This is a genomic window from Pararoseomonas baculiformis (assembly GCF_017813395.1).
Taxonomy (GTDB): domain Bacteria; phylum Pseudomonadota; class Alphaproteobacteria; order Acetobacterales; family Acetobacteraceae; genus Roseomonas; species Roseomonas baculiformis.
The window spans coordinates 1-55018 of the sequence record NZ_JAGIZB010000025.1; the positions used below are offsets into that span (position 1 = coordinate 1).

56 protein-coding genes (1 of these 56 cut by a window edge) are annotated in these 55018 nt (G+C 70.0%); 36 read left to right on the forward strand and 20 right to left on the reverse strand.

Annotation, left to right across the window (positions count from 1 at the left end):
• Positions 1 to 137: 137 nt before the first annotated feature.
• The gene (locus J8J14_RS25155; RefSeq protein ID WP_209381322.1) at positions 138 to 584 is read left to right on the forward strand and encodes a PaaI family thioesterase; all 447 of its coding nucleotides are present in this window, start codon (positions 138 to 140) and stop codon (positions 582 to 584) included.
• A 15-nt stretch (positions 585 to 599) separates the two neighbouring features.
• Here the strand turns inward: J8J14_RS25155 and J8J14_RS20000 are convergent, their stop codons facing one another.
• Entirely contained in the window at positions 600 to 1055 is a 456-nt protein-coding gene (locus J8J14_RS20000) for an SRPBCC family protein (RefSeq protein ID WP_209381323.1), read from the reverse strand.
• A 126-nt stretch (positions 1056 to 1181) separates the two neighbouring features.
• Here J8J14_RS20000 and J8J14_RS20005 point away from each other — a divergent pair, with 126 nt between their 5' ends.
• The gene (locus J8J14_RS20005) at positions 1182 to 1916 is read left to right on the forward strand and encodes a transglycosylase SLT domain-containing protein (RefSeq protein WP_209381324.1); all 735 of its coding nucleotides are present in this window, start codon (positions 1182 to 1184) and stop codon (positions 1914 to 1916) included.
• Between the two features lie 6 nt (positions 1917 to 1922).
• On the opposite strand, the gene J8J14_RS20010 is transcribed toward J8J14_RS20005, so the two are convergent.
• From J8J14_RS20010 to J8J14_RS20050, 9 genes are all read right to left on the reverse strand, one after another.
• Positions 1923 to 2486 (reverse strand): DinB family protein, encoded by a 564-nt coding sequence (locus J8J14_RS20010; RefSeq protein WP_209381325.1) that lies wholly within the window; start codon positions 2484 to 2486, stop codon positions 1923 to 1925.
• Between the two features lie 51 nt (positions 2487 to 2537).
• Entirely contained in the window at positions 2538 to 3920 is a 1383-nt protein-coding gene (locus J8J14_RS20015; protein ID WP_209381326.1) for a hypothetical protein, read from the reverse strand.
• Positions 3911 to 4366 carry a molybdenum cofactor biosynthesis protein MoaE gene (locus J8J14_RS20020; protein ID WP_245216004.1) on the reverse strand — a complete coding sequence of 152 codons (456 nt, stop codon included), beginning with the start codon at positions 4364 to 4366 and terminating at the stop codon, positions 3911 to 3913. Before J8J14_RS20020 ends, J8J14_RS20015 begins: the two co-directional genes overlap by 10 nt.
• Positions 4367 to 4370: 4 nt before the next feature.
• Positions 4371 to 4622, reverse strand: a complete 252-nt coding sequence (moaD, locus tag J8J14_RS20025; RefSeq protein ID WP_209381327.1) for a molybdopterin converting factor subunit 1 — start codon at positions 4620 to 4622, stop codon at positions 4371 to 4373.
• Between the two features lie 9 nt (positions 4623 to 4631).
• A complete protein-coding gene (locus tag J8J14_RS20030; protein WP_209381328.1) occupies positions 4632 to 5330 on the reverse strand; it encodes a hypothetical protein in 699 nt (232 codons plus the stop codon).
• A 99-nt stretch (positions 5331 to 5429) separates the two neighbouring features.
• Positions 5430 to 6044 carry a CDP-diacylglycerol--glycerol-3-phosphate 3-phosphatidyltransferase gene (gene pgsA, locus J8J14_RS20035; protein ID WP_209381329.1) on the reverse strand — a complete coding sequence of 205 codons (615 nt, stop codon included), beginning with the start codon at positions 6042 to 6044 and terminating at the stop codon, positions 5430 to 5432.
• 60 nt (positions 6045 to 6104) lie between these two features.
• Positions 6105 to 8294, reverse strand: a complete 2190-nt coding sequence (gene uvrC / locus J8J14_RS20040) for an excinuclease ABC subunit UvrC (RefSeq protein WP_209381330.1) — start codon at positions 8292 to 8294, stop codon at positions 6105 to 6107.
• Between the two features lie 322 nt (positions 8295 to 8616).
• Positions 8617 to 9009, reverse strand: a complete 393-nt coding sequence (gene folB, locus J8J14_RS20045) for a dihydroneopterin aldolase (protein WP_209381331.1) — start codon at positions 9007 to 9009, stop codon at positions 8617 to 8619.
• Positions 9006 to 9782 (reverse strand): SDR family oxidoreductase, encoded by a 777-nt coding sequence (locus J8J14_RS20050; protein ID WP_209381332.1) that lies wholly within the window; start codon positions 9780 to 9782, stop codon positions 9006 to 9008. The genes folB and J8J14_RS20050 overlap by 4 nt, the downstream gene beginning before the upstream one ends.
• A 270-nt stretch (positions 9783 to 10052) precedes the next feature.
• Here J8J14_RS20050 and J8J14_RS20055 point away from each other — a divergent pair, with 270 nt between their 5' ends.
• The 18 genes from J8J14_RS20055 to ychF all read left to right on the forward strand — a co-directional run bounded on the left by J8J14_RS20055 (position 10053) and on the right by ychF (position 28960).
• Positions 10053 to 10778: an SDR family NAD(P)-dependent oxidoreductase gene (locus J8J14_RS20055; protein ID WP_209381333.1), complete on the forward strand. Its 726-nt coding sequence runs from the start codon at positions 10053 to 10055 to the stop codon at positions 10776 to 10778.
• Entirely contained in the window at positions 10775 to 11467 is a 693-nt protein-coding gene (locus J8J14_RS20060) for an SDR family NAD(P)-dependent oxidoreductase (RefSeq protein ID WP_209381334.1), read from the forward strand. Before J8J14_RS20055 ends, J8J14_RS20060 begins: the two co-directional genes overlap by 4 nt.
• A 292-nt stretch (positions 11468 to 11759) precedes the next feature.
• Positions 11760 to 12737 (forward strand): Bug family tripartite tricarboxylate transporter substrate binding protein, encoded by a 978-nt coding sequence (locus J8J14_RS20065; RefSeq protein WP_209381335.1) that lies wholly within the window; start codon positions 11760 to 11762, stop codon positions 12735 to 12737.
• Positions 12738 to 12963: 226 nt separating this feature from the next.
• Positions 12964 to 14157 carry a cell division protein ZapE gene (gene zapE / locus J8J14_RS20070; protein ID WP_209381336.1) on the forward strand — a complete coding sequence of 398 codons (1194 nt, stop codon included), beginning with the start codon at positions 12964 to 12966 and terminating at the stop codon, positions 14155 to 14157.
• Positions 14158 to 14246: 89 nt separating this feature from the next.
• The gene (locus J8J14_RS20075) at positions 14247 to 14816 is read left to right on the forward strand and encodes a hypothetical protein (RefSeq protein ID WP_209381337.1); all 570 of its coding nucleotides are present in this window, start codon (positions 14247 to 14249) and stop codon (positions 14814 to 14816) included.
• 199 nt (positions 14817 to 15015) lie between these two features.
• Positions 15016 to 15147, forward strand: coding sequence for a hypothetical protein (locus J8J14_RS25520; protein WP_280842996.1), 132 nt, complete (start codon positions 15016 to 15018; stop codon positions 15145 to 15147).
• A 194-nt stretch (positions 15148 to 15341) separates the two neighbouring features.
• Positions 15342 to 16295 carry a malate dehydrogenase gene (mdh, locus tag J8J14_RS20080; RefSeq protein ID WP_209381338.1) on the forward strand — a complete coding sequence of 318 codons (954 nt, stop codon included), beginning with the start codon at positions 15342 to 15344 and terminating at the stop codon, positions 16293 to 16295.
• A gap of 54 nt (positions 16296 to 16349) precedes the next feature.
• A complete protein-coding gene (gene sucC / locus J8J14_RS20085; protein ID WP_209381339.1) occupies positions 16350 to 17543 on the forward strand; it encodes an ADP-forming succinate--CoA ligase subunit beta in 1194 nt (397 codons plus the stop codon).
• Between the two features lie 2 nt (positions 17544 to 17545).
• A complete protein-coding gene (sucD, locus tag J8J14_RS20090; protein ID WP_209381340.1) occupies positions 17546 to 18436 on the forward strand; it encodes a succinate--CoA ligase subunit alpha in 891 nt (296 codons plus the stop codon).
• 216 nt (positions 18437 to 18652) lie between these two features.
• A complete protein-coding gene (gene ahpC, locus J8J14_RS20095; protein ID WP_209381341.1) occupies positions 18653 to 19216 on the forward strand; it encodes an alkyl hydroperoxide reductase subunit C in 564 nt (187 codons plus the stop codon).
• Between the two features lie 95 nt (positions 19217 to 19311).
• Positions 19312 to 20907 (forward strand): alkyl hydroperoxide reductase subunit F, encoded by a 1596-nt coding sequence (gene ahpF, locus J8J14_RS20100; RefSeq protein ID WP_209381342.1) that lies wholly within the window; start codon positions 19312 to 19314, stop codon positions 20905 to 20907.
• A 61-nt stretch (positions 20908 to 20968) separates the two neighbouring features.
• Positions 20969 to 21919, forward strand: coding sequence for a LysR substrate-binding domain-containing protein (locus tag J8J14_RS20105; protein ID WP_209381343.1), 951 nt, complete (start codon positions 20969 to 20971; stop codon positions 21917 to 21919).
• Positions 21920 to 22137: 218 nt separating this feature from the next.
• The gene (locus J8J14_RS20110) at positions 22138 to 23619 is read left to right on the forward strand and encodes a SulP family inorganic anion transporter (protein ID WP_209381344.1); all 1482 of its coding nucleotides are present in this window, start codon (positions 22138 to 22140) and stop codon (positions 23617 to 23619) included.
• Between the two features lie 182 nt (positions 23620 to 23801).
• Entirely contained in the window at positions 23802 to 24887 is a 1086-nt protein-coding gene (locus tag J8J14_RS20115) for a branched-chain amino acid aminotransferase (RefSeq protein ID WP_209381345.1), read from the forward strand.
• Positions 24888 to 25278: 391 nt separating this feature from the next.
• Positions 25279 to 26304 (forward strand): GGDEF domain-containing protein, encoded by a 1026-nt coding sequence (locus J8J14_RS20120; RefSeq protein ID WP_209381346.1) that lies wholly within the window; start codon positions 25279 to 25281, stop codon positions 26302 to 26304.
• A gap of 173 nt (positions 26305 to 26477) precedes the next feature.
• On the forward strand, positions 26478 to 27119 hold the full coding sequence (locus J8J14_RS20125) for a 50S ribosomal protein L25/general stress protein Ctc (RefSeq protein WP_209381347.1): 642 nt from the start codon (positions 26478 to 26480) through the stop codon (positions 27117 to 27119).
• A gap of 98 nt (positions 27120 to 27217) precedes the next feature.
• Positions 27218 to 27790: an aminoacyl-tRNA hydrolase gene (pth, locus tag J8J14_RS20130; RefSeq protein ID WP_209381348.1), complete on the forward strand. Its 573-nt coding sequence runs from the start codon at positions 27218 to 27220 to the stop codon at positions 27788 to 27790.
• A 75-nt stretch (positions 27791 to 27865) separates the two neighbouring features.
• Positions 27866 to 28960: a redox-regulated ATPase YchF gene (ychF, locus tag J8J14_RS20135; RefSeq protein ID WP_209381349.1), complete on the forward strand. Its 1095-nt coding sequence runs from the start codon at positions 27866 to 27868 to the stop codon at positions 28958 to 28960.
• Between the two features lie 85 nt (positions 28961 to 29045).
• Here the strand turns inward: ychF and J8J14_RS20140 are convergent, their stop codons facing one another.
• The 5 genes from J8J14_RS20140 to J8J14_RS20160 all read right to left on the reverse strand — a co-directional run bounded on the left by J8J14_RS20140 (position 29046) and on the right by J8J14_RS20160 (position 33042).
• Positions 29046 to 29249 (reverse strand): hypothetical protein, encoded by a 204-nt coding sequence (locus J8J14_RS20140; protein WP_209381350.1) that lies wholly within the window; start codon positions 29247 to 29249, stop codon positions 29046 to 29048.
• Positions 29250 to 29355: 106 nt separating this feature from the next.
• Positions 29356 to 30192 (reverse strand): serine O-acetyltransferase, encoded by an 837-nt coding sequence (gene cysE / locus J8J14_RS20145; RefSeq protein WP_342452498.1) that lies wholly within the window; start codon positions 30190 to 30192, stop codon positions 29356 to 29358.
• A gap of 87 nt (positions 30193 to 30279) precedes the next feature.
• On the reverse strand, positions 30280 to 31713 hold the full coding sequence (locus J8J14_RS20150; RefSeq protein WP_209381351.1) for a sensor histidine kinase: 1434 nt from the start codon (positions 31711 to 31713) through the stop codon (positions 30280 to 30282).
• Positions 31714 to 31738: 25 nt separating this feature from the next.
• Entirely contained in the window at positions 31739 to 32434 is a 696-nt protein-coding gene (locus J8J14_RS20155; protein WP_209381352.1) for a response regulator, read from the reverse strand.
• Positions 32431 to 33042, reverse strand: a complete 612-nt coding sequence (locus tag J8J14_RS20160) for a MarR family winged helix-turn-helix transcriptional regulator (protein ID WP_245216005.1) — start codon at positions 33040 to 33042, stop codon at positions 32431 to 32433. Before J8J14_RS20160 ends, J8J14_RS20155 begins: the two co-directional genes overlap by 4 nt.
• Positions 33043 to 33170: 128 nt before the next feature.
• Between J8J14_RS20160 and J8J14_RS20165 the strand changes: the two genes are divergently transcribed.
• The 10 genes from J8J14_RS20165 (at position 33171) to J8J14_RS20210 (ending at position 44808) form a co-directional block, all read left to right on the forward strand.
• Entirely contained in the window at positions 33171 to 34070 is a 900-nt protein-coding gene (locus tag J8J14_RS20165) for a branched-chain amino acid aminotransferase (RefSeq protein ID WP_209381353.1), read from the forward strand.
• A 343-nt stretch (positions 34071 to 34413) separates the two neighbouring features.
• Positions 34414 to 37299 carry a 2-oxoglutarate dehydrogenase E1 component gene (locus J8J14_RS20170; RefSeq protein ID WP_209381354.1) on the forward strand — a complete coding sequence of 962 codons (2886 nt, stop codon included), beginning with the start codon at positions 34414 to 34416 and terminating at the stop codon, positions 37297 to 37299.
• A gap of 10 nt (positions 37300 to 37309) precedes the next feature.
• A complete protein-coding gene (odhB, locus tag J8J14_RS20175) occupies positions 37310 to 38545 on the forward strand; it encodes a 2-oxoglutarate dehydrogenase complex dihydrolipoyllysine-residue succinyltransferase (RefSeq protein ID WP_209381355.1) in 1236 nt (411 codons plus the stop codon).
• A gap of 110 nt (positions 38546 to 38655) precedes the next feature.
• Positions 38656 to 39048: a GFA family protein gene (locus tag J8J14_RS20180; protein WP_209381356.1), complete on the forward strand. Its 393-nt coding sequence runs from the start codon at positions 38656 to 38658 to the stop codon at positions 39046 to 39048.
• A 121-nt stretch (positions 39049 to 39169) separates the two neighbouring features.
• Positions 39170 to 40561 carry a dihydrolipoyl dehydrogenase gene (gene lpdA, locus J8J14_RS20185; protein ID WP_209381357.1) on the forward strand — a complete coding sequence of 464 codons (1392 nt, stop codon included), beginning with the start codon at positions 39170 to 39172 and terminating at the stop codon, positions 40559 to 40561.
• Between the two features lie 59 nt (positions 40562 to 40620).
• On the forward strand, positions 40621 to 40923 hold the full coding sequence (locus J8J14_RS20190) for a PGPGW domain-containing protein (protein ID WP_209381358.1): 303 nt from the start codon (positions 40621 to 40623) through the stop codon (positions 40921 to 40923).
• A 112-nt stretch (positions 40924 to 41035) separates the two neighbouring features.
• Entirely contained in the window at positions 41036 to 41521 is a 486-nt protein-coding gene (locus tag J8J14_RS20195; RefSeq protein WP_209381359.1) for a winged helix-turn-helix transcriptional regulator, read from the forward strand.
• Positions 41514 to 42863, forward strand: a complete 1350-nt coding sequence (locus J8J14_RS20200; RefSeq protein ID WP_209381360.1) for an MATE family efflux transporter — start codon at positions 41514 to 41516, stop codon at positions 42861 to 42863. The genes J8J14_RS20195 and J8J14_RS20200 overlap by 8 nt, the downstream gene beginning before the upstream one ends.
• Before the next feature lie 138 nt (positions 42864 to 43001).
• Complete coding sequence (locus tag J8J14_RS20205) at positions 43002 to 43943, forward strand: N-carbamoyl-D-amino-acid hydrolase (protein ID WP_209381361.1); 942 nt, start codon at positions 43002 to 43004, stop codon at positions 43941 to 43943.
• A 22-nt stretch (positions 43944 to 43965) separates the two neighbouring features.
• Positions 43966 to 44808 carry a polysaccharide deacetylase family protein gene (locus J8J14_RS20210; protein ID WP_209381362.1) on the forward strand — a complete coding sequence of 281 codons (843 nt, stop codon included), beginning with the start codon at positions 43966 to 43968 and terminating at the stop codon, positions 44806 to 44808.
• Between the two features lie 20 nt (positions 44809 to 44828).
• Here the strand turns inward: J8J14_RS20210 and J8J14_RS20215 are convergent, their stop codons facing one another.
• From J8J14_RS20215 to fsa, 3 genes are read right to left on the reverse strand one after another with little or no spacing between them, the layout of a single operon-like run.
• A complete protein-coding gene (locus tag J8J14_RS20215; RefSeq protein ID WP_342452499.1) occupies positions 44829 to 45722 on the reverse strand; it encodes a tyrosine recombinase XerC in 894 nt (297 codons plus the stop codon).
• Positions 45722 to 46363, reverse strand: coding sequence for a hypothetical protein (locus J8J14_RS25160; RefSeq protein ID WP_245216006.1), 642 nt, complete (start codon positions 46361 to 46363; stop codon positions 45722 to 45724). The genes J8J14_RS20215 and J8J14_RS25160 overlap by 1 nt, the downstream gene beginning before the upstream one ends.
• A gap of 59 nt (positions 46364 to 46422) precedes the next feature.
• Entirely contained in the window at positions 46423 to 47079 is a 657-nt protein-coding gene (gene fsa / locus J8J14_RS20220; RefSeq protein WP_209381364.1) for a fructose-6-phosphate aldolase, read from the reverse strand.
• Between the two features lie 42 nt (positions 47080 to 47121).
• Between fsa and J8J14_RS20225 the strand changes: the two genes are divergently transcribed.
• Positions 47122 to 49467, forward strand: a complete 2346-nt coding sequence (locus J8J14_RS20225) for a primosomal protein N' (RefSeq protein WP_209381365.1) — start codon at positions 47122 to 47124, stop codon at positions 49465 to 49467.
• A gap of 59 nt (positions 49468 to 49526) precedes the next feature.
• On the opposite strand, the gene J8J14_RS20230 is transcribed toward J8J14_RS20225, so the two are convergent.
• Both J8J14_RS20230 and J8J14_RS20235 read right to left on the reverse strand, forming a co-directional pair.
• The gene (locus tag J8J14_RS20230; RefSeq protein ID WP_209381366.1) at positions 49527 to 49790 is read right to left on the reverse strand and encodes a hypothetical protein; all 264 of its coding nucleotides are present in this window, start codon (positions 49788 to 49790) and stop codon (positions 49527 to 49529) included.
• Positions 49791 to 49794: 4 nt separating this feature from the next.
• Positions 49795 to 50052 carry a hypothetical protein gene (locus J8J14_RS20235; protein ID WP_209381367.1) on the reverse strand — a complete coding sequence of 86 codons (258 nt, stop codon included), beginning with the start codon at positions 50050 to 50052 and terminating at the stop codon, positions 49795 to 49797.
• Between the two features lie 378 nt (positions 50053 to 50430).
• Between J8J14_RS20235 and J8J14_RS20240 the strand changes: the two genes are divergently transcribed.
• The 5 genes in view from J8J14_RS20240 to atpC are tightly spaced (at most 24 nt apart) and all read left to right on the forward strand, a layout consistent with a single transcriptional unit that may run on beyond the window.
• Positions 50431 to 51027: a F0F1 ATP synthase subunit delta gene (locus J8J14_RS20240; RefSeq protein WP_209381368.1), complete on the forward strand. Its 597-nt coding sequence runs from the start codon at positions 50431 to 50433 to the stop codon at positions 51025 to 51027.
• Positions 51028 to 51029: 2 nt separating this feature from the next.
• A complete protein-coding gene (atpA, locus tag J8J14_RS20245) occupies positions 51030 to 52562 on the forward strand; it encodes a F0F1 ATP synthase subunit alpha (protein ID WP_209381369.1) in 1533 nt (510 codons plus the stop codon).
• 24 nt (positions 52563 to 52586) lie between these two features.
• Positions 52587 to 53474: a F0F1 ATP synthase subunit gamma gene (locus J8J14_RS20250; protein WP_209381370.1), complete on the forward strand. Its 888-nt coding sequence runs from the start codon at positions 52587 to 52589 to the stop codon at positions 53472 to 53474.
• 13 nt (positions 53475 to 53487) lie between these two features.
• On the forward strand, positions 53488 to 54918 hold the full coding sequence (atpD, locus tag J8J14_RS20255; RefSeq protein WP_209381371.1) for a F0F1 ATP synthase subunit beta: 1431 nt from the start codon (positions 53488 to 53490) through the stop codon (positions 54916 to 54918).
• Positions 54919 to 54921: 3 nt separating this feature from the next.
• Positions 54922 to 55018 carry the 5' portion of an ATP synthase F1 subunit epsilon gene (gene atpC / locus J8J14_RS20260; protein ID WP_209381372.1) on the forward strand. 314 nt of this gene lie beyond the right edge of the window, so the window shows 97 of its 411 coding nt (coding positions 1–97); it begins with the start codon at positions 54922 to 54924; the stop codon falls past the right edge of the window.

Sequence of the window (55018 nt, forward strand, 5' to 3'; positions counted from 1 at the left end):
GGCCTGCCTCGCATCGTCGAACGGCTGCGCCACTTCGCCGCACAGACCCGCGACGACACCCTCCAGCCCGCACCCCTCCTCACGCGCCTCGCTCAGGAAGGCTCCACCTTCGCCGAACTCGATGGAAAGGCCGGGGCGTGAGCGCCCCCGCTTTCGACCCGGCCTCCGAGGGCTGGGCGCCCCGCGCGCCGATCGGCTTCACCGGCCATACCGGCCCGCTCTGGTCGCGCCCGGAAGGGGATGAATGGGCCTTCGGCATCCTGGCGGAGCCGCGCCACGCGAATGGCCATGGCATCGTCCATGGCGGGATGCTGATGACGCTGCTGGACAATGCGCTGGGACTGGTCGTCTGGCACGCCACGGGGCTGCGCCCCGCGGTCACGATGCAGCTGAACACCCAGTTCCTGTCCTCCGCCCGCCCCGGCGAGTTCCTGGAGGCCCGGGGCGAGGTGCTGCGGGTCGCTAACTCGGTGGTGTTCGTGCGCGGCATCCTCTCGGTCGGCGACCGGAAGGTGGCCGCCGCTGATGGCGTGTGGAAGGTGCTGGCGGCCAAGCCGGGCGAGCGGAAGCCCGACCCGGCCTGACCCGACGCGCGCCGCCTATCGCGGGGGCGTGCCGCTATGCTCCGGATCGGCGGCGATCTCCCGGCGCGCCTCCTCGACATCCTCCTTCGAGACAACGCCGGGGGTGTGCATGTCGGGGTCGCCGCCCTCGGCGTCCTCGACATGGCTCTTGATGCTGCGCAGCGCGTTGCCGGCATTGGTGGGCCCGTCATCCGGACTCATCTCCTCGGCCGGGGGCTCTGGCTCGTGTTCCTCCTCGTGGAAGGCCAGGGAGAGGTCGGCCACCTCGCCATGCCCGGTGATCACCATCTCCCCGGCCGGGGCGGTGCTCCAGCGGATGGTGCGGGACCCTTGCTCGGCGGAAAGGCCGGGATCGGGAAGCACATCGGCCTCGTGGCGGAGATGGGCGAACCAGTGGCGCGCATTCGCCGGGTCGGACAGCCAGGCGAAGAGGCGGTCCGGGCTGGCGTTGACGGTGATCTTGGCGTGCATGAATCCCTCCGGGTCTGCGGGGCTATCGCGGCGGGGGCGGCCGGGTTTCGCGGCCACGCGGCGCCCCGGCGTTGCTCCCGACCCTTTTTCTTGACCCGGCCGCCCAGGGCGGCGACCGAGCGCCCCATGTTGCGACGCATCGCCGCCCTTCTCCTGCCCGGCCTCCTTGCCCTGCTGCCCGGCATGCCGGCGCGTGCCCAGGGCGGGGGAGGGGACTGGTCCGCCTGCCGCCGCGCCATCGCGGCGGTGGAGCCGGGCTCCAGCGTCCCCGCCGGCCTGCTCGGCGCCATTGCCCTGGTGGAGACCGGCCGCGCCTCCCCGAGCGGGGCTCCCGAGCCCTGGCCCTGGAGCTGGAACGCGGCCGGGGAGAGCGGGACGGCCCCCAGCAAGGCTGCCGCGATCGCCGCCGTGTCGGCGCTCCAGGCGCGGGGCGTGCGCTCCATCGATGTCGGCTGCATGCAGGTGAACCTGATGTACCACCCGGATGCCTTTCCCAACCTGGAAGCCGCCTTCGACCCCGTCGCCAATACCCGCTACGCCGCGCGCTTCCTGACCCAGCTGCGCGGAGGCACGCCCGATTGGGGCACGGCGATCGGGCGGTACCATTCCGGGGAGGCCGAGCGGGGCGCCGCCTATAACCGCCGGGTGGCTCTGGCCCGGCTCGGCGCCGCCTGGGGGCGGGGCGGGGCGGTGCCGCTGCCAGGCATGCGCAGCCTGGCCGGGCTCTGTGCGCCAGGGATGCAGCCCGCCCTACTTATCGGTGGGCCGGCCGAGGCGCGGCGCTTCATGCGCCCGGGCGTGCAGCGCCCGGTCCCGGTGCCGCGCGCCACCAGGCCCCGCATGGCCTGCCTGAAGCGCTGAGCCGGTTCAGCCCGGGCGCCCCCAGACCGTCTCCTCGGTCCAGCCGAGTTCGGCGAACTCGCCGGCGCGCAGCGGTGCCTCCCCGGCCGCGAAGAACTCGTCCAGCTGCGGCGGGGCCACGGGGCTGCCGCTCAGCATGGCATGCGCCTGGCCCCGGTGATGGATCTGGTGCTGGAACAGGTGAAGCAGCAGCCGGTCCATCCGCTCGTGCTGCACGCGTTCCCCGCGATGCACGGCGACGATCCGCTCCAGCCCCGCCGCCTCCATGCCTCGAAGAAGGGCGATCAGCCGCTTGTCCACGGCCGCCTGCGCCGCCTGGAGCGCCGCCGGCGTGGTGCAGGGCTCCGGGTCCGACCATGCGGCAGGGCCGAGCCGGCCGCCCTCCATCGCATCCACGTAGAAATGGTCGATGACGAGGATGTGGTTCAGCGTGGCGCGCAGGCTGGGAAAGAAGCCTGTGCGGCGGCGGGTGAACTCCTCCGGCGCCAGCGCCAGGCAGGCGCTCAGGAGGCGGTGGTTGGCCCAGGCATTGTTGTGGGCCATGGCGCGGTAGGGCAGCAGGGCGTCCATCGCGGTCTCCTGGATCGGGCCGTCACGCGGGCGCGTGGGGCACGGGACCGGTCAATGCGCCCCCGGCGCAGCGTCAGGGCGGCGCGCGGCAGCGAGAATGAAGGCTCCGGCCACCACAATCCAGGCCAGCCGCGCCCCGTAGCGGTCATGCGGCCCGCTCAGCGCCCCGGTGGCGAAGGCATTGGCGAGGATGCCGATGCCGATCCCGAGTGACATGCCCAGCAGCGCCCGGTTGTGCCTCGCCTGCCATGCCAGGAAAGCCAGGGCGAGCGTGCCGAGCAGCAGCACCGGCCCCTGCACCCAGAGCAGGGGCGCGGCCAGCGCAGGCATCACCCCGCGCCATTGCGCCCCGGCCTGGAAGCGCGCCGCCTCCCCTGGCCCGAAGGCCTGAATATGGCCCAGCACGCCCTCGCCGATGTGGCGCCGCTCCAGCGTGTCGCCCACGCGGTTCCGGGTGAGCTGGACCAGCGTGTCCCGCACGGCCTGGAGCGCCACGGTCAGCGGTTCGCGCCCCACCGTTTCCCGGACGATCTCCCGCGCCTCACCCGCAAGGGCGCGGCCGCCAAGGTTGCGGGGCTGGCCGTGCTCGTCGCGATGGATCGGGCTGGCCGGGTCCCAGAGCAGGATGTCGCTTGGCAGCAGGTCGCGGGGGCATTGGCGATAGAGGCAGGCCCGGGGACCGAAGGGTTCGAAAGCCGGTCCCTCGAAGGCGCAGAGAGCCCAGCCGGCCTCGGGGCAGGCCGCCTCGATGGTGCGGAGGCCCGGCCCGTTCGCCACCATCCGCGCCATGAGGAAGGTGGAGCCGTAGGGCGAAAGGGATAGGCGCCCATGGCCGGCGAGGTTGGTGGCCAGGAGCAGCGCCACGGCTCCCGCCAGGGGCACGGCCACGCGTGCCGAGGCGCGCCAGCCGGCCAGCAGCGCCACCACGGCCAGCGCACCCATCATCGGCAGGTGGGAGAGATGCGCTGCCGTGCCGACCGCGCCGAGCAGGCTGAGCCATGCCACCTCCCCCCGGGAGAGGGCGGGGCGGCCGAAGGCCAGGAGAAGCGCGCAGAGAAGCACGGCCGGGGTGAGGACATCCGGCATGACCAGGGCGGCCGTGAAGGGCAGCGCCGTCAGGGCCGAGAGCAGGAGGCAGAGAAGCAGATGCCGCCCGGGCGCGGCCCCGCCCGCGAAGGCGCGCAGCATGAGCCAGAGGAGATGCGAAACCATCACCCCCTGGGCGATCGCCACGGGCCAGAGCGTGGCGTGCCAGTGGAGGAGAAAGGCGAGGGGGCCGTAGATCCAGGGCTTGTCCCAGATCATCAGCGGGCCAAGCGTCTGGTGCAGGAAGGCGCCGGTGTCGCTGAACACCAGCGGGTAGCCCGCCAGGAAGGCCGGCCAGGCGAGCATCAGCCCGCCCGCGAGCACGGAGAGGGGGCCTTTCAGCCCCATTCGCGGCTGCGTGCCTCGTCCTCGTGCCGGGATTCCACCCAGCGCTCGGCGCCGCCGGCGAATTCCTCGCGCTTCCAGAAGGGGGCACCTGTCTTCAGCCAGTCGATCAGGAAAGCGCAGGCTTCCAGCGCGGCCACCCGGTGGCGGCTGGCGGCCAGCACGAGCACGATGCCCTCGCCGGGCAGGATCCGGCCATGGCGGTGGATCACGGTGCAGCCGGTCAGCGGCCATCGCTCGCAGGCCTGTCCGGCGATGCGCGCGATGGAGCGCTCGGTCATGCCGGGGTAGTGCTCCAGCACCAGGGCCTGCAGCCCGTCATCGGCGCGGCAGAGGCCGACAAAGCTGGCGATGCCGCCCACATCGACGCGCCCGGCGGACAGCGCCGCTGTCTCGGCCGCGAGATCGAATGGGGCTTCCTGCACGCGGATGGCCGGGGTCACGCCCAAGGGCTCATCCTCCCGTCACGGGCGGGAAGAAGGCGATCTCGTCCCCCGGCTTCACCGGATGGTCCGGGCCGCAGAAATCCTGGTTCACGGCCATGCGGATCTGGGCCGGGTCGGCGAAGGCCGCCGCGTGGCCGGGGGAGCGCGTGGCGAGCCATCGCATCAGCCCGGCCATGTCGCGCACCTCCTCCGGGGGGGAGACCTGCTCCTCCCCGGTGCCCGTGCGCTGGCGCAGCCAGGCGAAGTAGAGGACCTTCATCGTCCCCCCTTACCGCGGATTGGGCACGACCTGGGTGGTGCCGTCCGGCGCGATCAGGGTGGTGGTGCCGCCCTGGCGTATGGCGGTGCCGGTGCCCACGCCGGGCTGGGTGTAGGTCTGCACGCTGCCGGAGCCGCCGGTGATGATGGCGGGCGGCCCGCCGGGCACCGGCAGCACCGTCCCCTCAAGCCGCGGCTCGGGCGGGGTGGCCGGGGCACCCCGGGGAACGCCGGCGCGGGGAAGCGGCGGCGGGTCCAGTGGCGGCAGGGGCTCGCCGCTGCTCCCGCGGCGGCGCGTGCCCGGGGCCGGGGCGCGCGGGTTAGGAGCGACCTCCGGCGGCAGCGCCGGGCCGGGGCCCTGGCTGTTCGGCGCAAAGCCCTCGGGCGCGCGGCCGCGCTGCTCGCGGGCGCGCTCCAGCCCCTCCGAACGGCTGCGCTCCTGCGGCGGCACGGTCACCGAATCCGGGTTCTGCAGGGTGGCGCGCGGCGCTTCCTGCGCCGGCCAGACATTGCCGGGCTCGGCGGCCAGGGGCGGGACCGTGGTCTCTATGCCCATGACGCGGCGCACCGTCAGGCTGTCCGGCGCGGTCAGCGGGTCGGTCCGGCCAAAGGGCGCCATGTCGATGTCGCCGAAGCAGCCGCCGAGCAGAAGGGCCAGCGGCAGGCTGGCCAGCAGCCCCGCTCTCGAACCCGGGCGAAGGCGGTCCATGGTCGAAGTCCTTTTCCGATCGGCCCGCAGGTCTGCGGGCCTTCCGTGAATGAGGGGTGATTCGCTGTGGTGCAGGATGCGCCCGCAGCCGCCCCGTTGCTACCCGGCGCGGCCGCGCTCGCCGGCGCCTTCCCGGGCCATGTCCTCGGCCGCGGCGTGGCGCATTCCCGCCGTCATGTAGTCCCAGCCCGTCAGCAGGGTGAGGGCGGCGGCGACCCAGAGCCCGGCCTCGCCGAGCCAGGAGACCGGGAGGAAGCCCAGCCCGATGGCCGAGGCGCCGCTGTCTCCGGCGACGATGGTGCCGATGGAGCCCATCTGGAAGCCGGTCTTCCACTTGGCAAGCCGGGTGACCGGCAGGCCGATCTTGATCCCCGCCAGGTATTCCCGGAGGCCGGAGACGAGGATTTCGCGCAGCAGGATGACGATCGCGGGAAGCAGGCCGAAGGGCGAGAGGCGTTCCATCCCGGCCAGCAGCATCAACGCCGCGCCCACCAGGAGCTTATCCGCGATCGGGTCCAGCATCCGCCCGAAGGCGGTCAGCACGCCACGCTCCCGCGCGATCTTGCCATCGAAATAATCGGTGATGGCCGCCGCGGAGAAGACCGCGCAGGCCAGGATGTCGCCCACCGGAGTCCGGAGGAACACCAGGCCCACCAGCAGCGGTATCGCCGCGATGCGGGAGAGCGTCAGAAGGTTCGGCAGGTCGGTGGGCATCCGCGTCTCCTTACGCCATCCCCTAGCCCAGATTGTGGCCGCGGGGAACGCGGGGCAGGATCAACCCTCCACCTCATGGCCCAGGGCATCGGGGGCGGGAAGGGGCGGGGCGGGCTCGGGCTCCGCCGGGGATGGATCGGGAGCCTCGGCCAGGGCGGAGATATCCGGCTTTCCGCGGCGCCCCCCGCGCCCACGCGGCTTCACCGCCTCCACCGGGCCGGTGGTGCCGGGATGGAAGTGCTCATAGACGCGCCTGGCCACGGCCGGGCCGATGCCGGGCGAGTTCTGCAGGTCCTCCAGCGCCGCGTTCCGCACCCCGCGTGCCGAGCCGAAATGGTTCAGCAGGGCGCGCTTGATGGCGGTGCCCACGCCGGGGATCTCATCCAGCTCGCTCCTGACCAGGGACTTGGACCGGCCGGCCCGGTGGGTGGTGATGGCGAAGCGGTGCGCCTCGTCCCGCAGCCGCTGCAGGTAGTAGAGCACGGGGTCGCGCGGCGGCAGCTGGATCGGTTCCTGCCCGGTCCGGTGGAACCATTCGCGGCCCGCATCCCGGTCCGGCCCCTTGGAGACGGCGACGAGCGGCACGTCGTGGATGCCCATCTCCGTCAGGATCTCCCGCGCCGCGTTCAGCTGGCCCACGCCGCCATCGATCAGCACCAGGTCGGGCCAGGTCCCGCTCTCGCGCTCCGGATCCTCCTTCAGGGCGCGGCCGAAGCGGCGCTCGAAAACCTCGCGCATCATGGCGAAGTCATCGCCCCCCGACATGCCGGGGCGGCCACCGGTGGATTTCAGGGCGGTGCGGCCGGCGGCGTCACGGGCCAGGGCGGCCACGTCCTCCTGCGCCAGGGGCTCGGTACCCGTGGCGTCGGCGGGGGCGGCGGCCTTGCGCCCCTTGCCCGGCCCGGCGCCCGCGCCGTCCCCGCGGATGGAGAACTTGCGGTAAGCGTTCTTCAGAAAGCCCGAGGGCCCGGCGACCACCATCACGCCATAGGCGTTGGCGCCCTGGATGTGGGAATTGTCATAGATCTCGATCCGCTCGGGGGTGGAGGGCAGGTCGAAGAGCTTCGCAACCCCCTGCAGCAGCTCGCCCTGGGCCGCGCCCTCGGCCAGCTTCCGCTCCAGCGCCTCCCGCGCATTGGTCTGGGCGTGCTCCACGGCCGAACGCTTGTCGCCGCGCCTGGGGTGGTGGACCTCCACCTTGCGGTCGGCACGAAGGGCCAGGGCCTCGGCCACCAGCGCGGCCTCGGGCAGTTCGTGGGAGACGAGCACCAGGGGCGGCGGCGGCAGGTCGTCATAGAGCTGCCCGAGGAAGGCGGTCAGCACCTCCGCCGGCTCGGCATCCGCCCGCACGCCGGAGAGGAAGAAGGGCCGGTTGCCGTTGTTGCGGCCCCCGCGGAAGAAGAAGACCTGCACGCAGGCCTGGCCGGCCGCCTGGTGCAGCGCCACCACATCGGCGTCGCCGACATTCTCCATGTTGATGCGGTCGCGCCCCTGCACATGGGTCAGGCCGCGGATGCGGTCCCGGATGGCGGCCGCGCGCTCGAATTCCAGCCGCTCGGCGGCTTCCTCCATCTCCTTGGCCAGGCGCTTCTGGATGGAGGGGGTCTCGCCGGAGAGGAACTGCGTCGCCTCCCGCACCAGCTCCGCATAATCCTCCTTCGAGATCCGCTCCACGCAGGGGGCGGAGCAGCGGCGGATCTGGTGCAGCAGGCAGGGGCGGGCGCGGTTGTCGAAGACCGAGTCCCGGCAGGAGCGCAGCAGGAAGACACGCTGGAGCGCCGTGAGGGTCTGGTTCACCGCCCAGGCGCTGGCGAAGGGGCCCCAGTAGGACGCGCCCTTGCGGCGCTCCCCCCGGTGCTTGGTGATCTGCGGGTAAGGATGATCTTCCGTGATCACGAGCCACGGGTAGGACTTGTCGTCGCGCAGGACGATGTTGTAGCGCGGCCGCAGCCGCTTGATCAGGTTGGCCTCCAGCAGCAGGGCCTCGGCCTCGGAGGCGGTTGTGATCACCTCCATGTGCCGGGTTTCGAAGACCATGCGCTTCAGGCGGTCCGGCAGCTTGTGGACCTGGGTATAGGCGTAGACGCGCTTCTTCAGGCTGCGCGCCTTCCCCACGTAGAGCGCGTCTCCCTTGGCATCGAGCATCCGGTACACGCCCGGCGAGAAGGGCAGGGTGGCGAGCGTCCTCTCGATCACCTCGCGCCCCTCCATGGGGGGCAGGGGAGTGGTCTGCTCGTTCGAGAAGGCCATCAGGCTTGTTTCCGCTGGGTTTCCTGGCCACCCCTGGGGTTGTCCCCGGAAGCTGTGGATAAGCTTGTGGATGGAGGCGTGGGATTCATCGCTCGGGTCAGGCAGATCAGGGGTCCCGACGCGCCTGCCCGAATCTTGTGCAACATATGTAAGTATTTGATCTTCTAACTTTTAGGGCTAATTTTCGCATTCACGCTTCGTTCACATTGACCGGTTCGGCGGAATTCGCCAGCGCCGCTGACCTTCCGTTTCTGCCTTGGGATGAGTTTCGCTCACGAATCGGTGAGTTCGATGACAAAGACGTTTTCGTGACGATACGGCGTCACCTGCATCTCTCTACGCTGACACCGACGGCGCCGACATCCGGCATGATGTCCGGCTTCTCCACCGTGACCCTCGCGGCCTGAACCCGGCCGTCCTCGAGGCAGGCCAGGGCGATCCGCTCCGCCAGCGTCTCTGCCAGGCGGGTATGGCCCTGGGTCGCAACTCTGCGGGCGCGCTCGGCCATGGCCGCATAGTCCACCACCCGCTCCAGCCGGTCCGGCCCGACGCCGGAGGGGGCAGATTCGTCGGTCACCAGCAGTTCCAGCCCGATCACCACGCGCTGGGGCGCTGCCTCCTCCTTCGGATAGACGCCGAGCCGGGCCTGGACCGTAAGGTCGCGCACGAAGACCCGGCGCAGACCGCGCAGGGCGTCCGGCACATAGGCATTCATTCTTCCGGCCCCCCATGGCCGCGGGCGGAGGACCACTGAAGATGCTGGCCCCCATCGAGGGCGATCATCTGCCCCGTCATGGCCGGGAGGGAAAGGATGGCCATCACACCCCGGGCGATCTCCTCCGGGCTGGAGCCATGGCCGAGGGGGGTGCTCTCGCACTGGGCGCGGAACTGCGCCTCGGTCTGGCGTGTGCTGGCGATGGTGGGGCCGGGCCCGATCCCGTTCACCCGGATGCGCGGCGCGAGCGCGAGGGCCATGGACTGGGTCAGGGCCCAGAGGGCTGCCTTGGAGACGGTGTAGCTGACGAAATGCGGGGTGAGGGAGAGCACGCGCTGGTCCAGCAGGTTCACCACCGCGCCCTCCGCCTCATCGGGCAGGGCCAGGGCCAGGGCCTGGGTCAGCACGAAAGGCGCGCGGAGGTTGGGCTCGATGTGCCGGTCCCAGCTCTCGCGGGTGGCACTGTCCCACTCGTCCCGCTCGAAACGGGAGGCGTTGTTCACCAGCACCCCGATGGGGCCGAGCCTGGCGGTGGCGTCGGGGATCAGCGACTCCACCTCCTCCTCCCGCGACAGGTCAGCCCGCAGCAAGGTCGCGCGCCGGCCCATGGCTCGGATGGCGGCGGCGGTCTCCTCGGCCTCGTCCTTGCTATCATGGTGGTGGATGGCAAGGTCGAACCCCGCCTCGGCCAGGGCGAGGGCAATGGAGCGCCCGATGCGCTTCGCGCCGCCGGTGACGAGCGCGGCGCGGGGGATCTTGGGAGGAACGGCCATCCGGCTTGGTTAGATGGGACCGGATCGCGGGTCCAGGGCGGGGGAGCGCATCGCGGCTTCCGGGATTCCTGCCTGCTCCGCAAGGAAGTCGAGCACCGTGCCAGCCATGCGCTCCTGGTCGGAGCCGATCGCGGCGTCGAGTCGCGGTTGGCGGGTGGTGCACGGCTTCACCTGCGCGCGCGACGGGTCCCCTCATGCACCTCCCGGCTCTCGGCTTGACGCGGGCGGCCGCTGCACCCTCCATCCCTGCCGATCGTCGAGGAGGGGTGTATGGTCGGAATCGCGCAGACCGGGCTTGCGGGGAAGCGAGCACTGGTGACGGGCCATCGGGGCGGCATCGGCGCGGCCATCGTCGCGGTTCTGCAAGCCTCGGGCGCCGTGGTGGAGGGGCTGGACCGGCCGGAGCATGACCTGCTCGACATCGCCTCCATCGCGCCGGCGGTGGAGGCAGCCGCCGGCCGCATGGGGGGGATCGACCTGCTGGTGAACAATGCCGGCGACACCATGATCGGCACGCTGCTGGACACGCCGCTGGACGAGGCCGAGCGGATCATGCGGGTGAACTGGCTGGCGCCCTTCGCGGTGATGCAGGCGGCGCTGCCGCATCTGCTGCGCCAGGGCGGGGCGGTGGTGAACATCGCCTCCGACCAGGCACTGATCGGCAAGCCTGCCAGCGCGGCCTATGGCGCCTCCAAGGCCGCGCTGGCGCAGATGACGCGCTCGGCGGCGCTGGATTTCGCCGCCAGGGGCGTGCGCTTCAACGCCATCGCGCCGGGCAGCACCGACACCGCCATGCTCCGCGCGGTGATCGCGGACCTGGCTGCGCGCGATCCCTCCAGGCCGGCTTCCGAGGCCGCCTATACGGAGGCCGTGCCGCAGCGCCGATTCGCGCATCCGCGCGAGATCGCGGCGGTGGTGGCCTTCCTGCTCTCGGAGCATGCGAGCTTCGTCACCGGCATCGTCATGCCCGTGGATGGCGGGACGACGGCGGCGTGAGCGCGGTTCTCGTCACCGGCGGCACGCGCGGGATCGGGCTGGCCTGCGCGCGGCTGCTGGCGGGGCAGGGCGTGCCGGTGATCGCGGCGGCGCGGCGCGCGGCGGAACCCTTGCCCGCGGGCGTGCGCTTCATCCCCTGCGACGTGGCCGACCCCTCATCGGTGCGCGCGCTGTTCGCCCAGGCCGGGCCGTTGCGCGCGGCCATCCTGGCGGCGGGCGCCGCGGGCGGCGACCCGCCCGAGCCGGATGAGGAGCATTGGCGCCGGATCGTCGCCTCCAACCTGGACGGCGCATGGCGTTGCGCCGAAGGGGCGGCGGCGGTGCTGCCGGATGGTGAGGGCCGGATCCTGTTCCTCTCCTCCGTGCTCGGGCTGCGGGCTGTGCCGGACCAGGTTGCCTATTCCGCGGCCAAGCACGGGGTGATCGGGCTGATGCGGGCGCTGGCCCTGCGCCTGGCGCCGCGCGGGATCGCCGTGAATGCCCTCTGCCCGGGATGGGTGGAGACCGACATGGCGCGTGCCCGCTGGAAGGAGCTGGGCATGACGAGAGAGGAGGCCGCGGCCGGCACCCCAACGCGCCGCATCACCGCGCCGGAGGAGGTTGCGGCCATGGCCGCCTATCTCCTCTCCCCCGCCGCCGCGAACATCACCGGGCAGGCCATCGCGCTGGATGGGGGCGCTGGCGTCTAGAGTTGAAGATCCGCCAACGCCGGGCGGAGGCCTCGCGCGTCACCCGGGGGGGGCCGTCGAGGGGCTGAGATACGGATCGCCGGAAGGCGGCCGACAGTGCAAGGCCCAGACATTTCTTCATGTCGAGCATCCCGTTTCGTGCCGATCGCAAAATGCCGGTCGGAGCCTGATCGGAACAGTCGGCCCATGCGGATCGCGGCCATAGGGAGGGCAGGGCGTACCGGAAGGAGATGCTTGCCATTCCCGCGGCTCGCGCCAAGCTTCGGACCAGCACATGCCAGGACGAAACCCGATGCCACTGTCGCGCCGTTCCCTCGCGCTCGGCCTGGTGGCCGGCGCCGCCACCCCGGCCCTTGCCCAGGCCCCGGCCGGCTGGCCGGACCGGCCGCTGCGCCTCATCCTGCCCTATACGCCCGGCGGTGGTACGGATGCGGTGGCGCGTGCGCTGGGCGCACGCCTCCATCAGGCGTTGGGCCAGCCGGTCGTGGTGGAGAACCGGCCCGGCGCCGGCGGCAATCTGGCGACGGAGCTGGTGGCGCAGGCGCGGCCGGATGGCACCACCCTGCTGATGGGCAACCAGGGCCCGATCACGGTGAACCCCACGCTGTTCGGGCGGAACCTGAAGGTGAATCCGCAGACCGCGCTCGACCCCGTGGCCATGGTGGCCGAGACGCCGCTGGTCCTTGTCGCCGGTCCCGCGACCCAGGCATCCAGCCTCGCGGCCCTGATCGAGGAACTCCGGGCGAAGAAAGGGCAGATGGCCTACGCCTCCCCGGGAAATGGCGCGGCGGGGCACCTGGCCATGGCGTTGCTGCTGCAGCAGGCCGGGGTCGAGGCGACGCATGTTCCCTTCCGCGGCGCCGCGCCGGGGCTGACCGATGTGGCGGCGGGGCATATCCCGGCCATGATCAGCACCCTGCCTTCCGTGGCCGGGCTGGTGTCGGGCGGCGCGCTCCGCGCGCTGGCGGTGACGAGCGACAAGCGCATCGAATCCTTGCCCGGGGTGCCCAGCGTGGCTGAGACGCTGCCGGGCTACCGGGTGACGGCCTGGTACGGGATCCTCCTGCCCGCCGGTACGCCGGAACCCATTCGTGCCCGGCTGGAGGACGCCATCCTGGCGAGCCTCTCCACGCCGGAACTGGTTGCGAGCCTCGGGCGGGAAGGGGCGGTGCCCTACCCCATGCGGGGCGAGGAATTCGGCCGCTTCATCGCGGCGGAAACCGCCCGCTGGGCGCCGGTGATCCGCGCCGCGGGCATCACCGCGGACTAGGCGTGAAGCAGGCCTGTCCGGGCCGGTTGAATCGGAGCGCAAGCCCTTTCCGGCTTGCCGGCCCGGCTTGCTGCTCGTGGAACCTCCGCGAAATCCGTGAGCGCGCTCAAGCGTTTGCAGGGCGTTGGTAAAGCTGGCGCTGAAGACATTTCTGCCACACGGTGACTGAGATAACACGTTTCGCGAAGTTGCGAGCGGCCTCGAAACCGGGCTAGACCCGCCGGCGATGGACGGCACCACGACCGCACCAGCCCGCACGAGCCCCGCTTCGCCGGATGTCTCCCAGGGCCCGCTTCCCCTCTACCGCGCCCGTGTGGCGGCCGGTGGCCTGCGCGCGGACCCGGCCCAGGAGCATGCGGCGGAGACGCTGCAGGATCTCTGGCGGCGCCTGCGCGGCTATGAACCAAGCCCCCATGCGCCGAAGGATGAGCCGGGCGGCCTGCTCTCCCGCTTCTTCCGCCGCAAGCCGGTGGAGGAGCAGCCGGACGGCCCGCCGCTCGGCCTCTATCTCGTCGGCGAGGTCGGGCGGGGCAAGTCCATGCTCATGGACCTGTTCTTCGAGACGGCCGACGTGCCGCGCAAGCGGCGCGAGCATTTCCACGCCTTCATGCAGAAATGCCACCGGCGGATCCATGAGTATCGCCGCGCGCATGGCGATGCGTCGGACCCGATCCCGCCGCTGGCCGACAGCATCGTGGCAGAGGCGGCGTTGCTCTGCTTCGATGAGTTCCAGGTGCATGACATCACCGATGCCATGATCCTGGGCCGCCTCTTTGAGGCGCTTTTCGCGCGTGGCGTGGTGGTGGTGGCAACCTCCAACACCGCGCCCGCCGACCTGTTCAAGGGCAAGCCAGGGCGCGACGCCTTCCTGCCCTTCATCGCCATGATCCAGAAGCGGCTGGAGGTGCTGCACCTCCAGGCGCTGCAGGATTACCGGCGCGACCGCATCCGGGGGCTGCCGACCTGGCATTCCCCGGTGGATGCCCGTGCCGAACGCGCGCTCGACGCGGCCTTTCTCGAGCTCTCGGGCGTTGCCCATGGCACGCCCTGCTCGCTGACGGTGCTCGGCCGGAAGGTCGAGGTGCCGCAGGCGCATCGCGGGGTGGCCCGTGCCGATTTCGAGGCGCTGTGCGGCGCCTTCCTCGGCGCGGCCGACTTCCTTGCGATCGCCACCCACTTCCACACGCTCGTGCTGGACGGCGTGCCGCGGCTGGGGCCGGAGAATTTCGACCGGGCCCGCCGCTTCGTGACGCTCATCGACACGCTCTACGAGCATCGTTGCAAGCTGGTCGTCTCGGCCGAGGCCGAGCCCGACCAGCTTTACGAGAGAGGTGAGGGGGCGGCGATATTCCAGCGCACCGCCTCGCGCCTCATGGAAATGCAGAGCCAGGATTACCTGGCCCTGCCGCATCTGACGTGACGTAGCCCGGCACCGGAGTGCCTGGCGCTGGCCTGAGGGGGCAGGGCGCGAGGCGGGGATCCGGGGCTGGTTCCTGGGGGAGATTAGACATGCTGCGTTCCATCCTGCGTTCGGGGGCCCTTGCGGCCGCCACGATCCTGGCGCTTGCCGCCGCCCATCCGGCGGACGCCGCCAGCAGCCGCCGCGCCGAGGCGCGCTCCTCGGGCAAGGCGGCCCGCGTCGCCGCGCCGGCACGGGCCAGCGCCCGCAAGCCGGTGGCGGTTGCGGAGCGTGCGGGCCGCGCCACGGTCCGGACCGCCGCGCGCGGTTCCGCCCGGCAGGTGACGGCGGCCCGCACGGGCCGACTGCAGGCCCGCTCCGCCGGCCGGCGCGAGGCGGCCCGTTCCGCGACTCGCCAGCAGCTGGCGATGGAGTCCGGGCGCCCCGGCCTGCGCCGGGTGAGCCTGTTCTCCGCCCCGGCGGCCGCGGCCACCGTTTCGGCGCGCGGCGGCAAGGCGGGCAAGCCTGCCCGTTCCGCCAGCCGCTCCGAGGGACGTTCCGCCGGCGTGTGGCATGCGGGCCTTCCGATGCCGGACGGCGAGCAGATGGACTGCCCGGCCGGCACCATGGCCGTGCTGGCCCGTGGCCATTCCGACACCTTCCGCTGCATGCCGATGTGAGGACCGGAGGGGGCGCCCCGCCTGGCGCCCCCGCCCGATCCGGACCCAGCCCCGGAGGCCCGAAAGCGGCCTCCGGGGCTTTTCTTTGCCTGTGGCGCGGCGCATGCGGGCCGCGCATTGCGGGATTCCGTACCCTCCGCCCGATTGCGGGTTGTTTTGGTTTGTGAAATTAGTCCCGGATCCCAAGGGAAATACCAGAATGGCGCAACCGCCGACCAGGACCACCGAAACGATGATGGCGGAGCTGGTCCATCACATGGCTGAACTGGTCAAGGCGCAGGCCGAGACGAACCGCCTGCTGCAGGAGCTTCTGAAGGCCTCCGGCAAGTAGCCCAGGCCAGAGCCCCGGGCTTCCCGCGCGCGAGGGGGAGGGTGCGGGGACCGCCCCGGCAACGCGCGCGGATCCCGTGCCGGAGGGGCCCCCGCCTTGCCGGGTCCGCCAACCCCGGCTAATCCACGGCGCGTCCAATTCGCAGTTGCCGCATCCGGCACCGCCACCGCGTCCCCCTTGGCAAGGACTCCCCCATGGCCCGCAACAAGATCGCCCTTATCGGCGCCGGCAATATCGGCGGCACGCTCGCCCACCTGATCGGCCTGAAGGAGCTCGGCGACGTCGTGCTCTTTGACGTCTTCGGGGGCGTGGCCGCCGGCAAGGCGCTGGACATCATGCAGTCCAGCCCCGTCGACGGCTTCGACAGCGCCATGTCCGGCGGTGCCGACTACGCCGCCATCGAAGGCGCCGACGTCATCATCGTCACCGCCGGCTTCCCGCGCATGCCCGGCATGAGCCGCGACGACCTGCTCACGAAGAATGCCGGGGTGATGGGCCAGGTGGCCGAGGGCATCAAGACGTATGCCCCGGATGCCTTCGTGATCTGCATCACCAATCCGCTCGACGTGATGGTGTGGGCGCTCCAGCAGAAGTCCGGCCTGCCCGCGCACAAGGTCGTCGGAATGGCCGGCGTGCTGGACAGCGCGCGCTTCCGCCTCTTCCTCGCCCAGGAGTTCAACGTCTCGGTCGAGGACGTGACGGCCTTCGTGCTGGGTGGCCATGGCGACACGATGGTGCCGCTGACCCGCTACTCCACCGTCGCGGGCATCCCGGTGCCGGACCTCATCAAGATGGGCTGGACGACGCAGGAGAAGATCGACGCGATCGTGCACCGCACCGCCAATGGCGGCGGCGAGATCGTGAAGCTGCTGGAGAAGGGCTCCGCCTTCTACGCCCCGGCCGCCTCCGCCGTCGCGATGGCCGAGAGCTACCTGAAGGACAAGAAGCGCGTCCTGCCCTGCGCGGTGATGCTGAACGGCGAGTACGGGCTGCGTGACTTCTATGTCGGCGTGCCCGTGGTGATCGGCGCCGGCGGCGTGGAGCGGATCGTCGAGGTGGAGTTCACCGCCGAGGAGAAGGCCGCCTTCGACAAGTCCTGCGAGGCGGTGAAGAAGCTCGTCGAGGACTTCAAGGGCCTCGGCGTCTGAGAAGCGGGCCGGGGGAGACCCCGGCCCTTTCCGAATCAGGAAAGCGGTGACCGCATGAACATCCACGAATACCAGGGCAAGGAGCTGCTGAAGCGCTACGGCGTTGCAGTGCTCGACGGCTATGTGGCGAAGACCCCCGAGGAGGCCGAGGCGGCGGCGAAGAAGCTGCCCGGGCCCGTGGTGGTGGTGAAGAGCCAGATCCACGCGGGTGGCCGCGGCGCCGGCCGCTTCACGGACGATCCGAACGGCAAGGGCGGCGTGCGCGTCGTCAAGCCCGAGGCGGCCAGGGAGGCGGCGGAGGCCATGCTTGGCCACACGCTGGTGACGAAGCAGACCGGGCCCGAGGGCAAGGTCGTGAACCAGGTTTATGTGGAGGCCGGCTGCGACATCAAGCGCGAGCTGTACCTCTCCATCCTGCTGGACCGCGAGACCAGCCGCGTGACCGTCATGGCGTCCACCGAGGGCGGCATGGAGATCGAGGAGGTGGCCGAGAACCACCCCGAGAAGATCCTGAAGGTGGCCATCGACCCGGCCTCCGGCCTCTATCCCTGGGCCGCGCGCAAGCTCGCCTTCGGGCTTGGCCTTGAGGGCAAGCAGGTCGGCACCTTCGTGAAGTTCGTCACCGCGATGTACGAGGCCTACACGGCGCTCGACATGGCGATCGTCGAGATCAACCCGCTGGTCGTGACCGGCGCGGGCGAGATCGTGGCGCTCGACGCCAAGGTGTCTTTCGACGACAACGCGCTGTTCCGCCACAAGGACCTTGAGGCGCTCCGTGACGACACGGAGATGGACCCGAAGGAGCTGGACGCGGTCAAGAACGACCTGAACTATGTCGCGCTGGACGGCGAGATCGGGTGCATGGTGAACGGCGCGGGGCTCGCGATGGCCACCATGGACATCATCAAGCTCTATGGTTCCTCGCCCGCGAACTTCCTCGATGTGGGCGGCACGGCGAATGCCGCGCGCGTGACAGAGGCGTTCCGGATCATCACCTCGGACACCAACGTCAAGGCGATCCTGGTGAACATCTTCGGCGGCATCGCCAAGTGCGACATGATCGCCGAGGGCATTGTGGCGGCGAGCAAGAATCTCTCGCTGTCCGTGCCGCTGGTCGTTCGCCTCGAGGGCACGAATGTCGAGCTGGGCAAGAAGATCCTGGCCGAGTCCGGCCTGGCGATCATCCCCGCCGACAACCTGGCCGACGCCGCCCAGAAGGTCGTCGCCGCCGTGAAGAAGGCTGCCTGATCATGGCCATTCTCGTCGACAAGCACACGAAGGTCATGACCCAGGGCTTTACCGGGTCCCAGGGCACCTTCCATGCCGAGCAGGGCATCGCCTACGGCACCAACTATGTGGGTGGCGTGACGCCGGGCAAGGGCGGCCAGACCCATATCGGCCTTCCCGTCTTCGACACGGTGGCCGAGTGCGTCGAGGCGACCGGGGCCGATGCCTCCGTCATCTACGTGCCGCCGCCCTTCGCGGCCGACTCCATCCTGGAGGCGATCGCCGCCGAGATCCCGCTGGTGATCTGCATCACCGAGGGCATCCCGGTGCTGGACATGGTGAAGGTCAAGCGCGCCCTCTCCGGCAGCAAGTCCCGCCTGATCGGGCCGAACTGCCCGGGCGTGATCACGCCGGAAGCCTGCAAGATCGGCATCATGCCCGGCCACATCCACAAGCGTGGCTCGGTCGGCATCGTGTCCCGTTCGGGCACGCTGACCTATGAGGCGGTGGCGCAGACCACGGCGGCCGGCCTCGGCCAGTCCACCTGCGTCGGCATCGGCGGCGACCCGGTGAAGGGCACGGACTTCCAGGAAGTGCTGGAGATGTTCCTGGCGGACCCCGAGACGAAGCAGATCGTCATGATCGGCGAGATCGGCGGCCAGTCCGAGATCATCGCCGCCGAGTTCCTGGGCCGCGAGAACAAGCCGGGCAGCAAGAACTACAAGCCCGTGGTCGGCTTCATCGCCGGCGCCACGGCCCCTCCGGGCCGCCGCATGGGCCATGCCGGCGCCGTCATCTCCGGCGGCAAGGACACGGCCGAGGCGAAGATGGACGCCATGCGCTCCGCGGGCATTTTCGTGGCGGACAGCCCGGCCGCCCTTGGTTCGACCATGGTGAAGGCCATCGCGGGCTGATCCGCCTTCCGCGGAAGGGATGAGAACGGCGCCGGGGGAAGCCCCGGCGCCGTTTTCGCATTCAGGCACCTTGGGGGCATATTTCCATCGAATGAAATGATAGTTTTGGTCTATCAAACTTGGAAAACTTATCTATTTGGCATTCATGCTGCGCCGCACTATTTTCCCGTTCGCGAAGCCGCGCGGTCGCCCGCGGCTCACCGAACAGGAGCTCGCATGTCTCTCGTCAACACCAAGATCAAGCCGTTCAAGGCGCAGGCCTACAAGCAGGGCAAGTTCATCGAGGTGACCGAGAACGACGTTCTCGGCAGCTGGGCCGTGTTCTTCTTCTACCCGGCCGACTTCACCTTCGTCTGCCCGACCGAGCTGGGCGACGTGGCCGACCACTACGAGACGCTGCGGAAGATGGACGTCGAGGTCTACTCCGTCTCGACCGACACGCATTTCGTGCACAAGGCCTGGCACGATGCCTCCGAGACGATCGGCAAGATCCAGTACACGATGCTGGCCGACCCGACCCACGAGATCAGCAAGAACTTCGAGGTTCTGCGTGAGGGCCAGGGCCTGGCCGACCGCGGCACCTTCATCGTGGACCCCGAGGGCGTGATCCAGGCTGTCGAGATCACCGCCGAGGGCATTGGCCGCAACGCCGAGGACCTGATTCGCAAGATCAAGGCTGCCCAGTACGTTGCCGCCCATCCGGGTGAGGTCTGCCCGGCCAAGTGGCAGGAGGGTGAGAAGACCCTCGCCCCGTCCCTGGACCTCGTCGGCAAGATCTGAGGCTGACGGGCCGCCGCCTGCTCTCCCCCGTGGGCAGGCGGCACGCCTTCCTGACTTCCCCTCGCCCCCCCGAACACGAAGCCGGAGCACCTTACGTGCTGGATGCAAACCTGAAGACTCAGCTCAAGGCCTATCTGGAGCGCGTGGTCCGTCGCATCCAGATCACGGCCTCGGTGAATGACAGCCCGAAGTCGAAGGAGATGCTGGAGCTGCTGCATGACGTGCAGTCCGTCTCCAGCAGGATTTCCGTCGTGGAAAGCCGCGACGATGGCGAGCGCGCCCCCTCCTTCGCGCTGACCAGCCCGGGGCATGACATCAGCCTGCGCTTCGCGGGCCTGCCCATGGGGCATGAATTCACCTCGCTCGTCCTGGCGCTGCTGCAGGTGGGCGGCCATCCGCCGAAGCTTGAGCAGGCCATCATCGACCAGGTGCGCGAACTCGATGGCGAGTTCACCTTCGAGACCTATTTCTCCCAGTCCTGCCAGAACTGCCCCGAGGTGGTGCAGGCGCTGAACCTGATGGCGGTGCTGAACCCGGGCATCAAGCACGTCGCCATCGACGGCGCCGTCTTCCAGCAGGAGGTCGATGCGCGGCAGGTGATGTCCGTGCCGACCATCTACCTGAACGGCCAGGTCTTCGGCCAGGGCCGCATGGGCGTCGAGGAGATCGTCGCCAGGCTCGACACCGGCGCCGCCGCGCGCGAGGCGAAGAAGCTTTCCGCCGAGGCGCCCTTCGATGTGCTGATCGTCGGCGGTGGCCCCGCCGGCGCGGCCGCTGCCGTCTATGCCGCGCGCAAGGGGATCCGCACGGGTGTCGCGGCGGAGCGCTTCGGCGGCCAGGTGCTGGACACCATGGGCATCGAGAACTTCATCTCCGTCCCGCACACTGAGGGGCCGAAGCTGGCCCAGGCCCTTGAGACGCATGTGCGCGAGAACGAGGTGAAGATCATGAACCTCCAGCGTGCCGAGGAACTGAATGCCGAGCACGGCATGCTCACGGTGCGGATGGAGGGCGGCGCCACGCTGCGCGCGAAGAGCGTCATCCTGTCCACCGGTGCGCGCTGGCGGCAGATGGGCGTTCCGGGCGAGGAGATCTACCGCAACAAGGGCGTGGCCTATTGCCCGCATTGCGACGGCCCCCTCTTCAAGGGCAAGGACGTGGCGGTGATCGGCGGCGGCAATTCCGGCGTCGAGGCGGCGATCGACCTTGCCGGCATCGTGCGCCATGTCACGCTGATCGAGTTCGACACCAAGCTGCGCGCCGACGAGGTCCTGCAGCGCAAGCTGCGCAGCCTGCCCAATGTGAAGATCCTCGTCTCGGCCCGCACGACCGAGGTGAAGGGCGACGGGCAGAAGGTGACCGGCCTGGTGTATGAGGACCGCGTGAGCGGTGAGCATCACACGATCCGGCTCGAAGGCATCTTCGTGCAGATCGGCCTGCTGCCGAACACGGAATGGCTGAAGGGCACGCTGGATCTCTCCCCGCGCGGCGAGATCGTGGTGGATGCGCATGGCCAGACCTCGCTGCCCGGCGTCTTCGCGGCGGGCGACTGCACCACCACGCCCTACAAGCAGATCATCATCGCGGCGGGCGAGGGGGCGAAGGCGGCGCTTTCGGCCTTTGACCACCTGATCCGCAGCTCCGCCCCCTCGGCGGCGGAGGCCGTGGTGCTGGAAGCGCAGGCCGCCTGATCGCGGCCCTCGCACCCGCCCTCCGCCGGATGCCGGGGGAGGGCGGGGCCAGGCACGGCGCATGAACCTCCGCGAACTGCAATATCTCGTCGCCCTGGCGGACCATCGGAATTTCCGGCGGGCGGCCGAGGCTTGTCTCGTCAGCCAGCCCACCCTCTCCACCCAGATCCGCAAGCTGGAGGAGGAGCTGGGCGTGGCGCTGTTCGAGCGCGCCCCGCGCCGGGTGATGCTGACCCCGGCGGGGCAGGATGCCGTGGCCCGGGCCCGCCGCATCCTGGCGGAGATGGAGGGCATGCGGGAGGCGGCGCGCCGCCTTTCCCGGCCCGAGGCGGGCACGGCGCGGCTGGGCGTGTTCCCCACCATCGGCCCCTATCTGCTGCCCGAGGTGATGCCGCAGGTTCGCGCGCGCTTCCCGCAGCTGCAGCTCCTCCTGACGGAGGAGAAAAGCGACCAGCTTCTGACCCGCCTGCGCGAGGGGCGGCTGGATGCCGCCATCCTCGCCATGCCGGTGCATGATCCCGCCCTGCATGGCGAACCCTTGTTCAAGGAACCCTTCCTGCTGGCCGTGCCCCGGCAGCATGCGCTGGCGACACGGAAGAGCCTGCGGATGGAGGAGCTGTCCCGCTACAGCCTCATGCTGCTGGAGGACGGGCACTGCCTGCGTGACCAGGCGCTGGAGGTCTGCCAGCTTTCCGGTGCGCAGGAAGGGTCCGAGTTCCGCGCCACCAGCCTGGAGACGCTGCGCCAGATGGTGCTGGCCGGGCTGGGGGTTACCTTGATGCCGGCCCTCGCCGCCCGGGGCATGGCCCCCTATGCCGACAGGCTGCATCTGCTCCGCTTCGAGGATAGCCAGCCAAGCCGGCAGATCGGCCTGTTCTGGCGCAGGACCTCCGCGATGGGCCCCCTTCTTTCCCGGCTGGCCGAGGTGCTGCGGAGCGTCCCGCCCGGGCTGCTGGATCCGGAGGGCGAGGACGAGGCTGGCTCCCGCGCGGCACTGCCCGCGGCGGAATAGGCGCGGGGCGGGGGCAAGGCTGCCCTGCGGGCGATGTGTGTTGCGCCGCAGCACGCCTTCTGCCAGCTTGCCCGGGTGAACCGGATCCTTCTTTCGCTGCGCAAGACGCGGCCCTGAACCGCCGCGGTGCCCGGCCCTGTCCGGGGCCTGCTGCCCGCTGATCCGTTTCCCGCCGTCATGCCGCCCGCGCCATGACGGCCTGCTGCCTGGAATTCCCCATGACTGCTGCAAGACGCGCCCTCTCCGAGTGGTCGCCCAACGTCACGCGCGACCTGCTGGCCGGCACTGTCGTCGCCCTCGCCCTGATTCCGGAGGCGATCGCCTTCTCCATCATCGCGGGGGTCGATCCGAAGGTCGGGCTCTATGCCTCCTTCTGCATCGCCGTCGTCATCGCCTTCACCGGTGGCCGCCCGGCCATGATCTCGGCCGCGACCGGCGCCATGGCGCTGGTGATGGTCAATCTCGTCCGCCAGCACGGGCTGGATTACCTCCTGGCCGCCACGCTGCTGACCGGGGCGATGCAGATCGCCGCCGGCTATCTCCGGCTGGGCGACCTCATGCGCTTCGTCTCGGGCTCGGTGGTCACCGGCTTCGTCAATGCCCTGGCCATCCTCATCTTCATGGCCCAGTTGCCGGAGTTCGAGGGCGCGGGGCCGGTCTTCTACGCCATGGTCGCGGGCGGGCTGGCCATCATCTATCTCCTGCCCCGGCTGACAAAGGCCGTCCCGTCTCCCCTCGTCACCATCGTGCTGGGCACCGCGCTCGCGATCTGGCTGGGGCTGGACCTCCGCAATGTGGGCAATATGGGCGAACTGCCCTCCGACCTGCCCAGCTTCCTCCTGCCCGATGTCCCGCTGACCCTTGAGACCTTCTGGATCATCCTTCCCTACAGCGCGACGCTCACCATGGTCGGCCTGCTGGAATCGCTGATGACTGCGGCCATCGTGGACGAGATGACCGACACCTCCAGCGACAAGAACCGCGAATGCCGGGGGCAGGGAATCGCCAACATCGCCTCGGGCCTGTTCGGCGGCATGGCGGGCTGCGCCATGATCGGCCAGTCCGTGATCAACGTGACCTCCGGCGGGCGGGGGCGGCTCTCCACCCTCTGGGCGGGCGCTCTCCTGCTCTTCCTGATCCTCGTGCTGGGCGAATGGGTGCGGCAGATCCCGATGGCGGCGCTGGTGGCGGTGATGATCTTCGTCTCGGTCAGCACATTCCGCTGGGGCTCCCTCAAGGCCCTGCTGACCAATCCGCGCCAGTCCAGCTTCGTGATGCTGGCCACGGTCGCGGTGGTGGTGGCCACGCATAACCTGGCCCAGGGCGTGCTGGTGGGCGTGCTGCTGAGCGGGCTGTTCTTCGCCCATAAGGTGACCCGCGCCTTCTCCGTCACCTCGGCGCTGGACGAGGCAGGAACCACCCGCACCTATGGCGTGACTGGCCAGATCTTCTTCGCCACCGCCAGCGCCTTCCACGACGCCTTCGACTTCCGCGAGGGCGTCGGGCGCGTGGTGATCGACCTGACCGCCGCGCATTTCTGGGACATCACGGCGATCGGCGCGCTGGACCGGGTGGTGCTGAAGCTGCGCCACCACGGCGTGGAAGTGGAGGTCAGCGGCCTGAACGCAGCCTCGGCCACGATGATCGAGCGGCTGGGCACCCACCACCGCGAAGGGGCGGCCCTGGCGCAGGGGCATTGATGCCGCGGGGGCCTTGGCGGGCGAGATCCGGAGAGGGCAGGGCCCTTTCCAAGGCCCGCGGGGCCATAGGTCAATGACCCTGACGCTTGGGCATGGGAGGAATGTGCCGCTCATGGTTTCCGGCATCGCGCGCGTTGCGCTAGGATGACGGCCTAAGCAACATTATTGCGGACGTCGGTGCCATGACCACGGAAATCAGCGTCACCCGGACCCACTCGCCCAAGGCGCGGCCCGATGATTCCACGCTCTCCTTCGGGAAGGTCTTCACCGACCACATGTTCCTGATGGACTACGAGGAGGGGCGCGGCTGGCATGACCCGCGCGTGGTGCCCTATGGCTCCTTCACCATGGATCCGGCCACCTCCGTCCTGCACTACGGGCAGGCGGTGTTCGATGGGCTGAAGGCTTTCCGCGGCGCGGACGGGACCATCCGCCTGTTCCGCGCCGAGCGCCATGCGAAGCGCCTGAACAAGTCCTGCGCTGCCCTATGCATTCCCGAGATGGACGCGGACCTCATCCGCCGCTCCTTCGAGGCGATCGTGGCGGTGGACCATGAATGGGTGCCCTCCGCCCCCGGCACCTCCCTCTATATCCGCCCCACCGTTGTCGCGACCGAGGTGATGCTCGGGGTCCATCCCGCGCATCGCTACACCTATTTCATCATCTGCTCGCCCGTCGGCTCCTACTACAAGGAAGGCGTGAAGCCGGTGCGGATCCTGGCCACGGACAAGTATGTGCGGGCGGTGCAGGGCGGCCTCGGCGAGGCCAAGACCGCCGCCAACTACGCCGCTTCCCTTGCCGCGCAGCGGGATGCGGAGCGCCAGGGCTACACCCAGGTGCTCTGGCTTGATGCGATCGAGCGCAAGGCGATCGACGAGGTCGGCACGATGAACATCATGATGCAGATCGGCGATGAGGTGATCACCCCGCCGCTGGCCGGCACCATCTTGGATGGCGTCACGCGCAACTCCATCCTCCAGCTCCTGCGCGACTGGGGCATGAAGGTCAGCGAGCGCCGCATCACCATCGACGAGGTGATGGCGGCCGGGCGGAACGGAACGCTGCGCGAGATGTGGGGCACGGGCACCGCCGCCGTCGTCTCCCCGGTGGGCGAGCTGGGCTACAAGGGCGAGAAGATCGTCATTTCCAACGGCCAGACCGGCGCGCTGACCCAGAAGCTCTATGACGCGATCGTCGGCATCCAGTATGGCCGCACCAATGACCCGCATGGCTGGACCACCGAGGTGAAGGTTCCGGTCGAGGCCTGATCCGCTTCGCCGCGCCCGGAGTTCCTGGCGCGGCGCCCGCGCCCGCTTCCAGCTGAGCCTGCATGGGGCGGGGCTGGGCCGGGCGGAAGCGCATCGGTGCCTCTTCCCTGCCAAGGGGGCGTGACCCGGTTCAGAGGGATCGTGGGGCAGTGCCGATCCAGCGGCCCGTGCCCGTGAGGGGTGTTCACAAGGCCATAAGCCCATGCTGGCGTTCCCGAGAACGCCGTACCTCGTAGCGCCTGGGGCGAGGGGCCGCTGCCGTCAGGATGGGACCGGTCTCCTGTCGTGATTCCGTCGCTCAATAAATGGAATGTGTCGTTTCCCTTAACGCTACGGCGTGATATGCAACCATAGCGAGAGACACCGACCCCACACTACTCCCGGAGGTTTCATGCCGCCCGCGCCGCTGCCGATCGGAGAAGCAGACCGGATCGCCGCCCTGCGCTCTTACGAAATCCTGGATACCGAGGCCGAGACGGTCTTCGACAACCTGGTCAGCTTCGCCTCGAAGCTGACCAAGGCGCCGATCGCGCTGGTTTCGTTGGTGGATAGCGAGCGCCAGTGGTTCAAGGCGCGGACAGGGCTGGACGCGGCGGAAACACCGCGTGAGCTGTCCTTCTGCGCGCATGCCATCCTCGATCCCAGCCAGCCCCTCGTCGTCGAGGATGCGGAGAGGGATCCGCGCTTCTCGGACAACCCTCTCGTCCTGGGAGAGGCCGGAATTCGCTTTTACGCAGGCGTTCCCCTGGTCAATCCCCAAGGTCATGCGCTGGGCACGCTTTGCATCGCTGACCGTCAGGCGCGTGTGCTGGAGGAAGACCAGCGCGAGGCGCTGCTCCGCCTCGCCGAAACCGTATCCACTGCCCTCGAACTGCGGCGGGCGATGAACCAGGCGCGGCTCCTCGCCATGACCGACGGGCTGACCGGGATCGGGAACCGGCCCTTTCTCCTCGACAGCCTGGACCGTGCCCTTGGCCGGCTCCGACGGCATGGGGAGTCCTTTGCCCTGCTCTATGTGGATCTTGATGGCTTCAAGCGCGTGAATGACGTGCAGGGCCACCTGATCGGCGACCATGTGCTCCGGGAAGTGGCCGCGACCCTGCGGGCTTGTCTGCGCGCCGAGGATGTTGCGGCCCGCATCGGCGGCGATGAGTTCGCGATCCTGCTCTCCGGCCCCGATCTGCACGCTGACCTCGCGGCGGAGCGGATCAGGGGCGAAGTGAAGGCGCGGATGGATGAGAAGCGCTGGCCCGTGACGGTCTCGGTCGGGGCCGTGACCTTCCATGAATGCCCGGACGACCTGGAAGAGGCGATGGCTGCGGCCGACGAGCTCATGTACGAGGCGAAGTTCGCCGGCAAGAACTGCGTGTCGCATAGTGCCTATCGCCGGGCCGCCGTCCCGCCTGTCGCCGCCTGAGGCGGGCATTCTCCGGCGGGACGGGGAATTCGGGCCGGTGCCCTGAAAACCTTGCCCCGGCGGCCTACCCCCGCTAAACCCCGGCCCACGCCGGCACCCCTGGAGGCCGGCGTGTTTTCGCGCGCCCTGGTTGCGCCGCGGAAGGAAACCCAATTCGCGAAGGAATGACGGCAATGGTCCAGACCATTCGGATCGAGGCCGCGGCGCGCGAGCGGGCCGGTAAGGGGGCGGCGCGCGCGACCCGGCGTGGGGGCATGGTCCCCGCAGTGATCTATGGGGCGAAGCAGGAGGCGACCCTTCTGTCCCTCGACCCCCGTGACGTGATGAAGGAGCTGCACAAGGGCGGCTGGCAGTCCCACCTGTACGAGGTGGCGGTGGCCGGCGCGGAGCCCGTGCGCTGCCTCATGCGCGACGTGCAGTTCCACCCCGTGAGCGACCAGCCGATCCATGTGGACTTCCAGCGCCTTGCCGCTGGCCAGAAGATCCGCGTGAAGGTGCCCGTGCACCTGGTCGGTGAGGACGTGTCCCCCGGCATCAAGGCCGGCGGCGTAGCGAACCTGGTGCGCCGCGACCTCGAGGTCCTGTCCGACCCGGACAACGTGCCCGACTTCTTCGAGGTGGACGTCTCCACCGCCGAGATCGGCGACACCTTCCGCTGGTCCAACGTGCAGGACCACAAGGGCACCTCGCCGACCCTCGCCCGCGATTTCGTCGTGCTGACGATCGCGCCGCCGGTGGTGGTGGTGGAGGAGGTCGTTGCTGCTCCGGCGCCGGCCGCGGCCCCCGCCAAGGGCAAGGCCAAGGGCAAGAAGTGAGGCCGCCGGGGAAGGAGACTTCCCCGGACCGCCTGGCTCTGCCGGTCTGGGGCGCGCATGCGAAAGCGGCGCGCCCTTTCCTTTAGCGGGATCACGGAATGCTTCTGTGGGTTGGCCTGGGCAATCCGGGCGCGGAGCATGCGAGGCAGCGGCACAATATCGGCTTCATGGCGGTGGAGCGCATCGCCTCCCGCCATCGCTTCGGGCCCTGGCGCAGCCGCTTCAAGGGCGAGACCTCCGAAGGGCAGATCGGCGGCCAGCGCATCGTGCTGCTGAAGCCGCAGACCTACATGAATGCCAGCGGCAATGCCGTGCAGCCGGCCGCAGCCTTCAACAAGATTCCGGTGACGGACATCACCGCCTTCCATGACGAGCTGGACCTCGCCCCCGGGAAGGTGCGGGTGAAGAAGGGCGGGGGCGCGGCCGGGCATAATGGGCTGCGCGACATGCAGCGCGCCTTCGCCAGCCCGGATTTCTGGCGCGTGCGCCTCGGCATCGGCCATCCCGGCCATAAGGACCGCGTGCATGGCCATGTCCTCGGCAATTTCGCCAAGGTGGATGCGGAATGGCTGGACAGGCTGCTTGATGCCGTCGCCGACGCCGCGCCCCTCCTGGCCGAGGGCAGGCCAGAGGATTTCATGACGAAGCTCGCCCTGCTCACCCAGGGCTGACCCGACCCCTAGCGCCGACCCGCCACCCCGGCGTAAGCCGGCGCCAACCCCAGAACCACGGAAAAGCAGGCCACCATGGGCTTCAACTGCGGAATCGTGGGCCTGCCCAATGTCGGCAAGTCCACCCTCTTCAACGCGCTGACGCAGACGGCCGCGGCCCAGGCCGCCAACTATCCCTTCTGCACGATCGAGCCGAACGTCGGCCGCGTTGCCGTTCCTGACCCCCGGCTCGACGAGCTGGCGCGCATCGGCAAGTCCATCAAGAAGGTGCCGACGAGCCTCGAATTCGTGGACATCGCCGGCCTGGTCCGCGGCGCCTCCCGCGGCGAAGGGCTGGGCAATCAGTTCCTCGCCAATATCCGCGAGGTGGACGCGATCGTTCACGTGCTCCGCTGCTTCGAGGACGGGGACATCACCCATGTCGAGGGCAATGTGGACCCGGTGCGCGACGCCGAGACGGTCGAGACCGAGCTGATGCTCGCGGACCTCGACAGCCTCGAGAAGCGGCTGGTGCCCGCGCAGAAGAAGGCCAAGAACGGCGACAAGGAGAGCGCCGCCTTCGTCGCGCTGGCCGAGCCGATCATCGCCGCCCTTGCCGCCGGAAAGCCCGCCCGCACGGCGGTGCCGAAGGGCGAGGAGATTGCGGCCGCCCGCCTGCAGCTGATGACGACCAAGCCCGTCCTCTATGTCTGCAACGTGGAGGAAGGTTCGGCTGCCACCGGGAACGCGCATTCCGCCGCCGTGGAGGCGATGGCCAAGGCGCAGGGCGCGAAAGCTGTCATAGTCTCCGCCGCCATCGAGGCGGAGATCAGCCAGATGGCGGAAGGCGACCGCATCGAGTTCCTCGACAGCCTCGGCCTGAAGGATAGCGGCCTCGATCGCATCATCCGCGCGGGCTACGATCTGCTGGGCCTCATCACCTATTTCACGGTGGGCCCCAAGGAATCCCGCGCCTGGACGATCAACCGGGGCACCAAGGCCCCGCAGGCGGCCGCCGTGATCCACAACGACTTCGAGCGCGGCTTCATCGCCTGCGAAACCATCGCCTATGACGACTTCGTCGCGCTGGGCGGCGAGCAGGGGGCGAAGGAGGCCGGGAAGATGCGGGTGGAAGGCAAGGAGTATGTGGTGAAGGACGGCGACGTCCTGCTCTTCCGCTTCAACGTGTGAATGTGAGAAGGGCCCGGCGGTCTTCCCGCCGGGCCCTTTCCCGTTTCCCCCTTGCCTGGAAGGCCGTCGCCCTCCGGAGCGGGGATTACTGCGCAGAAGCCGCCGGGCGGCGATGGCGGGCGACCCGGCGATGCGGGGCGCGGCGGCGCGCCACTTCCTGGGTGACGGAGCTCGTCACCTCACGCGCGGACTCCACGGCCGTGGTCACGGCGCCCGGGGTCACGGCGTGGCTGGTGCCCGCCAGGCCGGCGAAGGCGAAAACAAAGAAAGAAGCAATAATCCAGCGCATTGCGGCCTCACATTCCCCTGTGGTGTGAGGATCATGACAGAGCTGCTGCTGCCGGCCAGTGAATTTGTGTCCATATGTAAACGAGATAACGGCGGTGTAATCCGCCTCAGCCGCCCGTGCCGGGCGGCAGGCTCTGGTCCATCGCCAGGGCCGGCACCGCGTCCCGGCACCAGCCCACCACGCGCGCGGGCACGCCCGCCACGGTGGCGCAGGGCGGCACATCGGCCAGCACCACGCTGCCCGCCCCCACCTTCGCGCCGCGGCCGATCTCGATATTGCCCAGCACCTTCGCGCCGGCCGAGAGCAGCACGCCATCCCGCACCTTCGGGTGCCGGTCGCCCCGCTGCTTGCCCGTGCCGCCCAGCGTCACCTCCTGCAGGATGGAGACGTCGTTGCCGATCACGGCGGTCTCGCCGACCACCACGCCCGTCGCATGGTCGATGAAGACGCCGCGGCCGACGGGCACGGCCGGGTGGATGTCCACGCCGAAGACAAGGGAGCAGCGGCTCTGCAGGTAGAGGGCGAGGTCGATCCGGCCATCCTTCCAGAGCCCGTGCGCCACGCGATGCCAGGTCAGGGCGTGGAAACCCTTGTAGTAGAGGAAGGGGGCCAGCCAGCCCCGCGCCGCCGGGTCGCGGCGCCGGTTGGCGGACAGGTCCGCCGCGGCGAGGGTGACGAGATCCGGCCCGGCCGCGCGCGCCAGGTCTTCCAGCCGCTCGGCGGGCATCAGGGCCTCGGTCAGCTTGCGGGCAAGCAGGGCTGAGAGCGCGGCGCCCAGCGTGTCATGCCGCAGCACGGCCATTTCGAGCATGCCGCGCAGGGCAGGTTCCGCTTCCGCCGCCGCCTCGGCCTCCGCCCGGAGCATCGCCCAGAGCGCATCGGGCTGCGGCGTGGCGCCCAGGGCCAGGTCGGCGGCTCCCGCTTCCATGTCGAACCCGTCCATCGCGTCGCTCCCTGGCAGCTGGAAATCCATAGTCCAGGCGGCGCCCGCTGTCCCCGCGCCGTTTCGCGGGGCGGCTCCCCGCCTGCCTCACATCGGCAGGCGGATCGTAGCCCGCAAGCCGCCCATCGCGCTTTCCCCCAGCGCGATCTCGCCTCCATGGGCGCGGGCGATGTCGCGCGCGATGGCCAGCCCGAGCCCGGTGCCGCCGGCCGAGAAGCTGGCGAAGGGCTTGAAGGCGCCTTCCCGCGCGGCGGCGGGGATGCCTGGCCCGTCATCATCCACCGCGACCTCCGCCCAGCCCGGGATGGGGCGCACCGTCACCGTGACATGGGCGGCGTGGCGGCGGGCATTGTCCAGCAGGTTGCCCAGGCACCGCCGCACCGCGTCCGGCCGCAGGGGAAGGGTAAGGGAGGGCGGGGCTTCCACCGCCACCGCCGAGCCATCGGCCGCGCTGCGGGAGGCGATCTCGCGCACCAGCCCCACGAGATCGGTCGGCTCCGGTGCTTCCAGCACCTCGCCCCGGGCGAAGGCGAGATAGGAGGCGACCATGCGCTCCATCTCCTCCACGTCCTGGGTCATGGCGGCCGCATCCTCCTGCGCCTCCGCGGGCAGCATGGCCAGGCCCAGGCGGAGGCGGGTGAGGGGGGTGCGCAGGTCATGGCTGATGCCCGCCAGCATCTCCGTGCGCTGGGTGACGAAGCGGCGGATATTGGCCCGCATGCCGTTGAAGGCGGCGGCGGCCTGGCGCACCTCGCTGGCGCCCTCGGGCTTGATGGGGCCGGTCTCCCGCCCCTTGCCGAAGGCTTCCGCCGCCGCGGCCAGGCGGCGCAGGGCGCGCACCTGATTCTTCATGAACAGCGCCGCCACCACGAAAAGCAGCAGCGAGGCGCCGACGAGCCAGATGACGAAGAGATAGAGCGTGCTGGCGAAGAGGCGCTTGCGCGGCGCCTCCACATGCAGCACGCCATCGGGCAGGGCCACGCGGATGATCACGCTGCGCGGGTCACTCTGCCAGTCCGTGTCGAAGGGCATGCGCAGGCGTTCGCGCAGCGCGTTGTCCAGGTCCCCCTCTAGCGGCAGCAGGGGAAGGCTGGCGGAGCGGGAGGTGCTGCGGCCGAGCGTGGCCCCCTGTTCGAAGGCCAGGGAGAGATCCAGGCGCCATGCCGCCTCGCGGAAGATCCAGCCGCGATCCTCCTGCACGGGGTAGCGGGAGAACAGCTCCACCACCATTCCCACATCCCCCGCCACGCCGCCGGCCAGGCGGCGGGAGATCACGTCCAGATGCGTGCCATAGAAGATCTGCAGCGCGATGCCCTGGGTGACCACCAGCGGGACGAGGATGATGAGAAGGGCGCGCGCCAGCAGCCCGCGCGGCACAAAGGGGCGCAGCGCGGCGGTGATGGCACCGCGCCAGCGGCGGCGGTGGGTCCAGGCCGGCGGACAGGCCCGCGCCTCGGGCGGCGGGGCATCGGCCCAGCCATTATCCGCCTCGATGCCCTTGGGGCCGATATCGGGTGCCATGCGGAACCCTCCCTATCAGCGGGGGTCAGGCCCCCGGGCGCAACACATAGCCCTTGTGCCGCACCGTGTGCAGGAAACGCGGTTCCCGCGGGTCCGGCTCGATCTTGCGGCGCAGGCGGGTGACGGTCACGTCCACCGCGCGTTCCCCGGCTTCCGGCGTGCCCATGGCGGCCGCGATCTCCTCGCGCGAGAGAACCTCGCCGCCCCGGCGGGCGAGCGCCACCAGCAGCGCGGCCTCTCCGCCGGTCAGGCGTGTCACCCCTTCCGGGCCGCGCAGCTCGCCGCGCTCGGGGTCGAACCAGCGCGGGCCGAGCTGCACCGGGGGCAGGGGGGCGGAGGCGGGCGGGGCGGCGCGGCGAAGGATGGTGCGGATCCGGAGCGCCAGCTCCCGCGGGTCGAAAGGCTTGGCGAGGTAGTCATCCGCCCCGTGCTCGAAGCCCGCGATCCGGTCATCCGGCGCACCGGCGGCGGTGAGCATCAGGATGGGCACGTCCTGCCCGGCCCGGCGCAGGCTTTCGGCCAGGTCCAGCCCTGTCTCGCCCGGCATCATCACGTCCAGCACCATCAGGTCGAACTCCATGCCGCCCAGGGCCTGGCGGGCGGCGACGGCATCGGCCGCGGTGCTGACGCGGAAGCCCTGCTCCGACAGGAAGCGCTGGAGCAGGCTGCGGAGGCGGGCATCGTCATCCACGACCAGGAGATGGGCGGCGGCGTCGCTCATGGCGTCTTTCCCGGGACAACCGGCCGGGCGGCCGGGCGGGCGGCGGCCCTGGCATCGGCGGGCGGCGTGGCGCGGACGGAGGGGCGGTCCGTGCCGCTGAGCCGCTCCAGCGCCTTGCGCGCATCCGGGCCCATCAGCCCGCGCATGACATGGCGGAACCCCTCCACTGCCACGGGCCCGGCCTCGCGATAGGCCCGTGTCACCGTCTCGCGCTGGCGCTCGAAGAGGCGGCGCTCCAGCGCCTCGCCCTCCGGGGTCAGGGCGAGCAGGCGCTGGCGCCGGTCCGCGCGGCCGGGGCTCTGCGCCACATAGCCCTGCTGCATGAGGGGGGTGAGGACGCGGGAGAGGGACTGCTTGGTGATCGCCAGGATCCCGAGCAGTTCCCCGACGGTCAGCCCCGGGCGGCGGCCGAGGAAATGCAGCACGCGATGATGCGCCCGGCCCATGCCCAGCTCGGCCAGGATGGCGTCCGGGCCCGCGGTGAAGTCGCGATAGCCGAAGAAGAGCAGGTCCTGGGCCAGGCGAAGCTCCTCTTCCCGCAGGAAGAGAAGGTTGCGCCCGGCGCCAGCCGGGCCTGCCCCGGCGCGTGTGTCCATCCCTTCAGGCATGGCTGCCCTGCTCCCTCATTGGGTCAGCTTTGTTGACGCAATCATGCTGACCATTTTAACATACTGGCAGTTCACGAAAGAAAATTACCAATCAACTGGCGCAAGCATTCCAACCGAGGAAATCTGCCATGGCTCTCCCCTCCTTCGACGACCGCGACGGCTGGATCTGGTTCGACGGCCAGTTCGTTCCCTGGCGCGATGCCAAGCTGCATGTGCTGACGCATGGCCTGCATTATGCCAGCGGCGTGTTCGAGGGCGAACGGGCCTATGCCGGAAACATCTTCAAGCTTCGCGAACATACCGAGCGCCTGTTCGAGAGTGCCCGGATCCTCGGCTTCCGGATCCCCTACACCGTGGAGGAGATCGACGCCGCCTGCATCGAGGTGATGCAGCGCAACGGGCTGACCGAGGGCTATATCCGCCCGATCGCCTATCGCGGCAGCGAGATGCTGGCGGTGGCGGCGCAGAACACCAGCACCCATGTCGCGATCGCCGCCTGGCCCTGGCCGAACCTTTTCGGGGAGGATCGGATGAAGGGCATCACCCTGGGCATGGCCCCCTGGCGGCGGCCCGCGCCGGATACGGCGCCCACGGCCTCCAAGGCCACCGGCCTCTACATGATCGGCACCATGTCCAAGCACGCGGCGGAGGCGGAGGGCTTCAACGATGCCCTGATGCTGGACTGGAAGGGCGACGTGGCCGAGGCGACCGGTGCCAATGCCTTCTTCGTCTTCGACGGCGAGGTGCATACCCCCACCCCCATCGGCTTCCTGGACGGCATCACCCGCCGCACGGTGATGAACCTGGCCCGGCAGAACCAGATGAAGGTGGTGGAGCGCACCATCGCGGCCGACGAGATCGGGCGGGCGACCGAGGTGTTCCTGGCCGGCACGGCGGCGGAGGTGACGCCGGTGCGCCGGATCGCCGGGCACCACTACACCCCCGGCCAGATCACCGAGACACTGGTGGCCGAGTATTCCCGGCTGGTCCGGATGAGTCCGGAAGAGGTGCTCCGCCGCGCCGCCTGACCCGCGATTGCCCTGGTTCATGGCCGGCCGTGTCCCTTTCGGGGCGCGGCCGCTCCGCTTTCTGGCGGTTGTGAGCGAACCCCGCCTTGCGCCGACCTGACATGCCGGTAAGACGGGTGACAAGCGAGGCGCAGCAGCCCAATTGATGCGCGGGAGCCCCGGCCCAGTCCGGGGGAGCAACGGAATGACAACGGAAACAGGTCCAGATATTGCGCGGCGGCCCCTGACGGCCTCCCCGGCCGTCCTTTTCGCCCTTCGGCAGCCCCGGCCGCCCGCCTGCCACAGACCTGCCCCGATCGCGTCCTAACCCCCATCAGCCCGATCAGCCGAGAAGCGGAACACCATGCCCGGAGTGGATATCCTAGCCAGTGCGATGACGGGGGCGAACGCCACCTTCCTCGCCGATCTTTATGCCCGCTGGGTGCAGGCGCCGGACAGCGTGGACCCGTCCTTCCAGGAGCTCTTCGCGGCGTTGAACGATGACGCCCGGGCCGTGCTGCAGGATGCCTCCGGCGCCTCCTGGGCCCCGCGCCCGAAGGGCGGCTTCGCGCCCGAGCCCGAGGCGCCCGCCCCCGCCAAGGGCGGCAAGGGTGCCGCCGCCCCGGCCGCCAAGCCGGCCGATCCCGCCGCCAGCAAGCAGCAGGTGCTGGACTCGATCCGTGCGCTGATGCTGATCCGCGCCTATCGCGTGCGCGGCCACCTGGAGGCCGACCTGGATCCGCTGGGGCTGCAGAAGCAGGCGCCGCATCCCGAGCTGGACCCCAAGACCTACGGCTTCTCCGACGCTGATCTCGACCGGCCGATCTTCATCGACAAGGTGCTGGGCCGCGAGACGGCGACGCTGCGCGAGATCCTCTCGATTCTGAAGGCCAGCTATTGCGGCCCGATCGGCGTCGAGTTCATGCATATCCAGGATCCCGGGCAGAAGGCCTTCATCCAGCAGCGCGTCGAGGGCGCGCCCTGGACGAAGAGCTTCGGCAAGGACGACAAGCGCACCATCCTGCAGCAGCTGACCGAGGCCGAGGGCTTCGAGGCCTATTGCGCCCGCAAGTTCGTGGGCACGAAGCGCTTCGGCCTTGAGGGTGGCGAGAGCACCATCCCCGCGTTGCAGGCGATCATTGCCCAGGCGGCGAAGGGCGGGGTGAACGAGATCGCCATCGGCATGGCGCATCGCGGGCGCCTGTCCACGCTGGTGAACGTGGTGAAGAAATCCTTCACGCAGGTCTTCGCCGAGTTCAAGGGCGCCGGCCATCCGGAGGATGTCCAGGGCTCGGGCGACGTGAAGTACCATCTCGGCACCTCCACCGACGTGGAGATCGAGGGGCGCCAGGTCCATCTCTCCCTCCAGCCCAACCCCTCACACCTGGAGGCGGTCGACCCGGTGGTGGCGGGCAAGGTGCGGGCGCGCCAGGACATGGCGGGCGACACGAAGGAGCGCCGCTCCGTCATGGGCATCCTGCTGCATGGCGATGCCGCCTTCGCCGGCCAGGGCGTGGTCTATGAGACCATGGCGATGAGCCAGCTCATCGGCTACCGCACCGGCGGCACGGTGCATGTGGTGACAAACAACCAGATCGGCTTCACCACCACCCCGGCCCATGCCTATTCCGGCCTCTACTGCACCGATGTGGCGAAGTCCGTTCAGGCCCCGATCCTGCACGTGAACGGGGATGACCCGGAGGCTGTGGTGTTCTGCGCCCGCCTGGCGACCGAGTTCCGCATGGCCTTCGGGACGGATGTCGTGCTGGATGTCGTCTGCTACCGCCGCCACGGCCATAACGAGAGCGACGAGCCGGCCTTCACCCAGCCCCTGATGTATGCCCGCATCAAGGAAACGCCGACGACGCGCACCAAATACGCGCAGAAGCTGGCCGCCGAGGGTTCGGTGCCGGAGTCCGAGGCCAAGGCGATCCAGGATGCCTTCTTCGCGAAGCTGGACGAGGCCTTCCAGGCCAGCCAGACCTTCAAGCCGAACAAGGCCGACTGGCTGGAAGGCCACTGGACCGGGCTGAAGGCTCCGGGCAATGACGAGCCGGAGACGGACACCGACACCGCCGTGCAGCCGGAGACGCTGCGCGAGGTGGGCGCCGCCCTGTCCCGCGTGCCGGCGGGCTTCAACGCCAATCCGAAGATCCTCCGCCAGCTCGAGGCCAAGAGGCAGGCCATCGAGACCGGCGAGGGCATCGACTGGGCGACCGGCGAGGCGCTGGCCTTCGGTTCGCTGCTGGTGGAGGGGCATCGCGTTCGCCTCTCGGGCGAGGATGTGCAGCGCGGCACCTTCTCCCAGCGCCATGCCTATCTGATCGACCAGCAGACCCAGGCCGACTATGTGCCGCTGAACAACATCCGCGAGGGGCAGAAGCGCCTGGAGGCCTTCAACTCCCTCCTTTCGGAATTCGGCGTGCTCGGCTTCGACTACGGCTATTCGCTGGCCGATCCGAACACGCTGGTGCTCTGGGAAGGCCAGTTCGGCGACTTCGCCAATGGCGCCCAGGTCATCATCGACCAGTTCATCGCCTCGGCCGAGACGAAGTGGCTGCGCATGTCCGGCCTGGTGATGCTGCTGCCGCATGGCTATGAGGGGCAGGGGCCGGAGCACTCCTCCGCCCGCCTTGAGCGCTGGCTGCAGCTCTGCGCCGAGCGGAACATGCGGGTGGGCAACATCACCACCCCCGCCAACTACTTCCACGCCCTGCGGCGTCAGATGAAGGCGAACTACCGCAAGCCGCTGATCCTGATGACGCCGAAGTCCCTGCTGCGGCACAAGCTGGCGGTGTCCTCGCTCGCCGAGTTCGAGCCGGGCAGCCGCTTCAAGGTGGTGATCCCGGAGACCGACGAGCTGGTGGCGCCCGAGAAGGTGAAGCGCGTCGTGCTCTGCACCGGCAAGGTCTATTACGACCTGCTGCAGGAGCGCCGGGACAAGGGCGTCAAGGATGTCGCCCTCGTCCGGGTGGAGCAGCTCTATCCCTTCCCGAGCATCACCCTGCCCAAGGTCCTCTCCCCCTACACCAAGGCCGAGGTCGTCTGGTGCCAGGAGGAGCCGGAGAACATGGGCGCCTGGAACTATATCGACCGCAAGATCGAGGATGTGCTGACCAAGGTGGGCAACAAGGCGAAGCGGCCGAGCTATGTCGGCCGCCCCGCCGCCGCCAGCCCCGCGACGGGGCTTGCCAAGGTTCACGCGCAGCAGCAGGAAGCGCTGGTTCGCCAGGCGCTCGGCCTGGGTTGAGGAAGACAAGATGACCGAGATCCTGGTGCCCACCCTGGGCGAAAGCGTATCCACTGCCACGGTCGCGCGCTGGCTGAAGAAGGTGGGCGAATCGGTGGCCGCCGATGAGCCGCTGGTCGAGCTGGAGACGGACAAGGTGACGGTGGAGGTGAATGCCCCTTCCGCCGGCACCATCGAGAGCATCTCGGCCGATGAGGGTGCGGAGGTCGAGGTCGGCGGGCTGCTCGGCATGCTTGGCAGCGGCGCCGGTGCGCCGGCCGCCAAGCCGGCGGCCGCGGCCCCCGCCGCCGCGGCGCCGGCCCCGAAGACGGAGGAGCCGCGCCCGGCCCCTGGCCCGGTCTCCCGCCCCGGCGGGGCCGAATCCGGCCATGCCCCGCTGCCCGCCGCGGCCAAGATGATGTCCGAAAAGGGCGTCACGGCCGAGCAGATCGGCCAGGGCAGCGCCAAGGACGGGCGCATCGCCAAGGGTGACGTGCTGGACTTCCTCTCCCGCCCGGCACCTGCCGCGGCCGCGCCGGCCGCCAAGTCCGCCCCGCGTGCGGCGGGTGAGGGCGAGGAGCGGGTGAAGATGACCCGCCTGCGCGTCACCATCGCGCGCCGCCTGAAGGAGGCGCAGAACACCGCCGCCATGCTCACCACCTTCAACGAGGTGGACATGACGAACGCAATGGCGCTGCGCGCCGAGTACAAGGACGCCTTCGAGAAGAAGCACGGCGTGAAGCTCGGCTTCATGTCCTTCTTCGTGAAGGCCTGCGTCGCCGCCCTGCAGGAGTTCCCGGCCGTCAATGCCGAGATCGAAGGGGACGAGATCGTTTACAAGAACTTCGTGAACATGGGCATCGCGGTGGGCGGTCCCTCCGGCCTCGTCGTGCCCGTGCTGAAGAACGCGCAGGATCTCTCCTTCGCGGGCATCGAGAAGGCGATCGGCGATTTCGGCAAGCGCGTGCGTGACGGCCAGCTGAAGCTTGAGGAGATGGCGGGCGGCAGCTTCACCATCACCAATGGCGGCATCTACGGCTCGCTGATGTCCACCCCGATCCTGAACCCGCCCCAGTCCGGTATCCTCGGGATGCATGCGATCAAGGAGCGGGCCATGGTGGTGGGCGGCAAGATCGAGATCCGCCCGATGATGTACCTGGCGCTTTCCTACGACCACCGGATCGTGGACGGGAAGGAGGCGGTGTCCTTCCTGGTGCGCGTGAAGGAAGGCGTGGAGGACGCCCGCCGCCTGCTGCTGGGCCTCTGAGCCCTTCCGCCAGACAGCATGAGGCGGGCCGGGAGGGGAGACCCTTCCGGCCCGCTTCCGTTCCGGGCGCCCGGCCCGTGCTAGGCTCCCCGCAAAAGGGGAGGCTGCCGATGCTCACCGGCCGATGCCATTGCGGTGCCATTCGCTACGAGATGCCGGAGGAGGTGCTGCACCACGCCCTCTGCCACTGCTCGGACTGCCGGCGGCATGCCGGGGCGCCGATGGTGGGCTGGGCCATGATCCCGGCCGGGGCGCTGAAGGTGGAGGGAGAGCCGGTTGTCTATGCCTCATCGGAGCATGGCCGGCGCCATTTCTGCGGTCGCTGCGGCACCGGGCTGTTCTATGTGAACGAGGCAATGCTGCCGGGCCTGGTCGATATTCAGACCGGCACGCTGGACGACCCGGATGCCCTTCCGCCCGGCGCCCAGATCCAGGTGGCCGAGCGGCTGCGCTGGATGAGCCATCTGGACGCGTTGCCTCAGTTCGAGCGCTATCCGGGGTAGGACCGGCAGGGAATTGCGCCCCGGTCAACCCTGCCGGGCCCATTCTCCGCGCGCTGCACCCTTCAAGCCTGGCCCCGGGCCTGCTACCTGCCCCCGAAGATCATTGCAGGGCCCGTCCACCATGTCCGACTCCTTCGACCTGATCGTCATCGGCTCCGGCCCCGGCGGCTATGTCTGCGCCATCCGCGCGGCCCAGCTGGGCCTGAAGGTGGCCTGCGTGGAGAAGCGTGAGACGCTGGGCGGCACCTGCCTCAATATCGGCTGCATCCCCTCCAAGGCCCTTCTCCAGTCCTCCGAGAATTTCGAGGAGATCGCCCATAAGTTCGCCGACCATGGCATCCAGGTGGATGGCGTGAAGCTCGACCTGGCGCGGATGCAGGCGCGCAAGGGCGAGGTGGTCTCGGCCAATGTGAAGGGCGTCGAGTTCCTCTTCCGGAAGAACAAGATCACCTGGCTGAAGGGCGCCGGGAAGATCGTGGCGCCGGGCAAGGTCGAGGTGGCCGGCACCACCTATGAGACGAAGAACATCGTCATCGCGACGGGCAGCGAGAGCGTGCCGCTCCGCGGCGTCGAGGTGGATGAGAAGACCATCGTCACCTCCACCGGCGCGCTGGAGCTGGAGAGCGTGCCCAAGCACCTCGTCGTCATCGGCGGTGGCGTGATCGGGCTGGAGCTGGGCAGCGTCTGGCGCCGGCTGGGCGCCGAGGTGACGGTGATCGAGTTCCTCGACCGGCTGCTGCCCGGCATGGACAACGAGGTCGCGAAGCAGTTCGAGCGTATCCTCGGCAAGCAGGGCTTCAAGTTCAAGCTCGGCCACAAAGTGACCGGCGCGACCAAGGCGGAGGCCGGCATCTCCCTGACGGTCGAGCCCGCGAAGGGCGGCGAGGCCCAGACGGTCGAGGCCGATGTGGTGCTCGTGGCGATCGGCCGCCGGCCCTATGTCGAGGGGCTGGGGCTGGATACGGTTGGCGTGGCGCTGGACGAGCGTGGCCGCGTGAAGACCGACCAGCACTTCGCCACCAATGTGCCGGGTATCTATGCCATTGGCGACGTGATCGCCGGCGCCATGCTGGCCCACAAGGCCGAGGATGAGGGCGTCGCCGTGGCCGAGATCCTGGCCGGCCAGCATGGTCATGTGAACTACGGCGCCATCCCGGGCATCGTCTACACCTGGCCCGAGGTTGCCGCCGTCGGCGCCACCGAGGAGGAGCTGAAGGCCGCGGGCACTGCCTACAAGGTCGGCAAGTTCCCCTTCACCGCCAATGGCCGCGCCCGCGCCATGGGCGATGTGGACGGCTTCGCGAAGATCCTGGCCGACAAGGCCACGGACCGCGTTCTGGGCGCCCATATCCTGGGCCCGGATGCCGGCCACCTGATCGCCGAGATGGTGACCGCCATCGAGTTCGGCGCCAGCGCCGAGGACGTGGCCCGCATCTGCCACGCCCACCCGACGCTGAGCGAGGCGGTGAAGGAAGCCGCCCTGGCCGTGGATGGCCGCCCGCTCCATATCTGATCTGACAAGCCCGCGCGCCCGGCTTGATCGGCCGGGCACGCGGGCCATCTCCGCGCGCGATGAGTGACACGCGCCCCGCCTTCGTTCCCCTGAAACCCCGGCCTGGCCGCAAGGCGCTGGGGTGGTTCCTCATCGTCCTGGGCATCCTGGGCTGCATCCTGCCCTTCCTGCAGGGCTTCCTTTTCCTCGCCCTCGGGCTCTTCGTGCTGCGGGACCAGTATCTCTGGGCCGCCAACCGCTGGACATGGGTCCAGGGGCGCTGGCCGGGCGCGGTGTCTCGTATCGAAACCACGGAAGCCTCCCTCAGCCTTCGCTTCTCCAACTGGGGCAGGGGAGTTCGCCGGGTGCTCGGCCGGCGATAGCCCTTTGCCGCTTGGCGCATGGGGGCCGTGCCGGTCCGGCCCGGGGCTGTTCTGAACACTTGCGAAGTGCAAGTTAATCGGGTTGCATCCTGCAAGTCAGCAGGAAGCGCCCATGCCCCGCACGGATTTCTCCCGGATGGGATGTCCCATCGCCCGGTCCATGGAGGTGCTGGGGGAACGCTGGGCCATCCTGGTGATGCGGGAAGCCTTCTACGGCACCACCCGCTTCGATGATTTCGCCCGCCATCTCGGCATCGCCTCCAACATCCTCAGCGCCCGGCTGGCGAAGCTGGTGGAGCACGGGATGCTGGAGCGGGTGCCCGAGGGGGCGCGCCACGCCTACCGGCTGACCGAGAAGGGAAGGGACTTCTTCCCCGCCTTCCTGGCCCTGAAGCGGTGGAGCGACCGCTGGATGGCGCCGAACGGCCCCGTGGTGCGGGTGGTGGACCGGGTGACGGGGGAGGAGGTGTCCTCCCCGCCACCCCTTGGCGGCGACGGGGTGCCGCTGGTGCCGGAATCGGTCCGCCTCCTGCCCGGCCCTGGCGCCGGGGAGGCGATGCGCCGCCGCCTCGCGCTGAAGGAGATGGCCGATGGCTGATACCCTCGCCCTGGTGCCGCCACGCCCCTCCGCCGCGCGGCAGATCCTGTCCCTGGCCGGCCCCACCGCGCTCAGCGCCTTTCTCCAGGCGGCGGGCCAGGTCGCGGAAACTTGGCTGGCCGCGCGGCAGGGCACCACGGCCCTGGCCGGGTGGTCCGTGGTGCTGCCCTTCGCCTTGCTGATGCAGCAGATGTCCGCCGGGGCCATGGGCGGGGGCGTCTCCTCCGCCATCGCCCGCGCGCTCGGGGCGGGGCGGCGGGAGGAGGCGTCTGCCCTGGTCCTGCACGCCGTGCTGATCGCCATGCTGGCCGGGGCGGGCTTTGCTATCCTGCTTGCGGGATTTCCCCGGCCCGTGCTGGGGCTGATCGGCGGCGCGGCGGCCGCCGAGGCGGCGGCGTCCTATGCCATTCTGCTCTTCGGGCTGGGGGCGATCCCGGTCTGGCTGGCGAACACGCTGGCTTCCGTGCTGCGCGGTGGCGGGCAGCATGGGTTGGCAGCGCGGGTGCTGCTGCTGACCTGGCTGGCCTATCCGCTCCTGGCCTGGGCCCTGGCCGAGCCGGCCGGGATGGGGCTGCCGGGCATTGGCGCCGCCCTGGCGGCGGTCTTCATCGGCGCCAGCCTCGTGATGGGCTGGGCCGTGCTGCAGGGCCGGGCCGGGTTCCAGCCGACGCTCCGCCTCCGGCCGTCCCGCACGATGTTCTGGCGCATTCTTTCGGTTGGGCTGGTCGCCTGCGCCCTGGCCGGGGTGGCGAACCTGACCACCATCCTGGTCACGGCCCGCATCGCATCCCATGGGCCGGCCGCCGTGGCGGGATATGGCATCTCGGCCCGGCTGGAGTTCCTGATGATCCCGATCGCCTTCGGCGTGGGATCGGCCCTGACGGCCCTGGTGGGCCGCGCGGTCGGCGCCGGGGACTGGGACGGCGCGCGCCGCCTGGCCTGGACGGGCGGACTGATGGCCCTCGGCGTCACCGGTGCGATCGGGCTGAGCGTGGCGATGGCGCCGCGCGCCTTCGCGGACTTCTTCAGCAGCGATCCCGCGGTGGTGGACATCGCGGCGCGCGCCCTGTCCTTCACGGGCCCGGCCTTCGGGGGCTTCGGCCTGGGCATGGCGCTCTATTTCGCCTCCCAGGGCGCGGGGCGGATGGGGTGGCCGATGCTGGCCGGGCTGTCGCGCATCGGCATCGCCGTGCTGGGCGGCTGGGTGCTTTCGGACCTGGTGGGGCTGGGGCTGGACGGGCAGTTCCTGGCCGTTGCCCTCGGCATCACCGCCTATGGGCTGGTGACCGCGGCGGGGGTGCGGCGGGGCGTCTGGTCGCGGCCAGATGAGCGGGCCGGATGAACGGGCCGGATGAGCGGGCGGGGTGAGCGGAGATGAGGATCCGCCCACCCGGGATTGCTGCGCCCCCGGGGGATGGGCCATGAATTGCCCGCCCCAAGGGCGCATCCGCTTCCGCGCCGGACTGAAAGGCCCGACACCATGCCCCGCATCCTCCGCCTCGCCGCTGCCCAGATGGGGCCGAACCAGCGCGCCGATTCCCGCGAGTCCATTCTCGCCCGCATGATCGCACTGCTGGAGGAGGCGGCGGGGAAGGGGGCGAAGCTCGTCGTCTTCCCGGAACTGGCCTTCACCACCTTCTTCCCGCGCTGGCTGATCGAAGGGGAGGAACTGGACCAGTACTACGAGGCCGCGATGCCGAACCCGCAGGTCCAGCCGCTCTTCGACCGGGCGCGGGAACTGGGGGTGGGCTTCTATGTCGGCTATGCCGAGCGCACGGCTGACGGCAAGCGCTTCAACTCCGCCATCACCACCGGGCCGGATGGCTCCATCGTCGGCAAGTACCGCAAGGTGCATCTGCCCGGCTCCGTCGAGCCGCGCGTGGGAGACCGCTTCCAGCAGCTGGAGAAGCGCTACTTCGAATATGGCGATCTCGGCTTCCCCGCCTTTCGCGGCCCGGCCGAATGGGGCGCCCCGGTCATGGGCATGCTGGTCTGCAACGACCGCCGCTGGCCCGAGGCATGGCGCGTCTATGGGTTGCAGGGCGTCGAGCTGATGGTGATGGGCTACAATTCCGCCGCCTATGACCCGAATGGCGGGACCACGGAGAACGAGGCGATCCGCACCTTCCACTCCACCCTCGCGGCCCAGTCCAACGCCTATATGAACGCCACCTGGGCGGTGAGCGTGGCCAAGGCAGGGAATGAGGACGGCTCGGGGCTGATCGGCGGCTCCGTGATCGTGGATCCGAATGGCGTGGTGGTGGCGCAGGCCCAGACGCTCGGGGACGAGGTGCTGGTGGCGGATTGCGACCTCGATCAGGTGCGCCAGGGCAAGGAGAAGATGTTCAACTTCGCCGCCCATCGCCGCCCGGAGCATTATCGCCGCATCACCGAGCAGGTGGGCGCCGAGCCGCCGGCCTAGCGCCTTCCGGAAGCACCAGGCCATGCCCCGCCACATCGCCTGCCTGTCCTTCGACTTCGACACGTGGTCCGGCTTCGCGGCGCGCGGCATGACGACGCCCACCCCGGTTTCACGCGGTGAGTTCGGGGTGGTCGGCGCCGGGCGCATCTTGGACCTGTTGGGCAGCCGGGGTATCCGCTCCAGCTGGTATGTGCCCGGCGTGGTGATCGAGACCTACCCCGAGGCCTGCGAGCGCATCCTGGCCGGCGGGCATGAGCTGGGCCATCACGGCTGGAGCCATGTCCCGCCCGCCGATCTGTCGGCGGAGCGCGAGGCGGAGGAATTCGGCCGCGCGGTGGAGAGCATCCGCCGGCTCAGCGGCCAGGGCCCGGCCGGCTACCGTTCCCCCGCCTGGGACCTGAGCGAGCGGACCCTCGGCCTCGTGCTGGAGCATGGCTGCCGCTACGACAGCAGCATGATGGGCCATGACTGCCAGCCCTATTTCGCCCGCCGCGGGGACAGGGTGGCGGCGGATGCGCCGCTGGTCTTCGGGGAAGCGACGGATCTCGTCGAGGTGCCGATCAGCTGGTCGCTCGACGACCATCCGCATTTCGAGTTCTTCCGCTCCGGCGGCGCGGTGACGCCCGGCCTGGCGAATGCGGATGCCGTGCTTGGGAACTGGATCGCCGATTTCGAATACATGCGCCGCAGCACCGAATGGGGAATGCTGGTCTACACCTTCCACCCCTATGTCATCGGCCGCGGGCACCGGATGCTGATGCTGGAGAAGCTGATCGACCGGCTCGGCAGGATGGGCGCCGTGTTCCTGACGCTGGATCAGGTCCAGCAGGAATTCCGGGAGCGGGTGGCGCCCGGCCAGACCTAGCGGCGCCGGGGCCGGCGGGCTTAATCCGCCCGCGGATGCGCCTTGCGCCAGGTGTCCAGCAATCCGGCCTGGTCCACCCCCGTGTAGCGCTGGGTGGTGGAGAGGCTGGCATGGCCCAGCAATTCCTGGATGGCGCGCAGGTCGGCGCCGCCGCCCAGGAGGTGGGTGGCGAAGGAGTGGCGCAGGGCGTGCGGGGTGGTGTGTTCCGGCAGGCCGGTGGCGCGGCGGAGGTCCCGCAGGGCGCGCTGGGCCACGCCGGGGTCCAGCCGGCCGCCCTTGGCGCCGGTGAAGAGCGGCGCATCCGGCCCGGCGGGCCCGCGGTGGCGCAGCCATTCGGCCATGGCCTGCTCCACGGCGGGCAGCACGGGCACCACGCGTTCCTTCTGGCCCTTGCCCATGACGCGCAGCCCCACCCCGGCGCGTGGCGCATCCCGCATGTTGAGTGAGAGCGCCTCCGAGATGCGGAGTCCGCAGCCGTAGAGCAGGGTGAAGAGTGCCTGGTTCCGCGCCGCCATGGAGGGGCTGTCCTCCGCGCTGTCCGAGGTGGCGGTGCGAGCCTGCTCCTCGGTCAGCGCCCGGGGGACGGGTGGCTTGCGGCGCGGGCCGGTCAGCCCGCCCAAGGGCAGCGGGTCCAGCCCGTGCCGGCGGACGAGGAAGCGCAGGAAGGTCTTGAGCGCCGAAAGCTGCCGCGCGCGGGAGGCGGCACCGATGCCCGCCGCCGCTCGGTGTGCGAGGAAGGCGCGCAGATCGGCCAGGCGAAGGGCGGCGAGCTCCGGCTCCCCGCCCTGGTGCTGCGTGAGGAAGCCAAGGAGGTCGGCGACGTCCCGGCCATAGGCCTCCACCGTCTCCGGGCTGGCGCGGCGCTCGCGCGCCAGCCATTCCAGGAAGGCCTCGCGTGCGGCGAGGGGGGCGATCACGGCTTGCTGTCCAGCGCCCGGGCCAGGGCATGCGCCATCAGGCGCAGCGGGGCGGTGGCGCCACGCAGCGGCAGCCGCCCCGCCTCCCGCGCACCCAGCACCAGCAGGCGCGGCCGCGGGCCGGGCAGAAGGGCCAGGGCATCGCGGGTGATGAGCGGATGCGCCTCCCCGTGGAGCAGCGCGGCCTCCGCCGGCATGTCGCGCAGCAGCACCTCCCGGCCGCCGGTCAGGCGGGCGATGCTGCCCGCGGGCAGGTCGCGCCATGCGGCGGAAGGGGGACCTTCCTGCGCCAGGGCTGCGCTTTCCAGGCCCAGCAGATGCGGCCATTCGGCGGAGACGACGGCCAGGGGATCGGGGGCGCCGATCAGGGCCGTGACGGCCATGGCCGCGCGAAGGGTGAGGTCCTGGGCGCAGCGCGCCAGTTCGGCCACCGTGCCCGTCTCGGCCCGGGCGGCGGCGAGGAGGGCGGCCATGTGGTCCGCCAGGTTTTCCCCATGCAGGCGCTGGGGTGGGTGCAGGGCGCGGTAGAGCCCCGGCCGCTCGGCCAGGAAGCGGGGATGGGCGGCGAGATAGGTCGCCACGCGGGCCGCCTCGGCCTCGCGGTCCGGCTCGCCCGGCTGGGAGGCGGAACGGGTCATCGGGCCATCCTGCCAGGGACCGCCGGGGGAGGCGAATCCCCCCCGGGGACCGCGTGGTGCTAGAGGATGGACTGGCCGGTCTTCTTCCAGTCCGCCAAGAAGGATTCCAGCCCCTTGTCGGTCAGCGGGTGCTTGTAGAGGGACTTGATCACGGCCGGCGGCAGGGTGGCGACATGGGCACCCAGCTTCGCCGCCTGGATCAGGTGGATCGGGTGGCGGATGGAGGCCACCAGCACCTCGGTCCGGATCGTGGGGTAGTTGTCATAGATCTGCACGGTGTCGGCGATCAGCTGCATGCCGTCCTGGCCGATATCGTCCAGCCGCCCGACGAAGGGGGAGATGTAGGTGGCCCCCGCCTTGGCCGCGAGCAGCGCCTGGGCGGCGGAGAAGCACAGGGTCACGTTGACCATCACCCCGTTGTTCACCATATGTTTGCATGCGCGCAGCCCCGCCTCGGTCAGCGGCAGCTTGATCACGACGTTGGGGGCGATGCGGCCGAGATGCTCGCCCTCGCGCATCATGCCGTCGTAATCCGTGGCCGTGACCTCTGCGGAGACGGGGCCGGGCGTGATGTCGCAGATCTCCTTGATCACCTCGGCCATCGGGCGGCCGGACTTGGCGATCAGGGAGGGGTTGGTGGTGACGCCGTCGAGCAGCCCGCTCTCGGCGAGGGCACGGATTTCGGAGACCTCGGCGGTGTCCACGAAGAATTTCATGTTGCTGGTCCTGAAAGGCCTGTTGGGGGCGGATCAATAGCGATGGAAGAAGCCGAGTCCAGCGCGCCCGTTTCACGCAATGGCGGGCCGAGCTTCGATGGCGGGCTGTTCGGGGATGGTCTCGTGGCCGCCCCGCCTGCCACGGCGAAGGGAAAACGCCGCGCCGCCGCGCCCAAGGGGCCGCCGGTGCGCCGCATCCGCGTGCTGCTGCCCATCCCGCTCGATACGCCGGGGGGCGGGGCCTATGACTACCGCGTGCCCGGCGGCACGCCCTTGCCGGAGGCCGGCAGCTTCGTCGCCGTGCCCCTGGGCGGGCGGGAGATGCTCGGCGTGGTCTGGGATGGTGAGCCCGACCCCAACCTGCCCGAGGGCAAGCTGCGCGACATCCTGGGCGTCCTCCCCGCGCCGCCGATGAAGGAGGCGCTGCGGCGCTTCGTCGAATGGGTGGCGGCCTACACGCTTTCCCCGCCCGGCGCGGTGCTGCGCATGGCGATGTCGGTGCCCTCCGCGCTGGAACCGCCGGGCCAGCAGGCCGGGTGGAAGCTCTCCGCCGCCGGGGAGGCGGCGCGCGACGGGGCGCCGGGCTACCGCATGACCACGCAGCGCCGCCGCGTGCTGGAGGCGATGGAACGCGGCGAGCCCCGCGCCGGCGCCGATATCGCCGAGGAGGCGGAGGTCTCGACCGGCGTGCTGCGCGGCCTGGCCGATGCCGGGCTGATCGAACCCGCTCTTCTGCCGAGGCCCCGCAGCTTCGCCCGGCCCGATCCCGAATATCCCGGCCCCGCCCTGGGCGAGGACCAGGAGGAGGCGGCTTCGAAGCTGCGCGAATCCGTGGCGAAGCGCGCCTTCGGCGTCACGCTGCTGGCGGGCGTCACTGGATCGGGCAAGACCGAGGTCTATCTGGATGCCGTGGCCGAATGCCTGCGCCAGGGGCGGCAGGCGCTGGTGCTGCTGCCCGAGATCGCCCTCTCCTCCCAATGGCTGGACCGGTTCAAGGCGCGGTTCGGCTGCGCCCCGGCCATCTGGCATTCCGAGCTTTCGGGCCGCCTGCGCCGGGCCACCTGGCGCGCGGTGGCGGATGGGGAGGCCTCGGTGCTCGTGGGCGCCCGCTCCGCCCTGTTCCTGCCCTTCCCGGATCTCGGCCTGATCATCATCGACGAGGAGCACGAGACCGCCTTCAAGCAGGAGGACGGGGTCATCTACCATGCGCGGGACATGGCGGTGGTGCGGGCCCGGATGGCCGAGGCCACCTGCGTCCTCGTCTCCGCGACCCCGAGCCTGGAGACGCTGACCAATGCCGAGCAGGGCCGCTATTCCGCGGTGAACCTGCCCCGGCGCCACGGCAGCGCCGGCCTGCCGGAGGTGACGGTGCTGGACCTGCGCAAGGTTCCGCCCGAGCGCGGCCGCTTCATCTCGCCCCCGCTGATCGAGGCCATCACCGAAACCCTGGCCCGGGGGGAGCAGGCGATGCTCTTCCTCAACCGCCGGGGCTATGCCCCGATGACGCTGTGCCGCACCTGCGGGCACCGCATCCGCTGCCCGAACTGCACGGCCTGGCTGGTGGAGCACCGCGCCCAGCGCCGCCTGCAGTGCCATCATTGCGGCCATGCCGAGCCCATCCCCCAGCACTGCCCGGAATGCGGCGCGGAGGGCAGCCTGACGGCCATCGGGCCGGGGGTGGAGCGCGTGCAGGAGGAGGCCGCGGTTCTCTTCCCCGATGCGCGGCGCCTTGTCATGGCTTCGGACACCATCCCGGGACCCGCGGCGGCGGCGGAGGCGGCCCGGCAGATCGCGGATCGCGAAGTGGACCTGCTGATCGGCACGCAGATCGTCGCCAAGGGCTGGCACTTCGCCCATCTCACCCTGGTCGGGGTGGTGGATGCCGATCTGGGCCTGGCGGGGGGCGACCTGCGGGCGGCGGAGCGGACCGTGCAACTGCTCCACCAGGTTTCCGGCCGCGCGGGCCGCGCGGAGAGCCCGGGGCGCGTGATGCTGCAATCCTGGAACCCCGAGCACCCTGTGATGCAGGCCCTCATCTCCGGCGACCTGCCGGCCTTCATGGCCGAGGAAGCGGAGGCGCGGCGCCCCGGCGGATGGCCGCCCTTCGGTCGCCTCGCGGCCCTGATCGTCAGCTCCGAGGATGAGCGGGCGGCGGACCGGGTGGCACGCGACCTCGGGCTGGCTGCCCCCGGCGGGGATGGGGTGCAGGTTCTCGGCCCGGCACCGGCGCCGCTTGCCATGCTGCGGGGGCGGCACCGGCGCCGACTGCTGCTGAAGGCGCGGCGGGACGTGGCGGTGCAGGCCCTGCTGCGGGAGTGGCTGTCCCGTGTGGAGGTGCCGAATGCCGTGAGGGTCCAGGTGGATGTGGACCCCGTGAGCTTCCTCTAGCCAGCCCTGAACCCGCCCCGGAGGGGATCCGGGGCGGGGCCTTCGATGCGGGCGGCGGCTCAGCCCTGGCGGGGCAGGTCCTCGATGGCATTGCGGGCGGTAGCCACGCCCTCGCCCTCGATCCGGCTCTCCACCGGGTCCGGATGGTCCACGAATCCGGGCAGGGGGGATTTCAGGGCCGGGTCGGCATGGGTGGGGTCCTTCTCCAGCGCCTCGTCCAGCTCCGCGCCGCGGCCGATTCCGGGCTGCACCCCCGGCTCCCATCCACCGGTTTCCCGGAGCTCTTTCACCTCCGGCTGCTGCTGCACCTTGGGGTCGGCCATGGGATCAGGGCTTCTCGGTTGAAACGATGCCGGTCTCGCCCACGCCCTTGTCCGTCTTGTCGCCCAGGTCCTCGCCGCCGGGGGTGATGAAGCCGGTGGTGCCCGTGTTCATGTTGGCGGGGTCGGAGGCGGGGAAGGTGTCCTCCACGGCCTTGTCCGCCTTCGCCTGGGCGCCGGCGCCGGGCTTGATGTCGGAAACCCAGGAATTGGTTTCCTTGTCGTGCTTCTGGTCGGTGGTGTCCCGTTTCGTGTCGCCGCTCATGCATGCCTCCTCGGGAGGATTGTCGTGGTTGGGCCGGGCCTTCCGGCACAGCGGTGCCACGACCCGTCGGGTATGAAGCGCCGCAGGCCAGGGCAGGGTTCCATTGCGGGGGCGCCATCCCCATTTCATTTCTCCGACCTGCTTCCTCACGGCGCCTGCGTGGCGGGGAAGTGGCCGGGAAGTCTCGCGGAGGCGCCTTCGTTCCGCTTCAGGCGATTGCCGCCCCGCATTGCATCATGTTAAGGGGCCCGCGCCGACGCCTGGGGGGATTCCCGGGGCGTCTCGCGCAGGTTCGTGAAACCCCGGTGACGCCAGCATGGCAGCCACGGGGTGGAGCGGGCCGTAGGGTCCTCACCAACCCCTCGAACGGGATCGCCTGTGGCCTCCGAAGCAGCCGCCAACGACAAGCCCCAAAGCCACGCCTCGGGCATCCGCTCCGGGGGCGTCGCGCAGCGCTACGCCCTGGCCCTGCTGGAACTGGCCAAGGACAAAAAAACGGTTGATGCCGTTGCCGCCGATGTCGAGAACCTCGCCACCCTGGCGCGGGCCGATGGCGGCCTCCGCCCCTTCATCAACGATCCGCGCCTGGGCGCGAAGGCCCAACAGGACGGCGCCTTCGCCGTGCTGGACCGCGCCGGAATCGGCGGGGACGTGAAGAAGATGGTGGGCGTGCTGATCGCCAATCGCCGCCTCGTGGAGCTGCCGGGCGTGCTGGCGAGCTTCGGGGCGCTGCTGGCCGAGCAGCGCGGCCAGCAGGCCGCCGAGGTCACCACCGCCCATCCGCTGAGCGCGACCCAGCGCACCCAGATCGTGGCCCGCCTCACCGAGGCTGGCTTTTCGAATGTCCGCCTGTCCGAGACGGTGGACCCGTCCATCCTGGGCGGCCTGATCGTGAGGATCGGGTCCCGCCTGTACGACACATCCATCAAGTCCAGGCTTCAGCGCCTGAGCTACGCCATGAAGGGGGCCGCCTGACCATGGACATCCGTCCCGCCGAAATTTCCGATATCCTGAAGCAGCAGATCGCTGGCTTTGACACCGAGGCCGACGTGGCCGAGGTCGGCACCGTCCTGACGGTCGGTGACGGCATCGCCCGTTGCTATGGCCTGCAGAACGTCATGGCCGGCGAGATGGTGGAGTTCCCCTCCGCCGGCGTGCGCGGCATGGCGCTGAACCTCGAGACCGACAATGTCGGCATCGTGGTGTTCGGCGATGACAGCCGCATCCGCGAGGGCGACACCGTCTCCCGCACCGGCACCATCGTGGACGTGCCGGTGGGCAAGGGCCTGCTCGGCCGCGTGGTCGATGGCCTCGGCAACCCGATCGACGGCAAGGGCCCGCTCACCGACGTGACGCGCTCGCGCGTCGAGGTGAAGGCGCCGGGCATCATTCCCCGCAAGTCCGTGCACGAGCCGATGCAGACGGGCATCAAGGCGATCGACAGCCTGATCCCGATCGGCCGCGGCCAGCGCGAGCTGGTCATCGGTGACCGCCAGACGGGCAAGACCGCTGTCATCATCGACACGATCCTGAACCAGAAGACGATCAACGCCGGCGGGGACGAGAGCAAGAAGCTCTACTGCATCTACGTCGCGATCGGCCAGAAGCGCTCCACCGTCGCCCAGCTCGTCCGCACCCTCGAGGAGCGCGGCGCGATGGAGTACTCGATCGTCGTGGCCGCCACGGCCTCCGACCCGGCCCCGATGCAGTTCCTCGCGCCCTATACGGGCTGCACCATGGGCGAGTTCTTCCGCGACAACGGCATGCACGCGGTCATCTTCTATGATGACCTCTCCAAGCAGGCCGTGGCCTACCGCCAGATGTCGCTGCTGCTGCGCCGTCCGCCGGGCCGCGAGGCCTATCCGGGCGACGTGTTCTACCTGCACTCCCGCCTGCTGGAGCGCGCGGCGAAGATGGGCGAGGCCGCCGGCCTTGGCTCGCTGACCGCGCTGCCAGTGATCGAGACGCAGGCGGGCGACGTGTCCGCCTATATCCCGACTAACGTGATCTCCATCACGGACGGCCAGATCTTCCTTGAGACCGAACTGTTCTTCAAGGGCATCCGCCCGGCCGTGAACGTGGGTCTGTCGGTGTCCCGCGTGGGCTCGGCGGCCCAGATCAAGGCCATGAAGCAGGTCGCCGGCAAGATTAAGCTGGAACTGGCGCAGTACCGCGAGATGGCGGCCTTCGCGCAGTTCGCCTCCGACCTCGACGCCTCCACCCAGGCCCTGCTGGCCCGCGGCGCGCGGCTGACCGAGCTGCTGAAGCAGCCCCAGTACGCGCCGGTTCCGGTTGAGGAGCAGGTGGTGTCGATCTTCGCCGGTACGCGCGGCTACCTGGACAAGGTGCCCGTGAACCGCGTCGGCGAGTTCGAGAACCGCATGCTGAGCGAGCTGAAGGCCACCAAGCCCGAGATCCTGGAGTCGATCCGCAGCAGCGGGCAGATCACCGGCGACAACGACAAGGCTCTGGCTGCCTTCCTCGACGACTTCGCCAAGTCCTTCGGCTGAGCCGGGAGGGAGCGGAGAGCCTCCATGGCCAGCCTCAAGGACCTGCGCGGTCGCATCAACAGCGTGAAGTCCACGCGCAAGATCACGCAGGCGATGAAGATGGTCGCCGCCGCCAAGCTCCGCCGCGCCCAGGCGCAGGCGGAGGCGGCGCGACCCTATGCCCAGCGGATGGAGCGCATGCTCGCCTCCCTCGGCGCGGCGGTGGCGGACAGCCCCGATGCGCCGCGGATGCTGATCGGCACCGGGCGCGACCAGGTCCACCTTCTGGTCGTGGTGACGGCCGAGCGCGGCCTCTCCGGCCCCTTCAACACGAATGCCGGCCGCTTCGCACGCGCCCGCATCCGTGCGCTGGAGGCCGAGGGCAAGACGGTGAAGGTGCTGACGGTGGGCCGCAAGGGCGCGACCTACCTCAAGCGCGAATTCGGCAGCCGCTTCATCGGCGAGATCAGCTACCACAACGTCAAGCGCATCGGCTTCGAGCAGGCCGATGAGCTGGCCACCCGCATCACCGCGATGCTGGAAGCCGGCGAGTTCGATGTCTGCACGCTGATCTACAACCGCTTCCAGAGCGTGATCAGCCAGGTGGCCAGCGAGCAGCGGCTGATCCCCGCGGCCCTGCCGGCCAACGACACGGCCGCCCCCACCGAGGGGCTGCCGGCCCTCTATGAGTACGAGCCGGGCGAGGAGGAGCTTCTGGCGGCGCTGCTGCCAAAGAACCTCGCCATCCAGATCTACCGTGCGCTGCTGGAGAACGCGGCCGGCTTCTACGGAAGCCAGATGACCGCGATGGACAACGCCACCCGCAATGCCGGCGACATGATCAACAGGCTGACGCTCAACTACAACCGCACGCGACAGGCCAACATCACCAAGGAGCTGATCGAGATCATCTCCGGTGCTGAAGCGGTCTGACAGGAGCCAACCCATGAAGAACAACGTCGGCAAGGTCACGCAGATCCTCGGCGCGGTGGTGGACGTGCAGTTCCCCGCCGAGCTGCCGAACATCCAGAACGCGCTGACCACCCAGGTGGGCGACCGCACCCTGGTGCTCGAGGTCGCGCAGCACCTGGGCGAGCGCACCGTGCGCTGCATCGCCATGGACACCACGGACGGGCTGGTGCGCGGCACCGAGACCGTGGACACGGGCAAGGGCATCGCCGTGCCCGTGGGCGAGGGCACTCTGGGCCGCATCCTCAACGTGATCGGCGAGCCGATCGACGAGCGCGGCCCGGTCCCGCACGACAAGACCTACACCATCCACCGTGAGGCCCCCGCCTTCGAGGAGCAGGCCACCGCGGCCGAGATCCTGGTGACGGGCATCAAGGTGATCGACCTGCTCGCCCCCTATCTGAAGGGCGGCAAGATCGGCCTGTTCGGCGGCGCCGGCGTCGGCAAGACCGTGACGATCCAGGAGCTGATCAACAACATCGCCAAGGGCCATGGCGGCGTGTCGGTCTTCGCCGGCGTGGGTGAGCGCACCCGCGAGGGCAACGACCTCTATCACGAGATGATCGACGCCGGCGTCATCAAGCTCGGCGAGAACGGTGGCACCGAAGGCTCCAAGGTGGCGCTGGTCTATGGCCAGATGAACGAGCCGCCGGGCGCCCGCGCGCGCGTCGCCCTCTCCGGCCTGTCCATGGCGGAGTACTTCCGCGATGAGCAGGGCCAGGACGTGCTCTTCTTCATCGACAACATCTTCCGCTTCACCCAGGCTGGCGCCGAGGTGTCCGCGCTTCTGGGCCGCATCCCCTCCGCGGTGGGCTACCAGCCGACCCTGTCCACGGACATGGGCGCGCTGCAGGAGCGCATCACCTCCACGAAGAAGGGCTCGATCACCTCGGTGCAGGCCATCTACGTGCCCGCCGACGACCTGACCGACCCGGCCCCGGCCACCTCCTTCGCCCACCTGGACGCGACGACGGTGCTCAACCGCTCGATCGCCGAGCTGGGCATCTTCCCGGCCGTGGACCCGCTGGACTCCACCTCCCGCGCGCTCGACCCGCGCGTGGTGGGCGAGGAGCACTACCGCGTCGCCCGCGAGGTGCAGCGCGTCCTGCAGACCTACAAGTCGCTGCAGGACATCATCGCGATCCTGGGCATGGATGAGCTCTCGGAAGAGGACAAGCTGATCGTGGCGCGCGCGCGCAAGATCCAGCGCTTCCTCTCCCAGCCCTTCCACGTCGCCGAGGTCTTCACCGGCACGCCGGGCGTCTTCTGCAAGCTTGAGGACACGATCCGCTCCTTCGCGGGCATCGTGGCCGGCGAGTACGACCACCTCCCGGAGGCGGCCTTCTACATGGTCGGCTCCATCGAGGAGGCCGTGAAGAAGGCCGAGACCCTGAAGGTCTCCGCCTAAGCCATGGCAACCTTCGACCTCGAGCTGGTGAGTCCGGAGCGCCTACTCCTCTCGCGCCCCGTCGAGATGGCCGTCATCCCGGCGGTCGAAGGCGACATGG

Coding starts and splice junctions, on each gene's coding strand:
- uvrC (WP_209381330.1), bottom strand. CDS start 8,294: ATGGCCTTCTCGAACGAGCAGACCACTCCCCTGCCCCCCATGGAGGGG.
- J8J14_RS20015 (WP_209381326.1), bottom strand. CDS start 3,920: ATGGGGCTGAAAGGCCCCCTCTCCGTGCTCGCGGGCGGGCTGATGCTC.
- J8J14_RS20140 (WP_209381350.1), bottom strand. CDS start 29,249: ATGCGCTGGATTATTGCTTCTTTCTTTGTTTTCGCCTTCGCCGGCCTG.
- odhB (WP_209381355.1), top strand. CDS start 37,310: ATGACCGAGATCCTGGTGCCCACCCTGGGCGAAAGCGTATCCACTGCC.
- J8J14_RS20150 (WP_209381351.1), bottom strand. CDS start 31,713: ATGGCACCCGATATCGGCCCCAAGGGCATCGAGGCGGATAATGGCTGG.
- J8J14_RS20210 (WP_209381362.1), top strand. CDS start 43,966: ATGCCCCGCCACATCGCCTGCCTGTCCTTCGACTTCGACACGTGGTCC.
- J8J14_RS20075 (WP_209381337.1), top strand. CDS start 14,247: ATGCTGCGTTCCATCCTGCGTTCGGGGGCCCTTGCGGCCGCCACGATC.
- J8J14_RS20165 (WP_209381353.1), top strand. CDS start 33,171: ATGGCTCTCCCCTCCTTCGACGACCGCGACGGCTGGATCTGGTTCGAC.
- cysE (WP_342452498.1), bottom strand. CDS start 30,192: ATGGACGGGTTCGACATGGAAGCGGGAGCCGCCGACCTGGCCCTGGGC.
- J8J14_RS20250 (WP_209381370.1), top strand. CDS start 52,587: ATGGCCAGCCTCAAGGACCTGCGCGGTCGCATCAACAGCGTGAAGTCC.
- J8J14_RS20055 (WP_209381333.1), top strand. CDS start 10,053: ATGGTCGGAATCGCGCAGACCGGGCTTGCGGGGAAGCGAGCACTGGTG.
- J8J14_RS20120 (WP_209381346.1), top strand. CDS start 25,279: ATGCCGCCCGCGCCGCTGCCGATCGGAGAAGCAGACCGGATCGCCGCC.
- atpD (WP_209381371.1), top strand. CDS start 53,488: ATGAAGAACAACGTCGGCAAGGTCACGCAGATCCTCGGCGCGGTGGTG.
- lpdA (WP_209381357.1), top strand. CDS start 39,170: ATGTCCGACTCCTTCGACCTGATCGTCATCGGCTCCGGCCCCGGCGGC.
- J8J14_RS20065 (WP_209381335.1), top strand. CDS start 11,760: ATGCCACTGTCGCGCCGTTCCCTCGCGCTCGGCCTGGTGGCCGGCGCC.
- J8J14_RS20170 (WP_209381354.1), top strand. CDS start 34,414: ATGCCCGGAGTGGATATCCTAGCCAGTGCGATGACGGGGGCGAACGCC.
- J8J14_RS20005 (WP_209381324.1), top strand. CDS start 1,182: ATGTTGCGACGCATCGCCGCCCTTCTCCTGCCCGGCCTCCTTGCCCTG.
- J8J14_RS25160 (WP_245216006.1), bottom strand. CDS start 46,363: ATGACCCGTTCCGCCTCCCAGCCGGGCGAGCCGGACCGCGAGGCCGAG.
- J8J14_RS20230 (WP_209381366.1), bottom strand. CDS start 49,790: ATGGCCGACCCCAAGGTGCAGCAGCAGCCGGAGGTGAAAGAGCTCCGG.
- fsa (WP_209381364.1), bottom strand. CDS start 47,079: ATGAAATTCTTCGTGGACACCGCCGAGGTCTCCGAAATCCGTGCCCTC.
- zapE (WP_209381336.1), top strand. CDS start 12,964: ATGGACGGCACCACGACCGCACCAGCCCGCACGAGCCCCGCTTCGCCG.
- J8J14_RS20235 (WP_209381367.1), bottom strand. CDS start 50,052: ATGAGCGGCGACACGAAACGGGACACCACCGACCAGAAGCACGACAAG.
- pgsA (WP_209381329.1), bottom strand. CDS start 6,044: ATGCCCACCGACCTGCCGAACCTTCTGACGCTCTCCCGCATCGCGGCG.
- atpA (WP_209381369.1), top strand. CDS start 51,030: ATGGACATCCGTCCCGCCGAAATTTCCGATATCCTGAAGCAGCAGATC.
- J8J14_RS20110 (WP_209381344.1), top strand. CDS start 22,138: ATGACTGCTGCAAGACGCGCCCTCTCCGAGTGGTCGCCCAACGTCACG.
- J8J14_RS25520 (WP_280842996.1), top strand. CDS start 15,016: ATGGCGCAACCGCCGACCAGGACCACCGAAACGATGATGGCGGAGCTG.
- J8J14_RS20105 (WP_209381343.1), top strand. CDS start 20,969: ATGAACCTCCGCGAACTGCAATATCTCGTCGCCCTGGCGGACCATCGG.
- ahpC (WP_209381341.1), top strand. CDS start 18,653: ATGTCTCTCGTCAACACCAAGATCAAGCCGTTCAAGGCGCAGGCCTAC.
- folB (WP_209381331.1), bottom strand. CDS start 9,009: ATGAATGCCTATGTGCCGGACGCCCTGCGCGGTCTGCGCCGGGTCTTC.
- J8J14_RS20000 (WP_209381323.1), bottom strand. CDS start 1,055: ATGCACGCCAAGATCACCGTCAACGCCAGCCCGGACCGCCTCTTCGCC.
- sucC (WP_209381339.1), top strand. CDS start 16,350: ATGAACATCCACGAATACCAGGGCAAGGAGCTGCTGAAGCGCTACGGC.
- J8J14_RS20010 (WP_209381325.1), bottom strand. CDS start 2,486: ATGGACGCCCTGCTGCCCTACCGCGCCATGGCCCACAACAATGCCTGG.
- moaD (WP_209381327.1), bottom strand. CDS start 4,622: ATGAAGGTCCTCTACTTCGCCTGGCTGCGCCAGCGCACGGGCACCGGG.
- ychF (WP_209381349.1), top strand. CDS start 27,866: ATGGGCTTCAACTGCGGAATCGTGGGCCTGCCCAATGTCGGCAAGTCC.
- J8J14_RS20205 (WP_209381361.1), top strand. CDS start 43,002: ATGCCCCGCATCCTCCGCCTCGCCGCTGCCCAGATGGGGCCGAACCAG.
- J8J14_RS20050 (WP_209381332.1), bottom strand. CDS start 9,782: ATGGCCGTTCCTCCCAAGATCCCCCGCGCCGCGCTCGTCACCGGCGGC.
- J8J14_RS20200 (WP_209381360.1), top strand. CDS start 41,514: ATGGCTGATACCCTCGCCCTGGTGCCGCCACGCCCCTCCGCCGCGCGG.
- J8J14_RS20190 (WP_209381358.1), top strand. CDS start 40,621: ATGAGTGACACGCGCCCCGCCTTCGTTCCCCTGAAACCCCGGCCTGGC.
- mdh (WP_209381338.1), top strand. CDS start 15,342: ATGGCCCGCAACAAGATCGCCCTTATCGGCGCCGGCAATATCGGCGGC.
- J8J14_RS20115 (WP_209381345.1), top strand. CDS start 23,802: ATGACCACGGAAATCAGCGTCACCCGGACCCACTCGCCCAAGGCGCGG.
- J8J14_RS20160 (WP_245216005.1), bottom strand. CDS start 33,042: ATGCCTGAAGGGATGGACACACGCGCCGGGGCAGGCCCGGCTGGCGCC.
- pth (WP_209381348.1), top strand. CDS start 27,218: ATGCTTCTGTGGGTTGGCCTGGGCAATCCGGGCGCGGAGCATGCGAGG.
- J8J14_RS20155 (WP_209381352.1), bottom strand. CDS start 32,434: ATGAGCGACGCCGCCGCCCATCTCCTGGTCGTGGATGACGATGCCCGC.
- sucD (WP_209381340.1), top strand. CDS start 17,546: ATGGCCATTCTCGTCGACAAGCACACGAAGGTCATGACCCAGGGCTTT.
- J8J14_RS20030 (WP_209381328.1), bottom strand. CDS start 5,330: ATGGACCGCCTTCGCCCGGGTTCGAGAGCGGGGCTGCTGGCCAGCCTG.
- J8J14_RS20125 (WP_209381347.1), top strand. CDS start 26,478: ATGGTCCAGACCATTCGGATCGAGGCCGCGGCGCGCGAGCGGGCCGGT.
- J8J14_RS20225 (WP_209381365.1), top strand. CDS start 47,122: ATGGAAGAAGCCGAGTCCAGCGCGCCCGTTTCACGCAATGGCGGGCCG.
- J8J14_RS20195 (WP_209381359.1), top strand. CDS start 41,036: ATGCCCCGCACGGATTTCTCCCGGATGGGATGTCCCATCGCCCGGTCC.
- J8J14_RS20180 (WP_209381356.1), top strand. CDS start 38,656: ATGCTCACCGGCCGATGCCATTGCGGTGCCATTCGCTACGAGATGCCG.